Here is a 41,619-nt window from a genome sequence, read left to right on the forward strand (position 1 = left end):
GCCTCTTCTGCGACCTGGTCAAGCAACTCACCTTCACGGCTAATTTGTCCATCCAATCGCAACTCAACGGTCACGCTATCGGACAAGGTGATGAGTCGAAACAGGCTCTGCAACTCATGATAGCCATCCGCTCTGCGCCCAACGACATGTAAAAACAAGTTCAATTTGGCCGGAGCCGACAAATCATACAAAACCATTTTGTGACTCATTGACTATCAACGACAAGACGCACGGTGACATCGCGTCCATCATCTCGGCCGGTTATTTCAATTAAGCGCGGGCCCAATGCGTCATAGCGCTCTAAACGAATGGTCCAACCGCTTTGCTCTAACACTTCGATCTGACCCTGCGCATGGCGCGCCACCACACGCGCCTGACTATTGGCCGGTGCTTTGCCTTCAATCCAGTCGACCATCGCATCGACTGGTACTTGAGCCGCAAACAACGCGCGCAACAAATCAGAAGCGCGATCAGCCCGCTGCGGCATCTCACCTGGACGTTCTAGCACCACTTGACCTGGGCTGGCGTTTAGGCGTGCAAGTACAGCACCCAGAGGACTGCGCAAGCTTAATTGCCACACCCCAGCACCGTAGGACTGCCAATCAAATCCTCCGCTCACTGCCTGTGCGTTATCCACGCCTTGCACCTGCACCACAAACCGACCGCTACGGGCAAACTGCACCGCATCGGGCACCATCATCTGCTGCGTGGTCGTACAGGCGGTCAATAAAGCCAGAGTCGCCAAGAGAATCATTTTCCAGACATGACGAAGTGCAAACAGCGAATTCGACAAACGCCTCATCACCTCAGCAATCAGCCGTGCCGGTGTATACAGAGCGTGACGCACTTTACTGACCATTCAGATAACGCTGCATCGTTTCTTGCAGCACATCGTTTTCAGGCTCTAGCACCAATCCGGCCTCCCAAATCTCGCGTGCCTGGTTCTGCTTATCCATTTCCCAGAGCACTTCACCCAAGTGCGCAGAAATTTCTGCCTGTGGTTGAATCGCATAAGCTTGTTCTAAAAACGCACGGGCCTGCACCAAATCACCCTGCCGATATTTAACCCAACCTAAGCTATCCATGATGAACGGGTCTTGCGGCAACAATTGATGAGCACGAGAAATCAAAGAGTACGCCTCATCTAAGCGAAGATTACGGTCTGCCAACACATAACCCAGTGCATTTAAAGCATGCGCATAATCCGGATCCAAATCAATCACTTCGCGCAAATAACGCTCCATGTTATCCAGATCATCCTGTGCTGCATACATCATGCCAAGCTCATACTTGACCTCAATTGAATCACGCAACAACTGATCCGCTTCAATTAAGCGCTCAATCGCCTCATCGGACCGATCTGCCTGTCGCAAAATCTGAGTTAGAGTCAACACCCCAATGAGATGCTCATCAGAATCTGCGGGATGCAAGGCATCAATCATGCGCACAGCTTCATCCACCTTGCCGCTATCTGCACGAATTTTGGCTTGACGCAAGCGTGTCTCAAACAAAGCTTCTGGATTTTCAATACGACCCAGTAGCTCAATGGCACGATCAGGCTCCCCCTGTCTTTGTGCAATCGCTGCCATCAATGTGTACGCATCATCGAGTGCTGCAGACGCATCCGAAGCACCTTCTGCCACCGAGGTTTTCCGTTGTTTTTGCACCTCAACAAATTCGTTGAGCAATTGGTTTGCCTCATCGAGGCGATTGACTTGGAATGCAAATTGCGCCCGCACAAACAACAAATCAAAATCTTCCGGGAACTGTGCAGACATGGCTTTAAGTTCTGCGATCGCACCGTCAATATTGTCCGCTTCGGCCAGTCTGCCCACCAGCATCATGCGCAAACGTCGCGAATCGGGATGTTTTTTGATAAACGTCTGTGCACGCTTAATTGCATCGGTCGGATCCACTACAAATCCATAATCCAGTACACGCATAGCAGCATCTTCTGAATTGGGATCCCGTGCGAGCGCCTTGCGCGCATGCTCAGAAGCCTCTTGATCATGGCCTGCCGCTTGTGCCATATCGGCAAGTGCCATCTCGGCCACCATGGTTTTTTTCTGCCCACTGCGATCAATCACCTGCTCAATGAGGTCGAGTGCTTTCTGCCGATCCTCCATGCGCCCCAGAATACCCATCACCTGCGCTAAGGCTTGCGTCTTATCGGGTTGTTTTTTGACATACTCAACCAACGCGTCGTCAAGACCCTCTGTCTGATCCAATGCAGCCATCAACGCCAGACGCATTGATTGTGCTTCTTCATTATTCGGCTCTGAATCCAACCAGACATTCACCGCATGAAGCGCACCCTGATACTGATTCATCAGCATGTACAGCTCAAGTGCACGCTGTGCCAATCTCGGGTCGGTTGTATAACGCGCAAGTTCTAGACTCGTATCTGCCGCAGGCTTAATCGCGCCTCGATGTAATGCAAAATCCGAGACCAGCAAACGATAAAGCACATCGGCTGTCAGAGTCACGTTCGGCAATTCGCCCTGACGCAACTCAATCACTTCGTTTTGTGGCTCGGGCTCACGCAATTCCACCGCATCTCCGGCTGCTGGTGCGGACGGTGCCGCGCATGCACTCGTAGCCAATGCGGCCAAAGCGGCCCACAACATTTTTTGCGTGCGCACACGCCACTCTTTGGTCAAACGCAATGACAGAGGTTTCATTTGCACAGTCCAGCCCCTTTGGTGGCACAATAAAGCCACAACCTAGTCGATCCCAAATCTTAGCACCCACGCATGCCCGAGTTACCAGAAGTTGAAACAACCCGACGCGGAATTGAGCCCGTTATTCTGAACCGAACGCTCCAAACGATGCAAATTCGCGAGCGACGATTTCGCTGGCCTATTCCGGACGAACTTCCACAAGTCGTTATCGATCAGCCACTTCTGGCCGTCGGCAGACGTGCCAAATACTTGCTCTGGTCGTTTCCTAATGGCACGATCATTATCCATCTTGGCATGTCTGGCTCGATTCGACGCGTCCAAGCGGACAGTTTCTGGAATCTGCATGACCATGTCGAGTGGACGTTTGAAGGTGGACAAGTCTTAAGACTACATGATCCACGACGTTTTGGTGCAGTCCTTTGGCATCCGATTGAGGATGGTGACATTTTGTCACACCCACTTTTAAAGAATCTAGGTGTTGAACCGATGGGTTCGGAATTCACCGCCAAACTCTTATACGACCAGACCCGCAATCAACGCATTCACATCAAACAATCGTTGCTCAATGGCAAAATCGTTGTCGGTGTGGGCAACATCTACGCCAGCGAAAGCTTATTCAGAGCCCGTATTCACCCTGAAACACTTGCACAAAACTTAACACGTCCACAAGCAACACGGCTCTTTAACGCCATCAATCAAACCCTAGAAGCGGCTTTAACAAGTGGGGGATCGACCCTACGTGATTACATGAACCCCAATGCACAACCAGGTGCTTATTTTGAGCTGCACGCCGCGGTTTACGGCAAAGCCGACGAGCCCTGCCCGCAATGCGGGACAAAAATCCAACGCATTGTCCAGAATCAACGAGCCACTTACTTTTGCCCAAAATGTCAGCGCCGACCGCGCACTCGGAAGTCGGCACCCTAATGCAACAAATTAACGCAACGGCTTAACGCAACAGCACTTTGCCTGGGTTCATCAAACCTTTTGGATCCAGTGCATCTTTGATTGACCACATGAGGGCTAGCTCGACTGGATCTTTATAACGCGGCATTTCCTCAACCTTCATTTGTCCAATACCGTGTTCCGCACTAATCGAACCGCCAAATTCGTGCACTCGGTCATGAACTATTTTGTAAACCGCACTTTGCTGCGCAAGGAACTCATCATCCGAATGCTCAGGTGATGCGCCCACGTTGTAGTGGAGGTTACCGTCGCCCAAATGCCCAAACACGATGTTTTTAACACCCGGAAATTGTGCTTGCAGGATCGCGTTTGTTGTTTCCACAAACTCGGCAATACGCGAAATCGGAACTGAAATATCGTGTTTCACGCTTTTACCCATCCCAGCCTCAGTCAACGGAATGCTTTCACGCAAGTGCCACAGTGCCTTACTCTGACTCACGGATTCCGCAATCGCCGCATCAATCACCACACCATCTTCAATGGCTTGCCCCAAGACTTCTTCAAAACGTGCTTGCGCATGTTCAGCACTTTCACTGTCTGAAAGCTCTAGCAAAGCAAACCAAGGCGCATCGCGTGATTCTGACTCAAACGGCAAACGCTGATCGGGGAAGCACTCGACCACCGCTTTCAATACATCGCCCGCCATCACTTCAAAACCGGTCAGTGCCGCCCCAAAACCAGCGCGTGCCCGCGACAACATGGTCACGGCATCAGTCAGGTTGTTAAACGCCAGCATGGCTGTGCGTTGAGCGACTGGCAATGGATATAGCTTGAGTGTTGCAGCGGTGATAATGCCTAACGTGCCCTCACTACCGATATATAGGTCACGAAGGTCATACCCCGTATTGTTCTTACGCAAACCGCGCAAACCGTGCCAGATTTCACCTTGAGCAGTCACGACTTCAAGCCCAAGCGCCAAATCCCGTGTATTGCCATAACGTAATACCTGAGTACCCCCTGCGTTCGTTGCCAAGTTTCCACCAATGGTGCAGCTACCTTCAGCAGCCAGACTCAATGGAAACAAACGCCCTGCTTCGCGAGCCGCTTCTTGCAAATTCTGAAGCACGTACCCGGCTTCGACTGTGATCGTATCGTTGGCGGTATCGATTTCTCGTATCCGGTTTAAACGACCAGTCGAGATCATCACCGCTGTCCCAGAGTCATCGGGCGTCGCCGCACCACACATTCCGGTATTACCACCAACTGTGACAATCGGTATATCGTTGTCATAACAAAGTTTGACCACTTGCGCGACTTCTTCCGTATTTGCAGGTCGTACGACTGCCAATGCCTTACCCACATAGCGCTTGCGCCAATCAATCAGATACGGCGCTGCCTCTTCGCCGGTCAGTACATGTTCTGCGCCCACAATCGCCTGTAATTTTGTTTTCAACCCAACACTCCTGTTCAACGTTTCTTTAGTCGCTTTCGCGCTGTTAGATATGTACACAATCTCATTTTTCTCATCACCAAAACTCGGGCTGTCGCGTTCATTCCGCAACAAGCAGGTGCTACTCTGCCATAATACCCCCGAAGTCAGGCTCTGCAACATATCTCTAAACGGGTACTTTACGCTATGCAAACTCCTCCAGTAAACGTTTTACCGAATCATGTTTTTAAAGCATATGACATCCGCGGCATTGTGCCTGATGAACTTAATGCTGATTTTGCGCGACGATTAGGTCAAGCACTCGCGGCCAAAGCTCGGGAAGCTGGCGTTAAATCGGTGGTGATTGGCTATGACGGACGCCTCAGTAGCCCATCGTTGAGTCAAGCGCTTGCACAAGGTATTCATGAGGGCGGCCTAGACACCCTAGACATCGGGCAGGTCCCAACACCGCTTGTTTATTACGCCGCTCACACATGCGGAGCTGGCACAGGCGTTGCGATCACGGGCAGTCACAACCCACCCCAATACAACGGTTTTAAAATGATGGTAGCTGGCGTCACACTATATGGCGACAGCATTCAAGACTTATTAAAGCGCATGCAACAAGGCACCACGCCTGCCGGCACTCTGGGTCAGAGTCGTGTTTACGATGCAGTCACGCCTTACCTAGAGACCATCACCCAAGACATTAAACTCGCACGTCCAATGCGCATCGCCGTCGATTGTGGCAATGGCGTAGCCGGCAGTATTGCACCTACGTTGTTTCGTCAGCTAGGCTGCGAAGTCATCGAACTCTTTTGTGAAGTCGATGGGACATTTCCAAACCACCATCCCGACCCCGCAGACCCTGACAATCTGCAAGACTTGATTGCAGCTGTACAAACGCATGATTGCGATTTAGGGCTAGCTTTTGACGGCGATGGTGACCGACTCGGTGTGGTCACCCGTTCTGGTGAAATCATCTGGCCCGATCGACAAATGATTTTGTTTGCTCAAGACATTATTTCGCGTCATCCTGGCTGTGAAATCCTGTTTGACGTCAAATGCTCACGCCAACTTGCCGTAGCCATTGAGCAAGCAGGCGGCAAAGCCACAATGTGGCGCACAGGTCACTCACTCATCAAAGCTAAACTTAAAGAGACTGGCGCACCGCTCGCAGGTGAAATGAGTGGGCACATTTTCTTTCAAGAGCGGTGGTTTGGTTTTGATGATGGGCTATACACAGGTGCACGATTACTAGAGATCCTCAGCCGCCATCCGGATGCGAGCCAAGTCCTTGAATCTTTGCCCAACGCTTACTCGACACCAGAATTAAAAATCGAAATGCAAGAAGGCGAACCTGCACGCGTCATTGAGGCACTGCAGGCCGATACCGATTTCGTGAGCGCACAGCTCACCACAATCGATGGCGTGCGTGCTGATTACAACGATGGCTTTGGCCTAGCCCGCGCTTCGAACACAACGCCTGTGATTGTTTTACGGTTTGAAGGGGATACGCCTGAAGCACTCGAGCGCGTTCAGGATGTCTTTCGTCAAAAACTAAAACGTCTAATTCCCAACGCCCTATTACCTTTTTAAATACAACCAACAGTTTTCTGCGAGCGCCCCATGTCCGGATCACTCTCAATCTCACCCGCATGGCATGAGTTTTTCAATGCCGCACAAGCAGCCACCACAGTGGCCAATCCGTCCACCCGAATTCTTTCGGCAGCGGGATTAGAGATTGATCTGAGTCTGCAAATTCATACGCCCGAACTCATCACAGCCAGTGAGCAATTACTCCAATCTTGTGACTTTGAGCGCAAACGCGATGAGCTCTTTGATGGCGCGCTAATTAACTGGACAGAAAACCGTGGCGCCATGCACACGGCCCTGCGAGGTAGCCGAGCCCCCGAAGCGATCCAGCAACTCGTTCAAACCTCCCTCCAGAAAATGGCGGCGTTTGTAGAGCAAAGCAATCAGCGCAATCAATACACCAACATTGTGCACCTTGGCATTGGTGGTAGTGACTGGGGGCCTCGTATGGTTTGGGAAGCCCTGCGCGGACAACGCACCCGGCGCACTTTGCGATTTGCTGCCAATATCGATGCACAAGCCATTACAGCGGCTCTGGATGGGCTGAATCCTCACGATACTTTGTTAGTCATCGCCTCTAAATCTTTCACTACGCTCGAAGCACTGACCAATGCCAAACGCGCTTTACAGTGGATGCGAGATGGTGGTGTTCAAGACCCACTGAAACAAACCATTGCGCTAACCGCCAACCCACAAGCCGCTCAAACATTTGGCATTGCATCTGAGCATATTTTTGAGTTCTGGGATTGGGTCGGCGGACGATATTCCGTCTGGTCCAGTATTGGCTTGTCACTGGCACTCGCACTGGGTTGGCAAACTTTTTCAGACCTTTTACGCGGTGCGCGTGACATGGACACGCATTTTCTGGAAACCCCCACGTTGGTCAATGCACCCGTACAAATGGCATTGAGCAGTCTCGTCAACACCACCGCCCTGAACTACAGTTCACAAGTCATCTGTCCTTATGACGCTCGATTGGCTGGCTTTGTAATGTGGCTGCAACAACTCGAAATGGAGTCTTTGGGCAAATTCGTTGATCGCGACAATCGCTTTATACGCATGAACATCAGCCCTGCCGTGTGGGGCATGCCAGGCACAGATAGCCAACATACCTTTTTCCAGTGGTTGCACCAAGATCAACGCGGCGCACCAGTCGACTTTATTATTCGACGTCATGCCGAGTCTGGCCACGACAGCCACCATCAACAATTACTAGGAAACTGTCTTGCACAAAGGGCCGCTCTCTGGAAAGGTCAATCACTCGAACAAGCACGCCAGCAACTGTCACAACAAACCAAACTGTCTACTCAAGAGATTGAAGCACTCGCCCCCCATCTGATCCATCCCGGCAGACGACCTTCGACACTCATCGTCTTACCAGACCTCAAAGCACATGCTTTGGGTGCCTTACTGGCCCTGTATGAGCACAAAGTCTTTGCACAAGCAGTGCTGTGGGGAATCAATCCATTTGACCAATGGGGTGTCGAGTTTGGTAAACACCTCGCTCGACAAATGGTGAACCGAGATACTGCTGTCCTAGATGCTGTGGACACCTCAACCGCCCACTGGCTACAACAACTCGGTTTGTGTGATTAGATAGTTTTAACCAAAAGAGCGGGACGTGAAATCGTCCCCTAGAGGTTTTCTGATCAAATTGCGGGTAAAAAAAAGCCCGAAATCTAGGATTTCGGGCCAAATCCACCAAAGGAGGAGGGTGGAGGAGACAACTTTGCTGAAACAACAACCTTTACAGGTTTTCTGAATTTGAAGCGCATCGTTTTCGCGTTCATCGAAACGTTTCCTAGCAACCCAAACCAGATCAGCCATCAGGCTTAAACGAACTATAACAAGCTTTTTTGTGCAACGCAAGATTTTTTCTGAAAACTCTCGACAGTGTGTGTGTTTATGCAACATTCATCATCCTGCTGCATCGCAACAAAACATCAAACCCAGTAGGCGGTTGACGTCATTACACGAGAGGTTAGCTTCATCAAAGAGGGAATTGGATCCATCAAACGTGCAGCACCATGACGTTGTGCAGTTTTTCGGTGCTCTACCTCATCATCACGCATCTGTTCCACAATCTTGCGCGATCGCTCGTCATTGACCGGTAATTCTTCCAGGTGCTGATCTAAATGAGCCTCGACCTGTCGTTCAGTTTCCGCCATGAAACCTAAGTTGTAACGTTCAGACGCCGCACTCGCCGCTAGGCCCATCGCAAAAGAACCGGCATACCAGAACGGTTTAAGGTAACTTGTGCGACTATCGAGTTCTTTAAGTCTATCCTCACACCACACAAGGTGATCCACCTCTTCACTGGCCGCTTCTAACAATAAATTGCGTGTCGGTTCACGTTTGGCCATAAACGCTTGTCCCCGATACAAGGCTTGCGCACAAATTTCACCCACATGATTCACCCGCATCAAACCCGCCGCATGCCGGCGATCAAAGTCACGTAGACCCGCATCGGCTTCTTCGGTCATCGGACCCGCCGGATTGGGCCGATTCGCTTGCGCAGTTCCTGATAGCACAGTCAGTGCCGCTGCCACCTCACCCACCACACGCTCAAAAGGCGAATAACGGCGTCGAATCACGTAGTCTCTCTGAGTTTCCATGGCACATCCTCCTCATTCACAAGCTCACGCAGGATTGAACCGTCACGAAACAACAGCCTGCGTGCATATGCCCATTGTAATGGATAGCCGACCAAGGTCTTTTGGCCGCTTTGAGCACTCAGCAACGGTACTCACAAAACACTGAGAATGTCATTGATCTTTTAGGTGTTTTTCGTGCCATCGTTTATGATGTTCGCTATACCTTCATACCTTCGCGGAGAGAAAGAATGGAATGCACAGTGCAATGGGCTGGTCCCGACACGATGACGTTTTGGACCACAACCGGTTCTGGCCACACCCTCGCTATGGACGGCGCTCCCGAAGCGGGCGGCCATAACCGCGCACCCCGTCCTATGGAAATGATGCTGGCTGGCGCTGGCGGCTGCAGCTCTTTTGATGTCGTGTTAATTCTGCAACGTGGACGTCATGATGTCACCGGCTGCACCGTCAAAATCACCAGCGAGCGTGCAACCACTGAGCCCAAGGTTTTTACCAAAATCAATATGCACTTCACGGTCACAGGACGCAATATACCGCTGCGTGTCGTTGAGCGTGCAGTCAAACTGTCTTATGACAAATATTGCTCAGCCACCGCTATGCTTGGTAAAACAGCTGAGCTCTCTTGGTCTGCCGAAGTCATTGATGAATCCACGGTACCCGCAGAATGAATCTCGAATATGAAAACCTAATGCGCCATGTTCTGAACCATGGCACAGAAAAAACAGACCGTACAGGCACAGGTACTCTGTCCGTCTTCGGTCATCAGATGCGTTTTGACCTGTCTAAAGGTTTTCCGTTAATCACCACTAAAAAGCTTCACACACGCAGTATTTTTGTGGAGCTTTTGTGGTTTTTACGGGGCGACTCAAATGTGAAGTGGCTTCAAGACCGCAATGTCACCATTTGGGATGAATGGGCGCGTGAAGATGGCGATCTGGGTCCCATTTATGGAGTGCAATGGCGTTCTTGGCCGACACCTGATGGTCAACAGATTGATCAGATCAGCCAAGTCATCGAACAAATCCGTAGCAACCCAGATTCTCGTCGTCTCATTGTCTCCGCTTGGAATGTCGGGCTCATTGATGAAATGGCCTTGCCACCGTGTCACGCGTTTTTTCAGTTTTATGTGGCCGATGGCCGGCTGTCATGCCAGCTTTATCAGCGTAGCGCCGATGTCTTTTTAGGTGTGCCATTTAACATTGCTAGTTACGCGCTGTTAACCCACATGGTGGCTCAACAGTGCGATTTAGAACCGGGCGACTTCATCTGGACAGGCGGTGATTGCCATCTTTATAGCAATCATCTGGAACAGGCACGCGAGCAGTTGTCACGCACACCCTATCCGTTCCCAACCCTTAAAATTGAGCGCAAACCCGCTTCAATCTTTGAGTATGAGCTGGAAGACTTTGTCATCGAAGACTACCAGTGTCATCCGCACATTAAAGCGCCGGTTGCCGTATGAGTACCGACATGTCTTCAACCTCGGCTACAAGCCCACACACCCCAGAAGTTCGCATGGTTGTGGCTTATAGCCAAAACCGCGTCATTGGCAAAGACAACACGTTGATTTGGCGCCTACCGGGTGATTTGCAGCATTTTAAGCGTCAGACGTTGGGTCACCCTATCATCATGGGTCGTAAAACTTGGGAGTCTCTAGGCAGACCCCTGCCCGGACGTCAGAACATCGTACTCACCCGACAGAAAGGCGTGCAATTCGAAGGTGCAACCGTTTTTAGCTCACTCGAAGACGCGTTGGCGCAGTTACAAGATGTGCCCGTGATCTGCATCATCGGAGGCGCTCAAATCTATGAGCAAGCACTTCCATGGACCGATCAAGTTATTGCCACTGAAGTTCAGGCTGAGTTTGAAGGCGACGCGTTCTTCCCGCCACTGACACCCGATCAGTGGCGAGAAACCTCAAGACAGGCACAACCACCAGAAAACGGCCTGTCTTACGACTTTGTGACTTACGACCGTATCTCTTCAAAATCATCCTGAAGCGGCGGGCATGTGCAGATCAGATTGCGATCGCCCCAAGCATTGTCAATTCGTGCAACCGGTGGCCAATACTTGTTCGCACGTAGCGAAGCCACCGGGAACGCGGCCTCTTCTCGTGAATAGGGTCGCGTCCATTCCGATGTCAAAAGCATCGAGGCGGTATGCGGCGCCTGACGCACGATACTATCCTCAAGACTAACCTCACCCGCTTCTACTGCCCGAATCTCCTGGCGGATTGTGACCATCGCTTCGATAAAACGCTCTAATTCAGCCAAGTTCTCAGACTCTGTCGGTTCAACCATCAGCGTATCTGGAACTGGGAATGACATCGTCGGCGCATGAAATCCAAAGTCCATCAGTCGTTTGGCAACATCTTGCGCATCAATCCCTGTTTGCGCTTTGATCGGTCTGATATCGAGAATACATTCGTGCGCCACACGCCCAGATTGCCCGGTATAGAGCACAGGATAATGTTCTCCTAAGCGAGCTGCCAGATAATTTGCATTCAAAACTGCAATTTCACTGGCGCTGCGTAAACCTTGTGCCCCCATCAAACGGATATAGGCATATGAGATGGGCAGTATGCTCGCTGAACCAAACGGTGCAGCACTAACAGGACCCACAGCTTGGGATTTCTGACACCAGCCCTGCTCACTCACCACACCGGGTAAATAAGGCGCCAGATGGGCTCGCACAGCCACGGGGCCGATTCCGGGTCCACCACCACCGTGCGGGATACAAAATGTTTTATGTAGATTTAAATGCGACACATCCGCACCGAACTTGCCTGGTCTGGCTAGACCAACCATGGCGTTCATGTTTGCGCCATCTAGGTAAACCTGACCGCCGGCGTCATGAATCAGTGCACAAATTGTGTCGATCGATTGTTCAAACACACCATGCGTTGATGGATAGGTAATCATGAGCGCACCTAGACGCTCATCTGCACGCTCGATGCAACGCTTCAGGTCTTCGACATCCACGTTCCCTTGGGCGTCTGCCTGCACCACCATGACATCCATACCGACCATGTGAGCAGACGCTGGGTTAGTCCCGTGTGCAGACGATGGAATCAAGCAAATATTGCGCTCAGACTGCCCATTGGCCTCATGAAACGCGCGAATTGCTAATAATCCCGCATATTCACCTTGCGCACCTGAGTTCGGCTGCAAACTAATGGCGTCATAGCCTGTAATTTCACATAAATCGCGTGACAAACCTTCAATCAGTGCGGCATAACCTTGTACCTGCTCTGCAGGAGCAAACGGGTGTATGTTTGCAAACTGCGGCCAAGTAATCGGGATCATCTCGACCGTGGCATTGAGCTTCATCGTGCAAGAACCCAGTGGGATCATCGTACGATCTAAAGCCAGATCCATGTCTGCCAAACGACGCAAATACCGCAACATGTCCGTCTCAGAACATATACGCTCAAATATCGGATGTGTCAACGCAGCACCTTCACGGCGCAATGCGACTGGAATTGCACTATCAAGGGTATCGCCAGACTGTTTGGCCTGCGTATTGGCCAATGTTTCAAAGAGCGCACACAGTTGCGTCCAATCAGCTTGCGTGACCGTCTCATCAAGCGAAATCGCCACATGCGCCGCATCAACATAACGCAAGTTAATACCTTGTTTAAGTGCTAATGCACGCAAGCGTTCTGTTTGCTCACCCGTATGAATATGCAAGGTGTCAAAATAACTGCTGTTAACCACCTCAAAACCTAACGAGGTGAGCGCGTGATGTAATCGAGCCGTGAACGCATGGACTCGAGTCGCAATGGCTTTAAGCCCCTGCGGACCATGCCAGACCGCATACAAACCTGCGAGCACAGCCAACAAGACTTGTGCCGTGCAAATATTAGAAGTCGCTTTCTCTCGACGAATATGTTGCTCACGCGTCTGTAATGCCAGTCGCAACGCAGGCGCACCGGTCGCATCTCGGGACACGCCCACCAAACGACCGGGCATATGCCGCTTATGCGCATCCCGACAAGCCATAAAGGCTGCATGCGGTCCACCGTACCCTAAAGGCACACCAAAACGCTGCGCAGAGCCGACGACGATATCCACACCCCAGTGGCCGGGCGGGGTTAACAAATTCAATGCCAACAAGTCTGTCGCACACACCACCGCGATGTCACGCGCTTTCAGTGACTCGACCAAAGCCCGATCATCACACACACGACCAAGTGAATGGGGATATTGGAGCAGCACTCCAAAGCAATCGACGTCTGCTTGCATCAATTGCGCATCATCGGCCACAACCAAGGTAATACCCAAGCCTTTGGCTCGTGTGCGTAAAACCTCAATGGTTTGGGGATGGCAGTGTTCAGACACTAAAAAGGTTGAGCGCTTTTGTCCGGTCATGCGCCAAGCCATGCCCATACCTTCTGCACACGCCGTCGCTTCATCTAGCAAAGAGGCATTCGCAATTTCCATACCAGTGAGCTCAGCCACCATGGTCTGAAAATTCAGAATCGCTTCAAGACGGCCCTGCGAGATCTCAGCTTGATAAGGTGTATAAGCGGTATACCAAGCAGGATTCTCCAGCACATTACGCAACACCACATTGGGCATATGCGTGCCGTAGTAGCCTTGCCCAATATAGTGACGAAACACTTGATTACGATCGGCCAGCTGCTGCATGTGTGCCAGCATAGCTGGCTCATCCAAAGGTTCAGGCAAATCAAGCGATGTTGTCATCCTAATTTGTTCTGGCACGACCTGCGCCATCAAAGCCTGCAAGCTATCAACCCCAAGCGCATTTAACATCTGCTTCTGCTCCGTCTCAGACGGCCCAATATGGCGCTTCACAAACGGCGCATATTCATGTAGTTGATTCATCAGCTGCTTGCGAGAAGCTTGGTGTGCGAACCACCGAACAAGCGACCCTCGCGTCCTCCGTTAAAAAAGACCTATTTGTCTAATCCGATCGCAATCAAAACATCATTGCGTCAAACAACATTCAATGTTCGTGCGCGACTGCACCGTAACCATCGGCGTCCAGCAATCCATCCACATCGGCCAAGTTGTTGGGTTTCAGTTTAAAAATCCACTGGTTGTAGGGATCCGAATTAATCAGTTCAGGTTGTGCATCCAGTTCAGTATTGAAGGCCACAATCTCCCCATCCACTGGTGCATAAATATCGGAAGCCGCTTTCACTGACTCCACAACCGCAGCAGTTTCGCCAGCTTGCAAGCGAACCCCAACACGCACATCACCGACAAACACCAGATCGCCAAGCTGATCCTGAGCAGGATCAGTGATTCCCACCAAAATCAAATCATCTTCAATCACAATCCACTCATGAGTTGCCACATATTTACGATCGTTTGGAATATTCATCCAGAAAAACTCCTGTTTTATTTAGTCTTTATGATTTGATTGTCATTTGCGCTTTACCGTTTCTGACAAACGGTAAAGCGCAAATGACTGCAGGTACCGCCTGACCACGAATTTCTACAGTCACGGCATCCCCTGCTTTACACTCTAATGGCAATCGTGCCATTGCGACAGACACACCTAACGTTGGTGACATTGTGCCACTAGTCACCTCGCCGGGCCCAAATTCCGTTTTAACAAGCATCTCAGCGCGCATCACACCACGTGCTTGTAATACCAACCCCATCAGCTGGGCACTCTGCGGTGTTGTTTCAACGGCTTGTCGACCTGTAAAGTCGCGTTCTGCATCACGCAAACACACTGTCCATTGCAAACCTGCATTGACTGGCAACACAGTCTCAGTCATCTCATGACCATACAAAGGCAGACCCGCTTCCAAACGCAGTGTGTCACGGGCACCCAGTCCACAAGGCTGCACTTGCGCTGCGATTAAATCATCCCAAAGGGCTTGTACCTCGGAAGCCGGCAAAGCCACTTCATAGCCGTCTTCGCCGGTATAGCCTGTTCGAGACACTTGGGTATCACCGATCTGTGCTGCAGTGAAACGTGGCAACCCCTCCAGAACCGTTTGCCACGCTGGGCGCACCTGCATCAGGGCTGCTTTGGCTTGGGGTCCCTGAATAGCCACCATCGCCAAATCATGTCTAGGAATCACTTGCACGTCGTAATCTTGTGCCAGAGATTGCATCCATGCAAGGTCTTTGTCAGCGCAACCCGCGTTCAGAACCAGACGCCAAGGTTGGTTTTCGATGCGTGACACGATGAGGTCATCCACCACACCACCTTGCGCATTGAGCATGCAGGTATAAATGGCTTGCCCATCGTGACGAACACGATCAATATCATTGGCGAGCAGCTGGCGTAAGTACTCACGCGCTTGAGTTCCCTGCACATCAACGGCCAGCATATGGGACACATCAAAGATACCTGATCGCTGACGCACCGCATGGTGCTCTTCAATCTGAGAACCGTAGTGAACAGGCATTTCCCAGCTACCAAACTCCATCAAACGGGCACCCGCCTGACGGTGCGCCTCAAACAAAGGGGTTCGTTTTAATTGACTGTCCATGATTCTCTGGGCTCCGTCGTGGGTTATCGGCAGGGCCACAATGCGAACATTGTGGATGCGCCCCCCTGTCCTTTTGCCTGAGAGTTGCCTGATCTTATTGGATCAGTCTGCACCTTCGGCGCTCGCGTCTAAACGAGTCTCTCCAGAGTCTGTGTCTGCTAGGACAACCTGGCAGATATCTGAAACGGTACAGGGTACCTGAGCGATTTACGGGCTAGTTGCGCCTTCGGTGACTTCACTTGAAACGTGAAGCTCTCTCCCGCATCAGACAAACACATGATGAGCGAAGATTACGCGAAAGTTTTCGAATGCTCAAGAAAAATCAAACGCATGATTTCTCATGAAAGCCGATTCATGACAAAGATGCAACAGCCATCAGAGCGTCACACCTTTGTCAGCCATGGCAATCGAGCGTGCACAAGACACGGCCGACGCCCAAGCCCACTGGAAGTTATAACCTCCCAACCAGCCAGTGACATCCACCACTTCACCAATGAAATGCAAGCCCGGATGGCGTGTGCTTTCTAGAGAGCGTTGATTTAATCCGGCGGTATCGACGCCACCGCGCATGACTTCGGCCTTTTTATAGCCTTGGGTGCCACTGGGATAAATCAACCACTGATGCAGCTGTTGTGCAATCTTTTTTAAATCAGCATCCGACATCTCAGCCAAGCGACGTGTTGCCCAAGTACCCGCCCAGTGTTGTGCCAATCGTTTCGGCAACCAATGTTCGAGTGCGGACTGGACTGTTTGCTTACTCTGCGCTTTACCCCGCAACAACACGTCTTCAAGTGGTGTCTGAGGCACGAGATTAATACTCAATGGTTCTCCAGGCTCCCAGTAGCTTGAGATCTGCAAAATCGCAGGACCCGACAAACCTCGGTGTGTGAGCAGCATATCTTCTGAGAAATGCATGGCTCGTGAGCCACGATTTAATTTCTTTGTTGACGCAGATGCTAGTCCTGTCTGCTGTGTACTCACATCAACAGGCAGGGACACGCCAGATAAAGCCTGAAAAGGTGCCCACTGCTGACTTTCAAAGGTCAGGGGCACTAATGCAGGTCGCGGCTCAACAACTTTCAAACCAAACTGACGCGCCAGATGCAACCCAAAATCCGTTGCACCGACTTGTGGCAAAGCCAAACCACCTGTGGCCACAATCACGCGCTGAGCTTGGATAAGGCCACCCGATGTTTCCAAACACCAGTTCGCTGCTTCCTGACGCACGGATTCGACACGACAACCCATCCAGCGACGCACGCCCGCTTGCTGACACGACCGATCCAGCCAGTCAATGATGTTCTGACTGCTGTCATCGCAAAACAGCTGACCTCGATGCTTTTCGTGCCAAGCAATCCCGTGTTGCGTCAAGTCTTGCAACAAGTCAGCTGGCGTATAGGCCGATAACGCAGCCTTGCAGAAATGCGGGTTGCGACTAATGAAGTTCTGGGCAGAGACATCAAGGTTGGTGAAATTACAGCGTCCACCACCTGAAATACGAATCTTCTCGGCTAGTTTGTGCGCATGATCCATGAGCACCACACGCAAACCTGCGCGACCTAAATGGGCTGCACACAACATACCGGCAGCCCCTGCCCCAATAATCGCCACATCAAAACGTGACATCAGGTTTTAATCCTGGCGAATGCAATCAACGTAATAAACGGTTTCACCCGTCTCCGTCACCATCGTAGCCAAGCCATGAATATACGTCTCAAAACCTGGGAACTGTGCGTTAAAAGCGCGCGCAAACTGCAGGTACTCCACAATCGTGCTGTTGAATCGCTCCCCTGGGATCAGCAAAGGAATGCCGGGTGGATACGGTGTCAGCAAGACACCCGTCACACGCCCTTCAAGCTCATCAATCGGCACGCGCTCCACATCACCATGCGCCATATGGGCAAACGCATCAGACGGTTTCAAGGCAGGCACCATATCACTCAGGTAAACCTCGGTGGTCAATCGCGCCACATCGCGCTCACGGTAGGCTTCGTGAATCATCTGGCACAAATCACGCAAACCCATGCGTTCGTAGCGACGGTGTGTCCGACAAAAATCTGGCAAGACCCGCCACATCGGCTGGTTGCGGTCGTAATCGTCCTTAAACTGCTGCAAGGCGGTTAACAGCGTATTCCAGCGTCCCTTGGTAATGCCGATCGTAAAGAGAATAAAAAAGGAGTACAAACCTGTTTTTTCGATGACGATCCCGTGCTCGGCCAGATACTTAGACACGAGTGCTGCAGGAATACCCTTCTCATCAAAACGCCCCGACATATCCAGTCCAGGCGTAATGATAGTGGCCTTAATGGGATCCAGCATATTGAAGCCTGGCGCTAAATTGCCAAAGCCGTGCCAATGATCATCTGCCTCTAAGATCCAGTCAGACTGCTCACCAATGCCTTCGGCTGGAATCTCATCAGGTCCCCAAACTTTAAACCACCAATCTTCATCGCCATACTCTTCATCCACCTTGCGCATGGCACGGCGAAAGTCCATCGCTTCACGAATACTTTCTTCCACCAATGCGGTCCCGCCCGGTGGTTCCATCATGGCGGACGCCACATCGCACGACGCAATAATGGCGTATTGCGGGGATGTTGACGTATGCATCAGATACGCTTCGTTAAAGACGTTGCGATCCAGTTTGCGATCGCTGGCTTCTTGCACCACGATCTGTGATGCCTGCGAAATCCCTGCCAATAGTTTGTGGGTGGAGTGAGTCGCATACACCAGCGACTGCTCACAACGGGGTCTATCCACACCAATCGCGTGCATGTTCTGATAGAAAGGATGAAACGCCGCGTGCGGCAACCAGGCCTCATCAAAGTGTAAGGTGGGCACCAAGGTTCCCAAGCTCTCTTTGATCATCTCAACGTTGTAAATCACACCATCATAGGTGCTTTGCGTCAAGGTCAGAATGCGAGGCTTCTTACTTCTTGCTCGGCTAGCAAACGGGTTTGCATCAATTTTTTTCTGGATGTTTTCTGGGTCAAATTCGGACAATGGAATCGGTCCGATAATCCCCATGTAGTTGCGACTTGGACGCAAAAACACAGGGATCGCACCCGTCATCGTAATGGCATGCAAGATCGACTTGTGGCAATTGCGATCAACCAACACAATGTCATCCGCAGCCACACTGGCATGCCAAACGATCTTGTTGGAGGTCGATGTGCCATTAGTCACAAAATAACAGTGATCCGCATTAAAGATGCGGGCAGCATTGATTTCTGACTCGGCAATCGGTCCCGTGTGATCCAGCAATTGACCTAATTCATCCACCGCATTACACACGTCGGCGCGCAACATGTTTTCACCGAAAAACTGGTGAAACATTTGTCCAACGGGGCTTTTTAAGAAAGCCACGCCACCTGAGTGACCCGGACAGTGCCAAGAATATGAGCCATCCTGAGCGTAATTTACCAACTCTCTAAAAAAAGGTGGTGCGAGCGTATCCACATAGTTACGGGCTTCACGAATGATGTGGCGCGCCACGAACTCTGGCGTATCCTCAAACATATGAATAAAGCCATGCAACTCACGCAAGATATCATTCGGAATATGTTCTGAGGTGCGGGTCTCACCATACAGATAAATGGGGATTTCCGCATTACGGAATCGGACTTCACCGATAAATGCGCGCAAGTTCTCAATGACGCTAGACGTCCCACCTGTAGCCACATCACTTTCGAACTCTTCGTCATCAATCGACAAAATAAAGGCACTGGCACGGCTTTGTTGCTGCGCAAAGGAACTCAGATCCCCAAAACTGGTGACCCCGACGACTTCAACGCCTTCAGCTTCGATGGCATCGGCTAATGCCCGCACGCCTAGGCCTGAAGCATTTTCTGAACGGTAATCTTCATCAATGATGAAAATGGGAAAACGGAACTTCATGAAACGCTCCAGATCATCAGGTGCGTGGCAAAGTCACACCCAGTTGCCCTTGATATTTTCCGCCACGGTCGCGGTACGAAACTTCACACACTTCATCGCCTTCAAAAAACAGCATCTGCGCACAACCTTCACCGGCATAAATCTTTGCAGGTAAGGGTGTGGTGTTACTGAACTCCAGTGTGACGTGTCCTTCCCACTCTGGTTCCAAGGGTGTCACATTCACAATGATGCCGCAGCGCGCATACGTACTTTTGCCCAAGCAAATTGTCAGCACACTGCGCGGAATCCGAAAATACTCAACCGTGCGCGCCAGCGCAAAAGAATTGGGCGGAATGATGCAGACATCGCCTTTGAAGTCGACGAACGATTTCTCATCGAACGCCTTCGGATCGACGATGGTGGAATTGATGTTGGTAAAAATCTTGAATTCATCTGCGCAACGCACATCGTAACCGTAACTACTTGTTCCGTAGCTGACGATTTTGCCGCGCTCATCTTGCCGGACCTGACCCGGCTCAAACGGTTCGATCATGCCTTGCTGAGCGGCTTGCCGAATCCAGCGATCGCTTTTGATACCCATGCTTGCCCCCGAGCAACGATAAAGTCATTGATTTTAACGCGTCAAAGGCAAGCGGTCGTCAGTTCTTATGACTGGCGCGACTTTTGCACGACAATCGACGGGAATTTACTACCCATATCGCGCGGTAATGCGGCAATCCGACCCGCCAGCGCCCAAGCGATACGACGGTAGTGTTGTGTGATTTCAGCATCAGGTGACTTCTGAACTGTTGGACACCCTGAGTCGGCATCTTCACGCAAGGCCATCGCCAACGGCAAACTACCCAGCATCTCTACATTGAACTGATCGGCCATGCGCTGCGCACCACCTTCACCAAACAAGTGCTCTTCATGACCGCACTGCGTACAAATGTGGACAGCCATGTTTTCGATAATACCGAGCACAGGCACTTCCACCTTCTCGAACATGCGAGCACCTTTCACAGCATCCAGCAAAGCAATGTCCTGAGGTGTGGTCACCACCACAGCCCCTGTGACTGGCACTCGTTGCGCCAATGTCAGCGCCACGTCACCCGTGCCCGGGGGCATATCCACGACCAAATAATCCAGATCACCCCATTTGGTCTGGCGCAACAGTTGCTCCAAAGCCTGCGTCACCATCGGACCACGCCAAATTGCGGGTGCATCGGCATCGATCAGGTAACCAATCGAGTTAGACGCAATGCCATAACCGATCAGCGGATTCATGATCTTGCCATCGGCTGATGTAGGTCGATCATCAATGTCGAGTAGCAAAGGCACACTGGGACCATAAATATCAGCATCCAACAAGCCCACGCGAGCACCCTCGTCCCGCAAAGCCAATGCAATATTGACCGCTGTCGTACTTTTTCCTACACCGCCTTTGCCTGAGGCCACGGCGATAATGTTTTCAACACCCGGCACGCGTGCAATGCCGGCACGGATAGCATGGGCTTGGATCTTGGGTTCAACCTGCAACACTACGTTTGACACGCCTGCTTGCGCTAGGGCATCATTAAGCGGTGCAAAAATCTGCGCTTGACTGCGCGCCGCCGGATAACCCGGTGTCAAATGCAAGGTCCAACCATTGCCGCTCGATGCAACTGATTGCGTCATCTTGGCATAGGGCAACCCCGTGAACGGGTCAATGGTTGTGTCCAGCACATTCTGGATTGTCTGTGTATTCACTGTCATAGCTTTCCTGATAATTCCCTGTTCAATCATCCGTTTGCAGCAACTGACGCCCAAACTGGATTTATACTACCCATATGGATACTCTCACACGCCTTATTCGGGCTCTCATCTTCGGCATTATTGCAACCATCGGCATCATCATGGCGGTCGTTTTTACGCTATCCACCATCGTGGCGCTCATGATCTTGTACGTGACTGCAAAATTCCGCGCACGTCCATTCAATGCTCAAGAATACTGGACGACACGCCAATCTAAGCGTAATCCCGTATTTCAGAAAGGGATCCGAGCGCGCTCATCGCGTGACGACATCACTGACGTCCAGGCGCGAGACATTCCCTAAATCATTGATCTGCCCTAATACTTAAGCCATTCGTCTAAAATGACGGGTTTGGCTGTTGTCGCTTTTTATCCGGAGAAATCATGTCGCGAACGCTCTTCGTCACCACGGCTTTGCCTTACGCCAATGGATCATTCCATATCGGCCACATCATGGAGTACATCCAAGCTGACATCTGGGTACGCGCAATGCGAATGGCCGGACACACCGTTCATTTTGTTTGCGCCGATGACACACACGGCGCACCTGTCATGCTCCGAGCCGAATCTGAAGGCATTACGCCGCAAGCTCTCGTTGCACGCTATGCACAAGAGCGCCCCGCTTATCTGAACGGATTCCATATCGAGTTCGATCATTGGCACTCGACCGACTCACCCGAGAACGTTGAGCTTTCCCAAGATATTTATCGCCAACTCAGAGCGGCCGGTTTAATCGATACCCGCACCATTGAACAGTTTTATGATCCCGTCAAACAAATGTTTCTGCCGGATCGTTACATCAAAGGTGAATGCCCCCATTGCCATGCCAAGGAACAGTATGGCGATGCCTGCGAAGTTTGCAGTACGGTCTATTCACCCACCGAACTGATAGAACCTTATTCAACACTTTCAGGTGTGCGTCCTGAGTTGCGCAGCTCCGAGCACTTCTTTTTTCGGTTGTCTGACCCTCGTTGCGTTGAGTTTTTGCGTCAATGGACTTCTGCTAAAACTACGCAAGGCATGCCACGTCTGCAATCTGAGGTACTCGGCAAAGCCCGCGAATGGCTCGGCGACGATGACAATGAAACCTCACTAAACGACTGGGACATTTCACGCGACGCACCTTATTTCGGTATTGAAATTCCAGATGCGCCCGGCAAATACTTCTACGTTTGGCTCGATGCACCCGTCGGTTATCTCGCTTCACTCAAAGCTTATTGCAAGCTTAAGAATCTGGATTTTGAAGCCCTGATCGATCCAGCAAGCGATACCGAACAAATTCATTTCATCGGTAAAGACATTGTGTATTTCCACACGCTGTTCTGGCCTGCTACCTTACATTTCTCAGGTCGCAAAGTTCCCGATCAAATCAACGTCCACGGCTTCATTACCGTCAGTGGCCAAAAAATGTCTAAGAGCCGTGGCACCGGCATTTCCCCGCTGCGCTATCTAGACATTGGCATGGATGCAGAATGGTTGCGTTATTACCTCGCGGCCAAACTCAATAGTCACGTTGAAGACATCGACTTTAATCCCGAAGACTTTCTGCTTCGAGTCAACAGCGACCTAGTGGGCAAATACATCAATATTGCCAGCCGTGCAGCGACTTTCATTAGCCGCCACTTTGATGGACAACTCGCGTACACCGGTGACACACAGATTCTGCAAAAACACTGGGATGATGTGGCTAACCACGTTCGCGACCTCTTTGAGAAACGTGAGTATGGGCGTGCGATTCGTGACATCATGGCGCAAGCGGACATCATCAACCAAGATTTTGATGCTGCCAAACCGTGGTTATTGGCCAAAGGCTTCCAACAAGCCAGCGCTCAGGATAAAGCCAAGCTACAAGACATCTGCTCAGTCGCCATTGCTGGCTTCAAAGCGCTGTCTGTCATGCTCGCCCCAGTCTTGCCAACCTTAGCGACTCGCATTGCACAGGAACTCTTTAACCAGTCACGTGACTTTGTCTGGGATGATGTGCGTGAGTTACCCACACAAATCGCCCCCTTCAAACATCTCCTGCAACGGGTCACACCAGACATGATGGAAGCGCTCTTTGAGCCGGAACCCGAGGAGCCTGCCGCGGTTCCAGGTGGTGAAGAGATTGCACCCACGATTAAGATCGATGATTTCATGAAAATCGATCTACGTATCGCACGCATTGTGCAGTGTGAAGCCGTTGAGGGATCCACCAAGCTTTTGCGTCTGACATTGGACGTTGGTGAAGGACAGACCCGTGAAGTACTCTCTGGCATCAAAGACGCCTACAAACCAGAAGACCTAGTTGATCGTCTAACCGTGGTGGTTGCAAACCTCTCCCCCCGAAAAATGAAATTCGGTACATCGCAAGGTATGGTACTGGCCGCAGGTCACGCCGATGAAGCTGTCGATGCGGGTATTTATCTGCTGGATCCCGACAGTGGTGCGCAACCCGGTATGCGTGTGCGCTAAAGCGATCATGTCAGGCACACAGATTCACTATTAATCTGTGTGCCTATCTCTCCCACCTTAATCAATCGAACGCTTTGACCTAAAGCGCTTCACGCTGAGCCGTCTTTAACTTTGAGGTGTAGAGGGTGGGTTTGACGGTGGGTTGTCCGATGTAGATGGCGGATTAGATGAAGGATTTGATGTATCTGCTAAAGCCGGTGCAGCAGGTTGGCTAGCATGTTTGTGTGCGGTAGACTTCTCTTGATGAGGCTCACTCATAAAGAAATCCGACAACTGGTTTAAATCAATCTTCTCGCCACTGAGCATTTTAGAGAGCACCTGCGCCCCGAAATACTGAGGTGAAAATAGAATATCAGGCTTGACCTGGCGAATTTTTTCTAGGTTCTGGCTGTTATTCACCACCGCCACCGTCTTAGCACGACAACCTTCTAGCCCTTTAACCGCTAGGACAATAAATGCATTATCCGCATCCTCTTCTCGGGCAGCCAACACATAGGTCGCCTGCATCACTCCCGCATGCTGTAGAACCTCATCGCTGTATGCATCCCCAAAAACAATATCAGTCTTATCCGAGTACGTGTGAGTTGTGCCTGGACTCAACAGGACCGTGACGTTTTCACCACGCGCCGTCAAGCTTTCATACAGATTCATCGCCAGAGGCGTCGCACCACACAGGATGACATGGTTTTCTTTCATAGAAAGTCTCTCTTTACGTCGCAATAACCGCCCTACACCACTCGTCAACAGCGGTAAAAACACAGCCCCAATGGCTGTTGAAAACACGGTAATTCCAATTACGATCACCGACACTACAAAATAGCGAGCCACACTGCTGACTGGCAAAATATCACCGTACCCGACCGTTGTTAAAGTCACAAAAGAAAAATAGATCGAATCTGTCAACGTCACAATTTCTGGTTTAAAGCCCGTACCCAGATACAAAGAACCGACCACGGTGTACCAAATTAATGCCGCCAAGCTTGCTGCGGCGTATAGCGTACCAGCCGCCACACTAGATCTGGCAAACATCCAACTGTAACGGAGTAAACCAACAAAAATCAGAACGTAATAGCCAATTTCCCAGAGATAGCTTGGTTGCTTCAAAAGTAGCGTGGTCAGCACTGCAAACAACAGTAAAACCAGTGTCAGCACCCAAGCAATCCGTGCACGCAACACCAACCCAATCGACATTAGGATCAACGCCAATGAAATCATCACTCGCGGCAGCTGCACAAGACCAATCGCGTCAATAATGCTACGCCAAGAGTCATTTAAGAACCAACTCAAATGCTCACCGGAGAGCACACGCATGACCAACGGCTGGATTTGCCAAAGTCCACCAATCGCGACAACCAAGGACAAAATCCAGTGGATGTAACGATTACGACTTATTTTTTGTTTATCCTGATCGTTCTGACCGTTCTGATCGTCTTGATCTGCCATTGTTTGACACCATTTAAGTCAATATTGTCTAGGTATAGTAAAAGGAAGCCTTGGATTTGTAAAACTTTACTTGACCGTCATATGTACTGGCATCATGGTTACTTTCACCCAAAGTCCGCATCTGGGCGATACTGTTAGCTTTCTTACTATGGCAAGACTAAGGTTCTCACATGACACGCATTGTCCTTCTGGAAAACATTCACCCTAGCGCAATTGAAGTTTTTGAAATGGCGGGATTTACGGATATCGTTCATCGCGCAGGTGCTTTACAGCAAGACGAACTCATTAAAGAACTGCAAGGCGCACAGATCGTCGGCATTCGCTCTCGTACTCAAATTGATCAGCGAGTCCTCGAACAAGTTCCTACATTACGGACCATTGGCTGTTTTTGTATTGGGACCAACCAAGTGGATTTGGAACAAGCGATGTTGCGCGGCGTTCCCGTCTTTAACGCACCCTACTCCAACACCCGCTCTGTCGCAGAACTCGTTCTAGGCGAAGCCATCTTTCTACTGCGTCGAATTCCCGAAAAAAACGCACGCGTCCACAAAGGATTCTGGGACAAATCTGCTGAGGGTGCTTACGAAGTACGCGGAAAAACTCTTGGGATTATTGGTTACGGCAACATTGGCTCCCAAGTCGGCACACTAGCCGAAGCAGCAGGTATGAGCGTCATTTTCCATGATGTCGACACTAAGCTCCCACTGGGTAATGCACACGCAGCCGGCTCCTTAGAGCGCTTATTGGCACAATCTGATGTCGTGACATTGCATGTACCCGGCGGTCAGCCTACCCGCAACATCATTGACGCACAAGCACTGGCCAGCATGAAGCCAGGCGCGATCCTGATTAACGCATCACGCGGTAGTGTGGTCGATATTGAGGCATTGCATGCATCATTGAAGTCAGGTCATCTGGCAGGTGCAGCACTCGACGTTTTCCCCACAGAGCCGAAAGACAGAAATGAACCATTGGATTGCCCGCTTCGTGGCATGGACAACGTGATTCTCACACCTCACATTGGTGGTAGCACACAAGAGTCGCAAGAGAACATTGGTCGCGAAGTCGCTCAAAAGCTTGTTCAGTACCTGCAGTACGGTGCCACCAAAAGCGCTGTCAACTTCCCTGAGGTGGCTTTTCAGCCATTGTCGGGCGCAAGCCGCATCCTGCACATTCACCGCAATGAACCTGGTGCAATCGGCGCCTTCAGTCAGGTCATGTCTAAACATGGTTTGAACATTGTCAGCCAACTGCTCCAGACGCAAGGTCCAATCGGCTATCTGGTTTCAGACGTTGAAACCCAAGTCAGCGATGCGGTTCTCGAAGATCTGCGTCAAATCCCAGTCACGATTCGTTGTGAACGCGTATAAGAAACTGCTCCTTGGCCGGTAAGATATCGGCCAAGGTATAGGCATCTAAATGCCTCCAGAACTGATTGAGCGCACCTCTAAGCACACCTGCTAACTGGCAGTTTCCTGTCAGTGTGCAGGTTGAGCCTTCGCCGAAACACTCTGTAAGGCCTACTTCGTTTTCTGTATCCCGAATCACTCGACCCAAGCTGATTTCATGCGGGGGTTTGGCTAAACGAATGCCCCCATTCTTTCCTCGCACGGTTTCGAGCCAGCCGGTTTGTGCCAATCGATGTGTCACTTTCATCAGGTGTGCTTGTGAAATGTCATACACCTGTGCCACTTCTGCGATCGTACACAAGCGGTCCGGATGTTGCGCAACGTACATCAACATCCGAATCGCATAGTCTGTCAGTGTTGTCAGTTTCATTTATCTGGCCTTGGCCGAATTAACAAGGGCACATAACGCCACAGGTACAACGCCATACCAGCGATCCAAGTCGCGGCAGAAATATTCAGCAACGTTTGATACCACTCGGTCGGATATAACGCCCAGAGCCGGAAAACAACGGCCACAAGCACTAGGTAGTAACTGATCAACATGCTGTTATCCAGCTTCAGGGGGCGACCCGTATGACCTAGCGCAGTGCGTGTGACCATACCGATAATCAACGCACCAAACCCACCCATGCCAATCAAGTGCACAAAGGTTGCAGGACGATCCAACATGACCCAGAAATGCCCCGTCAACTGCAGACCCGCCACGATTAAGCCGATAGCCATCAATCCGTATCCCAGATAGAGAATCCACAACATCGGCTTGCCCAACACCATCCAGGGCTTCCAACGAATGGTTTGATAGAGCGCCATTAAACCGATGACGCCTAACAGATAACCCATCCAGACTTCAAAACCGAATAAGCCCAATAAAATGGCCACTGTGCTGATCGTCAGTTGAATATGACCATTGCGAGTCAGCATAGGGATTTCCAGCCCAGGCACCATCCGCATCGCAAAAAATGGCAACACACGGCGAGCCACCAACAATGCCACAATCGCCATGCCCACTAGACCCAAATTAAACCGCTCAATCAGCGCGACGTAATCATCCTGATACGCCTCATAGAGATAAAGTAGATTGATCACACCCAAACCGGCCACCAAAAAGGGCAAACCGTCGTTGCGGCGGTTCTTGCTGCGCATCATGACACGCATTAATCGTTGTGCGGCAAACAAGAAAAAGATCGTCTCCGCAGTTGCAGCGATGTAAAAAGCCCAATCCGCTGGAATCAGATACCCCACACGCGCCACAATCCACGCTACAACTAGCCAGCCAAGTGCTTTACCCTCCATTGGGTTGTGACCTGTCCAAGTCGCACTCGCAGTCAGCAAGAAGGCGACCGCAATGGTGATCACAAAGCCCCAGAGCATTTCATGAGCATGCCACGCGACGCCCCACATCGGCCCATCAAGCAACTCGGGGGTAAAAATCCAGAGTGCAATGGAGACCAGTGACCACGCAACGCCCCCGATATATAAAGGTCTAAATCCTAATGACAGAAACGCCTTCATACTTGGCGCTTTGGTTTGTGTATGCGACTCAGGCTTAGGTGGCTTAGAACCCTTACCCTGCCCACCACTCGGATTTGTTTTAATGGTCTGCAAATCGACAACTTTGATCAACTCAGACATGGTGTAAATCCTTTGGTGAAGTTTGAGGAGAATTATGTAGTTGATAACCCAACCACAGACTGCGAGCGATCCGTTGCGCCAACGCGTTAGCGCGTTGTCCCATCAACTCATTGTCAAGGTCCAGCGTCGTTTCATGAAATAACCGAAGCCAACGTTCAAACAAACCCGCATTCAAATCAGGTAAAGCGATGTGCTTGGGCATCGGTGCACCGCTATAGGTCCCTGAACCCAACAAAATGGACGACCAAAACCGCACCATAATCTCTAAGTGTTCATCCCAATCATCGATATGCTCATTGAAAATCGGCCCCAATACTTCATCCAATCGGATTCGATCGTAAAACTGGTGAACCAACTGCGTAATGTCTTCTTGTGTACAAAAGTCTTCCCGTGCCATGATGGACACCAAATTCCTTATAGTCGGTCAATGAATTTAAAAGATATACACAATAGTAATCTTAAAGAGATTATCCGACAAGTATTCACCCAACACAACGTTTGCTCTATCCAACACACGCAACAGTCTTAACGGAGTTTTTGTATGAGCGGTTGGATCTACCTAACCATTGCCATCGTGGCCGAAGTGATCGCAACTTCAGCCCTTAAATTCAGTGACGGCTTTACGCGACTGATGCCGTCAGTTCTGGTGGTGATCGGCTATGCCGTCACTTTCTATTGCCTCTCGATTGTTTTGCGTACCGTTCATATCGGTGTTGCTTACGCTGTCTGGTCTGGGCTGGGCATTGTGCTGATTGCTGCATTTGGTTGGATCGCTTTTGGACAAAAGCTCGATGGCTGGGCGATTCTAGGCATTGCACTCATTCTCGCAGGCGTCGTGATTCTGAACTTGCTTTCAAAAACGGGCAATCACTGAATTCTCAGCCTTCCTCCCTTAGAATCACTCCTTAAGCATAAACAACTGACATTCAGTAACAAATTATTTCATCGAGTCATTTGAGGTTTGAAGGCGATCGGGGCGTGGAACAAAAAGTCATTCGTGTTTTTTTAACAGGCTTGGATCTGGGCGGTACATTTGTATTTGCCATCAGTGGAGCGGTTGCAGCCGTTCGTCACAGACTGGATGTGTTTGGTATTGCGGTACTGGCGTTTGCGGCAGGTAATGCAGGTGGTATCACACGCGACCTGTTAATTGGCGCGGTTCCGCCCGCTGCGGTTTCCACCTGGGTTTATGTCACGATTTCAATGCTAGCGGGTCTATTGGCAATTTTTTGGTATCCGCTGATCAAACGCCTCAACCATCCTGTCCAGACATTTGACGCCATTGGTTTGTCATTTTTTGCAGTCGTTGGCGCTGAAAAAGCGCTTACCTATGGATTAGATCCTGTCATGGCCGCCTTAATGGGCATGGTCACAGGCATTGGCGGTGGGATGCTACGAGACATTCTGGTCGGCGAGATTCCGGTCGTTTTGCGCGCTGATCTCTACGCTGTCGCAGCACTTGCAGGTGCCAGTGTAGTGGTGCTCGGTCAGACTCTAGGTGTGTCCCCCGTTGCCAGTACCTTATTGGGCGGAATTCTATGTTTTACCCTGCGTTACGGTGCGATTCGCTTTAACTGGCATTTACCTAAAGCTCGGTTCGGACAGTTCACAGACCAGACTGATGACGACACAAGAAATTAGTCGGAAAATTAGTCTCTAGCGCAACTCTGAGCGCAAATATCAGATGGGTGTCATTTTTTGATTGTCGCGGGTAAAATGGTGCCCATGAAAATCACACTCAATGGTCAACCTAAAACGGTTGCGACAAATAGTACAGTCACCGATCTGCTGACATCACTCGATTTGGCAGACAAGCGTGTTGCCGTCGAAATCAATCAAACCATCATTCCACGAAGCCAGCATGCACAACATGCGCTCAACGAAGATGATGTCGTCGAAATTGTCGTCGCAGTCGGCGGAGGCTAAAGGCACCATGCAACAGCCTCGTATCCGCAGCTTTATACACCGCCGTAGTCACATTACACGCGGTCAACAAGAAGCGCTAGACACACTCTCAACGCACTGGGTTCTGCCTTACCAAGCAAGCCCCCTTAATCTCGATGAGGTGTTTCAACGTCAAGCACCCACCATCCTAGAGATTGGCTTTGGGATGGGTGAAACGACCGCCACAATCGCACAAACCAACCCAGACATCAATTATCTGGGACTGGAAGTGTTTAACGCAGGGGTCGGTGCTTTACTGAACCGCATTGATCAAATGGACTTACAAAACATTCGCATCATTCAGCATGATGCAGTGGAAGTGCTCGAACAAATGATCGAGCCTGAGACGCTTGCGGGCGTGCATCTGTACTTTCCAGACCCTTGGCCTAAAAAACGCCATCACAAACGACGTTTGATTCAACCGCCATTGGTTGCCTTACTGGCCAGTCGCATCAAAGCAGGTGGTTACCTGCATTGCGCCACGGACTGGGCACACTATGCCGAGCAAATGCTCGAAGTGCTGTCTGGCGAACCTGCTTTACAAAACACCTGCAAAGGGTTTTGTCCAAGACCTGAGACCCGTCCATTGACCAAGTTTGAGGCCCGTGGTCTTCGACTGGGTCACGAAGTCTTTGATCTGATCTTCACTAAAAAAGGCTGACAGCCTGCCTCATTAAAACAAAAAGGTCTGATCAGACAGCGTCAAACGCATGTCGGATCAGACCCCAAGTCACCTTAAGTTTTTATGCTTATGTGATGATCTAGTCTGGTTATTAACGTAGTCTTTAGCGACCCATACGACCCAGCTTACCCAAAGCCTTCATACCACCCATGGCTCTGAGCATCTTGCCCATGCCGCCTTTTTTCATTTGCTTCATCATGGTCTGCATTTGACCAAACTGATTGAGCAAACGGTTCACTTCCTGAACAGTCACCCCTGCACCGGCTGCAATTCGACGTTTGCGCGAAGCTTTGAGCAACTCAGGTTTGGATCGCTCAAGTGGTGTCATCGAGTTCAAAATGCCTTCGGTACGACGCAACTGCTTTTCTGCTTCACCCCCTTGGAGCTGGCTGGCCGCTTGCGCAAACTGACCGGGCAACTTGTCGAGCAGACTGCTCATATCACCCATTTTCTTGACCTGACCGAGCTGTTCTCTGAAATCATTCAGATCGAACTTGTCACCAGTACGCATCTTCGTGGCGAGCTTTTCAGCATCGGCCATGTCAATTTTGTGCTTAGCTTGCTCCACCAGAGAGACGATATCTCCCATGCCGAGGATTCGTTGAGCCATCCGCTCTGGATAAAAGGCTTCAAATCCATCGAGTTTTTCAGATACCCCGACAAACTTCAGTGGTTTGCCCGTGACATGGCGCACCGACAACGCGGCTCCACCACGTGCATCACCATCGAGTTTTGTGAGCACCACACCGGTGAGTGGCAAGGCATCCCCAAACGCTTTGGCCGTATTGACCGCGTCCTGCCCTTGCATGGCGTCCACCACAAACAAGGTTTCAATGGGATTCAAAGCCGCATGCAGCGTTTGAATCTCTGCCATCATGGCTTCATCGATCCCTAAGCGACCGGCCGTATCCACAATCAATACATCGATGTGCTGACGCTTGGCGTAATCCAGGGCATTTTTAGCAATGTCCAGAGGTTTTTGTGTGGTGTCTGAAGGAATCCATTCCACACCCGCTTGCTGCGCGACCGTTTGAAGTTGATCAATGGCGGCTGGACGATACACGTCCGCACTGACCACGGCCACTTTCTTTTTACCGCTCTTGCGACCATTCTGACTGTGATGACCCGCTGTTAACCAACGCGCAAGCTTTCCGGTCGTGGTGGTTTTACCAGCCCCTTGTAAACCCGCCATGAGAATAACTGCAGGCGGTTGGGCGGCCAGATTGAGTTCGCTCGCATGCTCACCCAAGTCACCCCCCATCAAGGCGGTTAATTCTTTATCAACCACACCCACCAAAGCCTGTCCGGGGCTTAGGCTCGTGGCGACTTCCTCACCCAGTGATTTTTCTCGGACGCGTTCCACAAATTGCCGTACAACCGGCAGTGCAACGTCCGCTTCCAACAAAGCCATGCGCACTTCGCGCATCATTTCTTGGGTGTTTGCCTCTGTCAGGCGTGATTGTCCGCGTATCGTTTTAACGACTCGCGCCATTCTTTCTGTAAGATTCTCTAGCATGGTGGCAGTTTCGCTTAAACTAAAGGTATGTATAACGGAATTGTATTTCATTCACTGGCAACCCTGACCTTTATCGGGTTGACCATCGGTCTGTGGCAGGCCTTGCGAACCGGCAGACCCGTCGAGCAGCTTGGGCGCTATACGCGCGCAGGGCTATTGGTTGCGCTCGCCTTTCAGGGCATTGCCTTGTCACAACAAACATTGGGACCAGGCTTGATCAATCTGAACTGGGCCGTCGCATTGTCTGCGGCCATCTGGTTAGGTCTGATCGTGTACTGGATAGAGAGCTTAGTCATCCGTATTGATGGCATCCAACTCATCATGTTACCGCTTGCAGCCCTCTCGTGCCTGCTAGCCAGCATCTTTCACACGACCTCACCGATCATCACCTCGGCCGACTGGTTTATGCGTGGACACTTATTGCTGGCTTTTTCTGCTTACGGGCTCATCACGATTGCTGCAGTACAAGCCTTGCTGATGGCGGCAACTGACTACCATTTGCACCATCCCATCAGCCGATCTGACCATCCTAACAAATTCATTCGGACTATCGACCGTGTGCTGGATGCACAGCCTCCTTTGCTGACGCAAGAACGTTTGCTCTTCAGACTAATCTGGGTTGCATTTGGCGTCTTAACGCTCACAGTCCTTTCCGGCACAGTCATTACCTACGAACTGACAGGGCAGCTTTTAACTGCCGACCATAAAACAGTCTTTACGCTTCTGTCTTGGATCACCTTCGCCATCCTACTAGCCGGGCGAATCGCGCGTGGCTGGCGCGGTCGAATTGCCTTACGCTATACACTGGTTGGTTTTGTATTCGTGCTGCTTGCCTATAGTGGCAGTCAGTTTGTTGTTGACGTCATCCTTCACAAAGTCTGAGCATGGGAAAAATACTATTCTGGGTTGTTGCTATTTTGGCGGGCATGATCGTCATGCGGGTTCTGAATTACCAGAAATCAAAACAGCGACAATCCACATCTGACCCTCGACGTGAGGCCATTCGCCAACGCGCCGAAGAAATGGTTCCTTGCGCACACTGCGATGTCTATCTGCCTGAATCACAAGCCTATAAAAAACAGGGTCAGTACTGGTGTAGTCCAGAGCATGCTAAAAAGGGAGCTTCTAGGTCATGATTTCAGAAGAGAATACGAACAGCCCCTGGCATTTCAACGCACAAGGCTGGCTCGAACTCGCCCCTGAAATCACCCATCGCCCATCTGACAACTTCGATGTGCGCCCAGAGGGTGTTTCCCCAGATCTGCTAGTTATTCACAACATCAGTCTGCCGCCGGGCGAATTCGGTACAGGCTGCGCTGCGGATCTGTTTTGTAATACGTTGGATTTTACGGCCCACCCTTGGTTTGCCAATATTGAAGGATTGCGTGTTTCAGCGCATTTTCTCATCGACAGGCAAGGACACGTGACACAGTTTGTTTCCTGCAACGACCGGGCTTGGCACGCTGGAGTCTCTCAGTTTCAAGAGCGGCAAGCCTGTAACGACTTTTCCATTGGCATTGAGTTAGAAGGCACGGACGAGCTGCCTTATACTGATATCCAGTATCTACAATTAGGACGTCTTGCGCAAGCGTTGCGTCGCCACTACCCACTCTCCTCAGTCCAGGGGCACTGTCACATTGCACCCAACCGAAAAACCGACCCCGGCCAAGCATTTGACTGGGATCGGTTTGGTTTAGAAGCGCAATGGCCGCCAGATCGGCGGCCACCCAAACTTACTGCTTAAGCAGCAATGAGTTCAAGCGTTGAACAAACGCAGCCGGATCTGACAGTTGTGAGCCATCCGCCAAAAGCGCCTGATCCAGTAACAACGCAGCCCACTCATCAAACTGCGCCTCATCAGCCGCTTCGATGCGACCAATCAGTGCGTGCTCTGGATTAATCTCCAGAATCGGCACAATCTCAGGGGCTTGCTGGCCTGCAGCTTGAAGCATACGCAGCAAGTGCGGACTCATTTCGTTGTCGTCTACCACCACGCAAGCGGGTGAATCGACCAATCGCAACGTGACGCGTACATCTTTAACCTTCTCACCCAAGGACTGCTTCAAGCGCTCAATCAAGGGTTTCAAGTTTTCTGCGACCTCAGTTTGCTTTTTCTTTTCTTCTTCATCGGCCAGTGCTTCAATGTCCAGACCACCTTTGGCCACTGACACCATGGCTTTGCCATCGAACTCATTCAAGTGACTGAGCATCCACTCGTCAACGCGATCCGTTAACAGCAACACCTCGATGCCTTTCTTGCGGAAAATCTCTAGGTGTGGGCTGTTTTTAGCGGCTTTGTAGCTTTCTGCGGTGACGTAGTAAATCTTGTCTTGCCCTTCTTTCATACGCTCCACATAATTTTCGAGCGACACATTTTGCACATCACTGTCTTGATGGGTTGACGCAAAGCGCAACAACTTCGCAATCCGTTCACGATTGGAGAAATCTTCGCCTGTGCCTTCCTTCAGGACCTGACCAAAGGCAGACCAGAACACAGCGTAATCTTCTTGCTTATTCTCAGCCAGATCCTCCAAAAGACTCAAGATACGTCTGGCTGATCCGTCACGGATCGAGCGCACATCGCGGCTTTCTTGCAAGATTTCACGCGAAACATTCAGCGGCAAATCGGATGAATCGATCACACCTTTCACAAAACGCAAATAACCTGGCAGCAGTTGCTCGGCATCATCCATGATGAACACACGTTTGATATAGAGCTTCACACCACGCTTTGCATCACGGTCATACAAGTCAAATGGCGCATGTTTGGGGATATACAGTAATTGTGTATATTCCGTGCGACCTTCCACTCGGTTGTGCGTCCAAGCCAATGGATCTTCAAAATCGTGCGAAATGTGCTTATAAAACTCGATGTACTGCTCATCAGTAATGTCATTGCGTGCACGTGTCCACAAGGCGCTAGCTTGGTTAATGGACTCCCACTCACCCGTACGCTTCATTTCCGATGTTTCTTGATCCCACTCTTCTTTGGGCATCTGTACCGGCAAGGAAATGTGATCTGAGTAGCGTTGCAGGACTTCACGCAACTTCCAACCATTGAGGAAATCATCTTCATCAGCACGCAGATGCAGGGTGATCTCTGTCCCCCGATCTTCTTTGACGTCATTCTCAATGGTGAATTCACCTTCACCGTCCGAGATCCATTTAACGGCCTCATCAGCAGACAAACCTGCACGACGGCTACGGACCGTGACTTTATCTGCCACGATAAATGATGCGTAAAAACCAACACCAAACTGTCCAATCAGTTGGGAGTCTTTTTGTTTATCGCCCGTTAGTTTCGAGAAAAACTCGCGTGTTCCGGAGCGGGCAATGGTACCCAAGTTCTCAATGATTTCGTCACGAGACATCCCGATCCCGTTATCACTGACCGTAATCGTGCGGGCTTTTGAATCGAAATCAATCCGAACTTTCAGCTCAGGATCTTTCTCTAAAAGTGCGGGCGCATCAATCGCTTCAAACCGCAATTTGTCGCAAGCATCCGATGCGTTTGAAATCAACTCGCGCAAGAAAATTTCTTTGTTGCTGTAAAGCGAGTGAATCATCAGGTGCAGTAGTTCCTTCACCTCAGCCTGAAATCCCATCGTTTGGGCAGCAGACGACTTAGTACTCTCTGTCATGAATATTTACCTGTTCAGTTGCAATATAAAACACGTCGTTCAAAGACCTGTGGAGTCTGGCACACAGAGGTGCCAGACCCTCGATCTCTGACAGATGGGGACAAAACACCCAGATTCAAGGGTGTCTCAATGAAACGCATCAAAAAAACCATCAAAGTGCTCATCAAAAACAACAAATGCACCTTGAGTCGATGGTTTACAGCAAGAAAGACTTCAGAATTTGCGCATAACCCTGCGGATCTTGACTCATCGGCAAATGGGCCAGTGGCATTTCAACCAATTCTGCGTCCGGAATCTGATTAAACAGAAATTCACCCAAAGCTGGTGGCGCAGACAAGTCGTACGTACTGTTAATGATCAACGTTGGCGCTTGAATACGCACCACATCCTCTCGCTGATCCATCGCCCGAATCGCAGCACAGCAAGCTAAGTACCCATCAGGGTCACACTGACGAAACACTTCACGTAGTGTGTGGTAAAGCGGTGAGGCTGCTTCAATAAAGTCTGCTGTAAAAAAACGCTCTAGCGCAATATCAACAATGGGCTCAATGGATTCCGTTTCACGAATAAGCTTGACCCGTAAATCCAAGGATTCAGTCGGCATCTTGGCGCCGGTGTTGGACAACACCAGACGCTCAACTCGTTCAGACGCATGAACACCCAACCACATGCCCATCATGCCGCCAATGGACACACCAGCGACATGCGCTTTATGCCAACCTGCGGCATCCATCACCGCTAAAACATCTCGACTCAGATCAGCCATGTCACACACATCACCGACATTCGTCGATCCGCCATGGCCCCGTTTATCCATACGCAGAACATAGAAATCGTCTAACAAATGTGCGACGACAGGCTCCCATAGGGATTGATCGGTGCCTAGCGAATTGAGCAATACTAAAGGAACTTTGGCAGGATCGCCATCCGTACGCCAATACAGGACTCGATCACCCAGATTTAATACAGCCATCAATCGCCTCCACTGATCACGCCATCAACATTCATCTAGACCTGCAGGATACGGCTACCCGGCATGCGAAGCACACATCTCATTATCTAAAGTAGCCGCTATCTACAAACGTTTTAATTTTCTGGCTTCAGAACCGCCAAGTTATGATAACCACGGCGATGCAATTCACGAACTTCAGACGCTGCGGTCGAATCGTCTTCACCTGGCCAATCAATCAGCACGATTCGATCTGTGGTTTTAAGACCCGCACCCCCCACCGCCCATGCCATATTGCCCAAAGTAAATGACAACACACTCAAAGGCTCACCGTCTGCCTGCATAGCATCGAGCTCAGCCTGTGTCACCCAAGGAGCAAACGTCATCGGTTTGGCCATAAAACGTTTAAATTGCCCACCTGTTTCGGACTCAAACCCGATACGACCCACTAATGTGTCTAAAGCGTTACCGTACAAATGCAAATGCAGCGCATCACTACCTTGTTCGACCGCGATCGTGTGAAACTCATCAGCACCCAACGTCACACTTTGGCCTGGACCCACGTCCACCGCTTCCAAAAAGCGAATCTTGCCGGTATTGGTTTCGTTGTCGCGCTCTAAGCACTCAAAAAACTGGTTGCGCTCAACGCCATGCACGCCAGCAATCACAGCCCAGGTTGTGTGATCATGCGGTGGCTGATATTTTCCGCTGGCGCCCGCAGAGGCATACAAGGACAGACTGCGATCAGGTGCCACATACAGTTCATAGAGACCACCTGATGCACCAGGTCTGGGCTTGAAGTTTTCGCTTGGAAACAATTCTGTTTTTTTAGCGAGCTCAGCCAGAATCGGCTGAATTTTCTGTCGAGTCTCTTTCAAATGAAGCTCTGGTCCCAACGCTTTAATCTGGTTAATTGTCTCCATCACCGCATCATGACGTGCCTGAATGCCCACGATTTTCTCCTTGAAATATTAGTTACATTCAGTCTAACGCACCGAAAGTGCGATTGGTCAGCAAAAATTAAAAAAATAGTCTATACTTCTGTTCTGCATCAAACCTAACCTCCAAAGCCCGGGTGGTGAAATTGGTAGACGCAGGGGACTCAAAATCCCCCGCCGCGAGGCGTGCCGGTTCGATTCCGGCCCCGGGCACCATAAAAAAATCAAACACTTACAGCATCTCGCTGGTCCAGCCTCGATCCCAACAAAATCTCTGGTCCGGTTTGGGTCCGGTTTGAAGGGCAAGCACTTTTAAGCATCGGGACCAACAGGACCCAGTCGCCTTTAGATCGATCTCATTTTGATTGGCGCGGTTGGTGAACCAATGTACGACCATCGATCCCGGAATGCCCGCTCACGATCGACCGGAATAGCCAGAGAACCTGATTGATACGGCAGAACAGGTGTGCAAAGCCAAGACGATTAGATCTAATCTTTATTATTACCCTTTAGGTTATATTCAAGACGATATTTAATCATTCGTGCATGACCAGGGCCACAAAGATGGCAGCTCATTTTTATGTTTCGACGACCATGAGATTAGATTACGTGTTATTTTTAACTTATGGGAAGAAATTCACGATACAATCTAATCAAGCGACTTCAGGCTGACCTGCCGCGCGGCGCACCATTCGACCTAGCCACGCTTGCAACGTTTGGCGTGTCACCCAAGCTCGCCGCTGATTACGCCAAGAGCGGCTGGCTCGTGCGCCTGGCGCAAGGCGTCTATGCCTTCCCCAACGATCACTTCAGTGTCTACGGCGCATTACAGTTTCTCCAGCGCCACGTACCCGGTCTGCATGTCGGAGGTAAGAGCGCTTTGGCGTTGCACGGCATCAGGCACAATCTGGGCCGCGACACACTGGTCCTGTGGGGCGACACTCGCTACGCACTTCCTGACTGGTTCACCACGCGATTCCCTGCCCGCTATGTCTATGCACGCCTCTTTGAGTGGCCTGACAACATATTGGCTGCCAAGACATTGGGAACGCCTCCAGGTCAACCTGACGCATCATGCGTGTCGGTGGCCGAGCGCGCAGTGCTGGAAATGCTGTATGACGCTGGCACCCGACAAAGCCTGGAAGAAGCACGCAATCTCTTCGATGGCCTGCGTACACCTCGCAAAGACCTGCTCGGCCAATTACTGGCGTGCTGCACCAGCGTGAAGACCATCAGACTGTTCCTGACATGGGCGCGAGAAACCGGTGTGGTGAACGTCGATGACATCCTTGCTCACTACTGCCTGCGCACAGGCAGCAACAAGCGCTGGATGAGCCAACTCCCGGACGGTACTTTACTAAGCCTGAAGCCACATGGATAAAAGCTATGCAGACACTGTTCGTCTGCTCTTGACTGTCACCCCAGCTGTATTCGCCAACGATATTTTTGCAATGAAAGGCGGCACAGCGATCAACCTCTTTGTACAAGACATGCCGCGGCTATCTGTCGACATCGACGTCGTGTACCGGCCGTGGCAGCCCCGACGTGATGAAGCCCTGCACGCAATCAATAAGGAACTGGCCGAAATCAGTAAACGTGTCGAGCCGCTGGGCATCCACACACGCCTGATTCGTAGCAAAGACTTTGGAGACACCAAACTGATCGTTGAAAACGACACCAGCCTGGTCAAAGTCGAAGTGAACGTTGTGTTCCGAGGTACGGTACTGCCAGTCGAGCATCGGCCATTGAGCCCCCGGGCAAGCGATCTGTTTGGTGTGGAGTTTGAAACACCCACTCTCGCTCGTGAAGAACTGTACGCCGGCAAGCTGGTCGCCGCGCTGGATCGGCAACATCCGCGTGATTTGTTCGACGTATGGCAACTGTATGAGTCAGGCTGCCTGACTGAAAACATGGTTGAATGCTTCATCATCTACCTCGCCGGACACAATCGACCACCGCATGAGGTACTGTTTGGCAGTGACAAGGACATTGAAACAGAATACGAACGCGCGTTTGTGGGCATGACCGAAGTGCCTTGCTCACTGGATACGCTGCTGGAAGTTCGCACCCGATTACGCTGCGATCTTGCGCAACAATTGACTGACAAACACAAGCGGTTTCTTGCTGGACTGGTACGCGCCGATCCTGATTGGACCTTACTTGGATGCAGCCATACGGCTGACCTTCCAGCCATTCGCTGGAAGCTCGCAAACCTCGAAACCTTCCGTGAACGGCGGCCCGCTGACTTCGCGGCACAGGCGGAAATCCTGATCGCGGCGCTGAGCAAGGGGTAACGGCAGACGTGAACGAAACCGGTGAGCAATGCGCTGGTCTGTACCTCACGCAGCATTTCAGTCCAACACAGGTACGGCTACCAGTTTTGCTGGGTTTCGACAAATTACGCCAATCGATGGATTCGCGAGTTTTTATCTATATCAACCCACACTCGACTTCGCCGCGCTTACCTATACAGAGACCGCAACCCGCCAATTCAAAGTCTTCGATCGCGATCACAGGGCTGTAAACCCGGCCACAAAAACACACATGTCCTTGGCTGGTTCGCGAATCTTGACTGTGCACTGCAATCACCTTATCCGCTCTCTGATCAGTCTGGTTGCGTGGCTCTGCATTAGCATGAGATCTCGCTTACCTGCCCCCCATCGCATCCCTGTCTGGACAGGAAAGCAGTGCTCATGCGCATCACTGGCTACCGCGAAGCTGTATCTCCCGGCAGCTTCTACCAGGGATTGATTCTGCCAGGAGTATCCGCACCAATGTATGGACCTTGCCGTGTTGATGAGCAGGATTCCGAAAGAATACATGGGGTCACCAATGAGACCATCAAGGCGCGGGCCCCTCGCTTCTTACGTCGGCGGTCGCTGCCGGGTTGCCCTCTTTTTGGACCTGCCTGAGTTGGCGATCAATCCCCACCTACATGACTCTACTCTTACGTCGGCGGCCACAAGGGACCTGCCTGCCTACAGCCCTCGGCCTTGGGTCGGGCTGACGAGTAGGTTGATGTGGGGATATGCCGCACCCTGCCACTGTGTTCCTGGGGGGCTATGGTCTTGCCCACGCTTCGCGTACCGATCCCGGGGTGCAGCCTGTCCAGCCTGCGCAATAGCGGACGTTTCAGCTGCAGGGGAGCATCCAGGGCAATGCCGGAAATCTAACATTTCAGCTGGTCAGGAAATGGCCGCACCAGCACCATTTGAACCAGCTCATTTGCTGCTTTTGGACTGGCTGTGTCGAGCCGTTTGCGCGGACTGACGAGACGGACTTTCCGAGCCATGTGCACACCACATCACGAACACCTGGAGCTAGCGGGACTGTGCCAAAGCCAGCAGGCTGTGGATGGCCAGCGTATCGCCGGCAATGAAGTGAAACAGAGCCGCTTCTAGCTGGCGGCGCAACCTTCCGGGGCATACCTCGTGCTCGGTGTGCAGAAACTCGCAGCCGTACTCCGGCAGTGCTGGACCTAGTCAAATTAATAGACAGTCAGCTGCTCTAGGTTTTGGTAATACAGACGTTCAAACGCAACGGGTGGACTTAGTCATAAAAGTAGACAAAACGGCGCTCTAAAGTTACCTTCTTACTTTAGGATATCGATATGACACAATCAACCATTAGTGCCCACAAGA

At 50.9% G+C, this 41,619-nt stretch carries 38 protein-coding genes, 1 tRNA gene and 2 riboswitches (1 of these 41 running past the window's edge); of the genes, 19 read left to right on the forward strand and 20 right to left on the reverse strand.

The window, feature by feature from the left end; all coding sequences use genetic code 11:
- The 3 genes in view from ispE to ACOI06_RS10895 are tightly spaced (at most 8 nt apart) and all read right to left on the reverse strand, a layout consistent with a single transcriptional unit that may run on beyond the window.
- Nucleotides 1-197, reverse strand: the 5' portion of a protein-coding gene (ispE, locus tag ACOI06_RS10885) for a 4-(cytidine 5'-diphospho)-2-C-methyl-D-erythritol kinase (protein WP_420662602.1). It extends 736 nt beyond the left edge of the window; 197 of the gene's 933 nt are visible here — the first part of the coding sequence; the start codon lies at nt 195-197; its stop codon lies beyond the left edge, outside the window.
- An 8-nt stretch (nt 198-205) separates the two neighbouring features.
- Entirely contained in the window at nt 206-859 is a 654-nt protein-coding gene (locus ACOI06_RS10890; protein WP_420662603.1) for an outer membrane lipoprotein LolB, read from the reverse strand.
- The gene (locus ACOI06_RS10895; protein WP_420662604.1) at nt 849-2,681 is read right to left on the reverse strand and encodes a tetratricopeptide repeat protein; all 1,833 of its coding nucleotides are present in this window, start codon (nt 2,679-2,681) and stop codon (nt 849-851) included. Before ACOI06_RS10895 ends, ACOI06_RS10890 begins: the two co-directional genes overlap by 11 nt.
- A gap of 72 nt (nt 2,682-2,753) precedes the next feature.
- On the opposite strand from ACOI06_RS10895, the gene mutM reads away from it, so the two are divergent.
- Nucleotides 2,754-3,608: a bifunctional DNA-formamidopyrimidine glycosylase/DNA-(apurinic or apyrimidinic site) lyase gene (mutM, locus tag ACOI06_RS10900; RefSeq protein WP_420662605.1), complete on the forward strand. Its 855-nt coding sequence runs from the start codon at nt 2,754-2,756 to the stop codon at nt 3,606-3,608.
- Between the two features lie 22 nt (nt 3,609-3,630).
- Here mutM and ACOI06_RS10905 read toward each other — a convergent pair whose 3' ends face one another.
- On the reverse strand, nt 3,631-5,040 hold the full coding sequence (locus tag ACOI06_RS10905) for an FAD-binding oxidoreductase (protein ID WP_420662606.1): 1,410 nt from the start codon (nt 5,038-5,040) through the stop codon (nt 3,631-3,633).
- A gap of 183 nt (nt 5,041-5,223) precedes the next feature.
- Here ACOI06_RS10905 and ACOI06_RS10910 point away from each other — a divergent pair, with 183 nt between their 5' ends.
- Together ACOI06_RS10910 and pgi are read left to right on the forward strand one after the other, a co-directional pair.
- A complete protein-coding gene (locus tag ACOI06_RS10910; protein WP_420662607.1) occupies nt 5,224-6,615 on the forward strand; it encodes a phosphomannomutase/phosphoglucomutase in 1,392 nt (463 codons plus the stop codon).
- Nucleotides 6,616-6,645: 30 nt separating this feature from the next.
- Nucleotides 6,646-8,208 (forward strand): glucose-6-phosphate isomerase, encoded by a 1,563-nt coding sequence (pgi, locus tag ACOI06_RS10915; RefSeq protein WP_420662608.1) that lies wholly within the window; start codon nt 6,646-6,648, stop codon nt 8,206-8,208.
- A gap of 347 nt (nt 8,209-8,555) precedes the next feature.
- Here pgi and coq7 read toward each other — a convergent pair whose 3' ends face one another.
- Nucleotides 8,556-9,227 (reverse strand): 2-polyprenyl-3-methyl-6-methoxy-1,4-benzoquinone monooxygenase, encoded by a 672-nt coding sequence (gene coq7, locus ACOI06_RS10920; RefSeq protein ID WP_420662609.1) that lies wholly within the window; start codon nt 9,225-9,227, stop codon nt 8,556-8,558.
- 227 nt (nt 9,228-9,454) lie between these two features.
- Between coq7 and ACOI06_RS10925 the strand changes: the two genes are divergently transcribed.
- The 3 genes from ACOI06_RS10925 to ACOI06_RS10935 are packed head-to-tail and all read left to right on the forward strand — an operon-like array spanning nt 9,455 to nt 11,225.
- Complete coding sequence (locus tag ACOI06_RS10925; protein ID WP_420662611.1) at nt 9,455-9,895, forward strand: OsmC family protein; 441 nt, start codon at nt 9,455-9,457, stop codon at nt 9,893-9,895.
- Entirely contained in the window at nt 9,892-10,689 is a 798-nt protein-coding gene (locus tag ACOI06_RS10930) for a thymidylate synthase (RefSeq protein WP_420662613.1), read from the forward strand. Before ACOI06_RS10925 ends, ACOI06_RS10930 begins: the two co-directional genes overlap by 4 nt.
- Before the next feature lie 8 nt (nt 10,690-10,697).
- Entirely contained in the window at nt 10,698-11,225 is a 528-nt protein-coding gene (locus ACOI06_RS10935; RefSeq protein ID WP_420662615.1) for a dihydrofolate reductase, read from the forward strand.
- Here the strand turns inward: ACOI06_RS10935 and gcvP are convergent.
- From gcvP to apbC, 7 genes are all read right to left on the reverse strand, one after another.
- Nucleotides 11,195-14,074: an aminomethyl-transferring glycine dehydrogenase gene (gene gcvP / locus ACOI06_RS10940; protein ID WP_420662616.1), complete on the reverse strand. Its 2,880-nt coding sequence runs from the start codon at nt 14,072-14,074 to the stop codon at nt 11,195-11,197. The genes ACOI06_RS10935 and gcvP overlap by 31 nt on opposite strands.
- A gap of 121 nt (nt 14,075-14,195) precedes the next feature.
- Entirely contained in the window at nt 14,196-14,576 is a 381-nt protein-coding gene (gcvH, locus tag ACOI06_RS10945; RefSeq protein WP_420662617.1) for a glycine cleavage system protein GcvH, read from the reverse strand.
- Between the two features lie 28 nt (nt 14,577-14,604).
- Nucleotides 14,605-15,702, reverse strand: coding sequence for a glycine cleavage system aminomethyltransferase GcvT (gene gcvT, locus ACOI06_RS10950; RefSeq protein WP_420662618.1), 1,098 nt, complete (start codon nt 15,700-15,702; stop codon nt 14,605-14,607).
- Nucleotides 15,703-15,757: 55 nt separating this feature from the next.
- Nucleotides 15,758-15,858: riboswitch (glycine riboswitch) on the reverse strand.
- A gap of 19 nt (nt 15,859-15,877) precedes the next feature.
- A riboswitch (glycine riboswitch) is annotated at nt 15,878-15,974 on the reverse strand.
- A gap of 103 nt (nt 15,975-16,077) precedes the next feature.
- Nucleotides 16,078-17,328: an NAD(P)/FAD-dependent oxidoreductase gene (locus tag ACOI06_RS10955; RefSeq protein WP_420662619.1), complete on the reverse strand. Its 1,251-nt coding sequence runs from the start codon at nt 17,326-17,328 to the stop codon at nt 16,078-16,080.
- Nucleotides 17,329-17,334: 6 nt separating this feature from the next.
- Nucleotides 17,335-19,599 carry an Orn/Lys/Arg decarboxylase N-terminal domain-containing protein gene (locus ACOI06_RS10960; protein WP_420662620.1) on the reverse strand — a complete coding sequence of 755 codons (2,265 nt, stop codon included), beginning with the start codon at nt 19,597-19,599 and terminating at the stop codon, nt 17,335-17,337.
- A 16-nt stretch (nt 19,600-19,615) separates the two neighbouring features.
- On the reverse strand, nt 19,616-20,179 hold the full coding sequence (gene dcd, locus ACOI06_RS10965; RefSeq protein WP_420662621.1) for a dCTP deaminase: 564 nt from the start codon (nt 20,177-20,179) through the stop codon (nt 19,616-19,618).
- Between the two features lie 65 nt (nt 20,180-20,244).
- Nucleotides 20,245-21,333 (reverse strand): iron-sulfur cluster carrier protein ApbC, encoded by a 1,089-nt coding sequence (apbC, locus tag ACOI06_RS10970; RefSeq protein WP_420662622.1) that lies wholly within the window; start codon nt 21,331-21,333, stop codon nt 20,245-20,247.
- Between the two features lie 74 nt (nt 21,334-21,407).
- Here apbC and ACOI06_RS10975 point away from each other — a divergent pair, with 74 nt between their 5' ends.
- Both ACOI06_RS10975 and metG read left to right on the forward strand, forming a co-directional pair.
- On the forward strand, nt 21,408-21,674 hold the full coding sequence (locus ACOI06_RS10975) for a hypothetical protein (protein ID WP_420662623.1): 267 nt from the start codon (nt 21,408-21,410) through the stop codon (nt 21,672-21,674).
- A gap of 80 nt (nt 21,675-21,754) precedes the next feature.
- Nucleotides 21,755-23,824, forward strand: coding sequence for a methionine--tRNA ligase (gene metG, locus ACOI06_RS10980; protein ID WP_420662624.1), 2,070 nt, complete (start codon nt 21,755-21,757; stop codon nt 23,822-23,824).
- A 105-nt stretch (nt 23,825-23,929) separates the two neighbouring features.
- On the opposite strand, the gene ACOI06_RS10985 is transcribed toward metG, so the two are convergent.
- Nucleotides 23,930-25,267, reverse strand: a complete 1,338-nt coding sequence (locus tag ACOI06_RS10985) for an NAD-binding protein (protein ID WP_420662626.1) — start codon at nt 25,265-25,267, stop codon at nt 23,930-23,932.
- Between the two features lie 170 nt (nt 25,268-25,437).
- Between ACOI06_RS10985 and serA the strand changes: the two genes are divergently transcribed.
- Nucleotides 25,438-26,637 (forward strand): phosphoglycerate dehydrogenase, encoded by a 1,200-nt coding sequence (gene serA, locus ACOI06_RS10990; protein WP_420662627.1) that lies wholly within the window; start codon nt 25,438-25,440, stop codon nt 26,635-26,637.
- Here serA and ACOI06_RS10995 read toward each other — a convergent pair.
- The 3 genes from ACOI06_RS10995 to ACOI06_RS11005 are packed head-to-tail and all read right to left on the reverse strand — an operon-like array spanning nt 26,612 to nt 28,705.
- Complete coding sequence (locus ACOI06_RS10995; protein WP_420662628.1) at nt 26,612-27,046, reverse strand: RrF2 family transcriptional regulator; 435 nt, start codon at nt 27,044-27,046, stop codon at nt 26,612-26,614. The two genes, serA and ACOI06_RS10995, sit on opposite strands and share 26 nt — an antisense overlap.
- The gene (locus ACOI06_RS11000) at nt 27,043-28,308 is read right to left on the reverse strand and encodes an NnrS family protein (protein WP_420662629.1); all 1,266 of its coding nucleotides are present in this window, start codon (nt 28,306-28,308) and stop codon (nt 27,043-27,045) included. Before ACOI06_RS11000 ends, ACOI06_RS10995 begins: the two co-directional genes overlap by 4 nt.
- Complete coding sequence (locus ACOI06_RS11005) at nt 28,301-28,705, reverse strand: group III truncated hemoglobin (RefSeq protein ID WP_420662630.1); 405 nt, start codon at nt 28,703-28,705, stop codon at nt 28,301-28,303. The genes ACOI06_RS11000 and ACOI06_RS11005 overlap by 8 nt, the downstream gene beginning before the upstream one ends.
- Nucleotides 28,706-28,849: 144 nt before the next feature.
- Here ACOI06_RS11005 and ACOI06_RS11010 point away from each other — a divergent pair, with 144 nt between their 5' ends.
- The 4 genes from ACOI06_RS11010 to trmB all read left to right on the forward strand — a co-directional run bounded on the left by ACOI06_RS11010 (nt 28,850) and on the right by trmB (nt 30,913).
- Nucleotides 28,850-29,182 (forward strand): DMT family transporter, encoded by a 333-nt coding sequence (locus ACOI06_RS11010; RefSeq protein ID WP_420662631.1) that lies wholly within the window; start codon nt 28,850-28,852, stop codon nt 29,180-29,182.
- A gap of 104 nt (nt 29,183-29,286) precedes the next feature.
- Entirely contained in the window at nt 29,287-29,949 is a 663-nt protein-coding gene (locus ACOI06_RS11015) for a trimeric intracellular cation channel family protein (protein WP_420662632.1), read from the forward strand.
- Between the two features lie 84 nt (nt 29,950-30,033).
- Complete coding sequence (thiS, locus tag ACOI06_RS11020) at nt 30,034-30,234, forward strand: sulfur carrier protein ThiS (RefSeq protein WP_420662633.1); 201 nt, start codon at nt 30,034-30,036, stop codon at nt 30,232-30,234.
- A complete protein-coding gene (gene trmB, locus ACOI06_RS11025; protein ID WP_420662649.1) occupies nt 30,197-30,913 on the forward strand; it encodes a tRNA (guanosine(46)-N7)-methyltransferase TrmB in 717 nt (238 codons plus the stop codon). The genes thiS and trmB overlap by 38 nt, the downstream gene beginning before the upstream one ends.
- 124 nt (nt 30,914-31,037) lie before the next feature.
- Here the strand turns inward: trmB and ffh are convergent, their stop codons facing one another.
- The gene (ffh, locus tag ACOI06_RS11030) at nt 31,038-32,450 is read right to left on the reverse strand and encodes a signal recognition particle protein (RefSeq protein WP_420662634.1); all 1,413 of its coding nucleotides are present in this window, start codon (nt 32,448-32,450) and stop codon (nt 31,038-31,040) included.
- A gap of 27 nt (nt 32,451-32,477) precedes the next feature.
- On the opposite strand from ffh, the gene ACOI06_RS11035 reads away from it, so the two are divergent.
- The 3 genes from ACOI06_RS11035 to ampD are packed head-to-tail and all read left to right on the forward strand — an operon-like array spanning nt 32,478 to nt 34,194.
- Entirely contained in the window at nt 32,478-33,332 is an 855-nt protein-coding gene (locus ACOI06_RS11035) for a cytochrome C assembly family protein (protein WP_420662636.1), read from the forward strand.
- Between the two features lie 2 nt (nt 33,333-33,334).
- On the forward strand, nt 33,335-33,586 hold the full coding sequence (locus ACOI06_RS11040) for a PP0621 family protein (protein ID WP_420662637.1): 252 nt from the start codon (nt 33,335-33,337) through the stop codon (nt 33,584-33,586).
- Complete coding sequence (ampD, locus tag ACOI06_RS11045) at nt 33,583-34,194, forward strand: 1,6-anhydro-N-acetylmuramyl-L-alanine amidase AmpD (protein WP_420662638.1); 612 nt, start codon at nt 33,583-33,585, stop codon at nt 34,192-34,194. Before ACOI06_RS11040 ends, ampD begins: the two co-directional genes overlap by 4 nt.
- On the opposite strand, the gene htpG is transcribed toward ampD, so the two are convergent.
- The 3 genes from htpG to ACOI06_RS11060 form a co-directional block, all read right to left on the reverse strand.
- Nucleotides 34,184-36,091 carry a molecular chaperone HtpG gene (gene htpG / locus ACOI06_RS11050; protein WP_420662639.1) on the reverse strand — a complete coding sequence of 636 codons (1,908 nt, stop codon included), beginning with the start codon at nt 36,089-36,091 and terminating at the stop codon, nt 34,184-34,186. The genes ampD and htpG overlap by 11 nt on opposite strands.
- Nucleotides 36,092-36,287: 196 nt before the next feature.
- Nucleotides 36,288-37,064 (reverse strand): alpha/beta fold hydrolase, encoded by a 777-nt coding sequence (locus ACOI06_RS11055; RefSeq protein ID WP_420662640.1) that lies wholly within the window; start codon nt 37,062-37,064, stop codon nt 36,288-36,290.
- A gap of 113 nt (nt 37,065-37,177) precedes the next feature.
- Complete coding sequence (locus ACOI06_RS11060; protein ID WP_420662641.1) at nt 37,178-37,993, reverse strand: hypothetical protein; 816 nt, start codon at nt 37,991-37,993, stop codon at nt 37,178-37,180.
- A 116-nt stretch (nt 37,994-38,109) separates the two neighbouring features.
- On the opposite strand from ACOI06_RS11060, the gene ACOI06_RS11065 reads away from it, so the two are divergent.
- The 3 genes from ACOI06_RS11065 (at nt 38,110) to ACOI06_RS11075 (ending at nt 40,272) form a co-directional block, all read left to right on the forward strand.
- A tRNA-Leu gene (locus ACOI06_RS11065) sits at nt 38,110-38,194 on the forward strand.
- A gap of 409 nt (nt 38,195-38,603) precedes the next feature.
- Entirely contained in the window at nt 38,604-39,359 is a 756-nt protein-coding gene (locus ACOI06_RS11070) for a type IV toxin-antitoxin system AbiEi family antitoxin domain-containing protein (RefSeq protein WP_420662642.1), read from the forward strand.
- On the forward strand, nt 39,352-40,272 hold the full coding sequence (locus ACOI06_RS11075; protein WP_420662643.1) for a nucleotidyl transferase AbiEii/AbiGii toxin family protein: 921 nt from the start codon (nt 39,352-39,354) through the stop codon (nt 40,270-40,272). Before ACOI06_RS11070 ends, ACOI06_RS11075 begins: the two co-directional genes overlap by 8 nt.
- Nucleotides 40,273-41,619: the final 1,347 nt, after the last annotated feature.

It is taken from the genome of Orrella sp. 11846, assembly GCF_048820935.1.
Lineage (GTDB): Bacteria > Pseudomonadota > Gammaproteobacteria > Burkholderiales > Burkholderiaceae_B > Algicoccus.

Excerpts from the sequence above, each read along its gene's own strand:
- ACOI06_RS10890 (WP_420662603.1), bottom strand. The coding sequence starts at position 859 with ATGGTCAGTAAAGTGCGTCACGCTCTGTATACACCGGCACGGCTGATT.
- ACOI06_RS10895 (WP_420662604.1), bottom strand. The coding sequence starts at position 2,681 with ATGAAACCTCTGTCATTGCGTTTGACCAAAGAGTGGCGTGTGCGCACG.
- mutM (WP_420662605.1), top strand. The coding sequence starts at position 2,754 with ATGCCCGAGTTACCAGAAGTTGAAACAACCCGACGCGGAATTGAGCCC.
- ACOI06_RS10910 (WP_420662607.1), top strand. The coding sequence starts at position 5,224 with ATGCAAACTCCTCCAGTAAACGTTTTACCGAATCATGTTTTTAAAGCA.
- pgi (WP_420662608.1), top strand. The coding sequence starts at position 6,646 with ATGTCCGGATCACTCTCAATCTCACCCGCATGGCATGAGTTTTTCAAT.
- coq7 (WP_420662609.1), bottom strand. The coding sequence starts at position 9,227 with ATGGAAACTCAGAGAGACTACGTGATTCGACGCCGTTATTCGCCTTTT.
- ACOI06_RS10925 (WP_420662611.1), top strand. The coding sequence starts at position 9,455 with ATGGAATGCACAGTGCAATGGGCTGGTCCCGACACGATGACGTTTTGG.
- ACOI06_RS10930 (WP_420662613.1), top strand. The coding sequence starts at position 9,892 with ATGAATCTCGAATATGAAAACCTAATGCGCCATGTTCTGAACCATGGC.
- ACOI06_RS10935 (WP_420662615.1), top strand. The coding sequence starts at position 10,698 with ATGTCTTCAACCTCGGCTACAAGCCCACACACCCCAGAAGTTCGCATG.
- gcvP (WP_420662616.1), bottom strand. The coding sequence starts at position 14,074 with ATGAATCAACTACATGAATATGCGCCGTTTGTGAAGCGCCATATTGGG.
- gcvH (WP_420662617.1), bottom strand. The coding sequence starts at position 14,576 with ATGAATATTCCAAACGATCGTAAATATGTGGCAACTCATGAGTGGATT.
- gcvT (WP_420662618.1), bottom strand. The coding sequence starts at position 15,702 with ATGGACAGTCAATTAAAACGAACCCCTTTGTTTGAGGCGCACCGTCAG.
- ACOI06_RS10955 (WP_420662619.1), bottom strand. The coding sequence starts at position 17,328 with ATGTCACGTTTTGATGTGGCGATTATTGGGGCAGGGGCTGCCGGTATG.
- ACOI06_RS10960 (WP_420662620.1), bottom strand. The coding sequence starts at position 19,599 with ATGAAGTTCCGTTTTCCCATTTTCATCATTGATGAAGATTACCGTTCA.
- dcd (WP_420662621.1), bottom strand. The coding sequence starts at position 20,179 with ATGGGTATCAAAAGCGATCGCTGGATTCGGCAAGCCGCTCAGCAAGGC.
- apbC (WP_420662622.1), bottom strand. The coding sequence starts at position 21,333 with ATGACAGTGAATACACAGACAATCCAGAATGTGCTGGACACAACCATT.
- ACOI06_RS10975 (WP_420662623.1), top strand. The coding sequence starts at position 21,408 with ATGGATACTCTCACACGCCTTATTCGGGCTCTCATCTTCGGCATTATT.
- metG (WP_420662624.1), top strand. The coding sequence starts at position 21,755 with ATGTCGCGAACGCTCTTCGTCACCACGGCTTTGCCTTACGCCAATGGA.
- ACOI06_RS10985 (WP_420662626.1), bottom strand. The coding sequence starts at position 25,267 with ATGGCAGATCAAGACGATCAGAACGGTCAGAACGATCAGGATAAACAA.
- serA (WP_420662627.1), top strand. The coding sequence starts at position 25,438 with ATGACACGCATTGTCCTTCTGGAAAACATTCACCCTAGCGCAATTGAA.
- ACOI06_RS10995 (WP_420662628.1), bottom strand. The coding sequence starts at position 27,046 with ATGAAACTGACAACACTGACAGACTATGCGATTCGGATGTTGATGTAC.
- ACOI06_RS11000 (WP_420662629.1), bottom strand. The coding sequence starts at position 28,308 with ATGTCTGAGTTGATCAAAGTTGTCGATTTGCAGACCATTAAAACAAAT.
- ACOI06_RS11005 (WP_420662630.1), bottom strand. The coding sequence starts at position 28,705 with ATGGCACGGGAAGACTTTTGTACACAAGAAGACATTACGCAGTTGGTT.
- ACOI06_RS11010 (WP_420662631.1), top strand. The coding sequence starts at position 28,850 with ATGAGCGGTTGGATCTACCTAACCATTGCCATCGTGGCCGAAGTGATC.
- thiS (WP_420662633.1), top strand. The coding sequence starts at position 30,034 with ATGAAAATCACACTCAATGGTCAACCTAAAACGGTTGCGACAAATAGT.
- trmB (WP_420662649.1), top strand. The coding sequence starts at position 30,197 with ATGTCGTCGAAATTGTCGTCGCAGTCGGCGGAGGCTAAAGGCACCATG.
- ffh (WP_420662634.1), bottom strand. The coding sequence starts at position 32,450 with ATGCTAGAGAATCTTACAGAAAGAATGGCGCGAGTCGTTAAAACGATA.
- ACOI06_RS11035 (WP_420662636.1), top strand. The coding sequence starts at position 32,478 with ATGTATAACGGAATTGTATTTCATTCACTGGCAACCCTGACCTTTATC.
- ACOI06_RS11040 (WP_420662637.1), top strand. The coding sequence starts at position 33,335 with ATGGGAAAAATACTATTCTGGGTTGTTGCTATTTTGGCGGGCATGATC.
- ampD (WP_420662638.1), top strand. The coding sequence starts at position 33,583 with ATGATTTCAGAAGAGAATACGAACAGCCCCTGGCATTTCAACGCACAA.
- htpG (WP_420662639.1), bottom strand. The coding sequence starts at position 36,091 with ATGACAGAGAGTACTAAGTCGTCTGCTGCCCAAACGATGGGATTTCAG.
- ACOI06_RS11055 (WP_420662640.1), bottom strand. The coding sequence starts at position 37,064 with ATGGCTGTATTAAATCTGGGTGATCGAGTCCTGTATTGGCGTACGGAT.
- ACOI06_RS11070 (WP_420662642.1), top strand. The coding sequence starts at position 38,604 with ATGGGAAGAAATTCACGATACAATCTAATCAAGCGACTTCAGGCTGAC.
- ACOI06_RS11075 (WP_420662643.1), top strand. The coding sequence starts at position 39,352 with ATGGATAAAAGCTATGCAGACACTGTTCGTCTGCTCTTGACTGTCACC.